Annotated in this window: 53 protein-coding genes and 1 tRNA gene (1 of these 54 running past the window's edge); 13 read left to right on the forward strand and 41 right to left on the reverse strand. The window is 36.4% G+C overall.

From position 1 onward, the window contains the following. The first annotated feature begins 94 nt into the window (after positions 1 to 94). Both MJG50_RS03280 and MJG50_RS03285 read left to right on the forward strand, forming a co-directional pair. Entirely contained in the window at positions 95 to 1,105 is a 1,011-nt protein-coding gene (locus tag MJG50_RS03280; protein WP_240252681.1) for a sugar kinase, read from the forward strand. A gap of 41 nt (positions 1,106 to 1,146) precedes the next feature. After that, positions 1,147 to 1,866: a GntR family transcriptional regulator gene (locus MJG50_RS03285; RefSeq protein WP_240252683.1), complete on the forward strand. Its 720-nt coding sequence runs from the start codon at positions 1,147 to 1,149 to the stop codon at positions 1,864 to 1,866. Between the two features lie 40 nt (positions 1,867 to 1,906). Here the strand turns inward: MJG50_RS03285 and MJG50_RS03290 are convergent, their stop codons facing one another. From MJG50_RS03290 to queG, 7 genes are all read right to left on the reverse strand, one after another. Then, positions 1,907 to 3,169, reverse strand: coding sequence for an MFS transporter (locus MJG50_RS03290; RefSeq protein ID WP_240252685.1), 1,263 nt, complete (start codon positions 3,167 to 3,169; stop codon positions 1,907 to 1,909). A 32-nt stretch (positions 3,170 to 3,201) separates the two neighbouring features. Further along, positions 3,202 to 4,011: an SDR family NAD(P)-dependent oxidoreductase gene (locus MJG50_RS03295; RefSeq protein WP_240252687.1), complete on the reverse strand. Its 810-nt coding sequence runs from the start codon at positions 4,009 to 4,011 to the stop codon at positions 3,202 to 3,204. 186 nt (positions 4,012 to 4,197) lie between these two features. Next, a complete protein-coding gene (yhbH, locus tag MJG50_RS03300) occupies positions 4,198 to 5,373 on the reverse strand; it encodes a sporulation protein YhbH (protein ID WP_240252689.1) in 1,176 nt (391 codons plus the stop codon). A gap of 326 nt (positions 5,374 to 5,699) precedes the next feature. Then, a complete protein-coding gene (locus tag MJG50_RS03305; protein WP_240252691.1) occupies positions 5,700 to 7,595 on the reverse strand; it encodes a PrkA family serine protein kinase in 1,896 nt (631 codons plus the stop codon). Between the two features lie 361 nt (positions 7,596 to 7,956). After that, complete coding sequence (gene trmL / locus MJG50_RS03310; protein WP_431307255.1) at positions 7,957 to 8,433, reverse strand: tRNA (uridine(34)/cytosine(34)/5-carboxymethylaminomethyluridine(34)-2'-O)-methyltransferase TrmL; 477 nt, start codon at positions 8,431 to 8,433, stop codon at positions 7,957 to 7,959. Between the two features lie 39 nt (positions 8,434 to 8,472). Next, positions 8,473 to 9,354, reverse strand: a complete 882-nt coding sequence (locus MJG50_RS03315; protein ID WP_240252695.1) for an amidase domain-containing protein — start codon at positions 9,352 to 9,354, stop codon at positions 8,473 to 8,475. Positions 9,355 to 9,525: 171 nt separating this feature from the next. Beyond that, entirely contained in the window at positions 9,526 to 10,659 is a 1,134-nt protein-coding gene (queG, locus tag MJG50_RS03320) for a tRNA epoxyqueuosine(34) reductase QueG (protein ID WP_240253022.1), read from the reverse strand. A 102-nt stretch (positions 10,660 to 10,761) separates the two neighbouring features. Between queG and MJG50_RS03325 the strand changes: the two genes are divergently transcribed. Beyond that, a complete protein-coding gene (locus MJG50_RS03325) occupies positions 10,762 to 11,427 on the forward strand; it encodes a B3/B4 domain-containing protein (protein ID WP_240252697.1) in 666 nt (221 codons plus the stop codon). Between the two features lie 60 nt (positions 11,428 to 11,487). Here MJG50_RS03325 and MJG50_RS03330 read toward each other — a convergent pair. Beyond that, positions 11,488 to 11,561 (reverse strand) — tRNA-Gly (locus MJG50_RS03330). Positions 11,562 to 12,010: 449 nt separating this feature from the next. Here MJG50_RS03330 and MJG50_RS03335 point away from each other — a divergent pair. Together MJG50_RS03335 and MJG50_RS03340 are read left to right on the forward strand one after the other, a co-directional pair. Beyond that, positions 12,011 to 13,768, forward strand: coding sequence for a SulP family inorganic anion transporter (locus MJG50_RS03335; RefSeq protein WP_240252699.1), 1,758 nt, complete (start codon positions 12,011 to 12,013; stop codon positions 13,766 to 13,768). Positions 13,769 to 13,793: 25 nt separating this feature from the next. Beyond that, positions 13,794 to 14,153 carry an ArsR/SmtB family transcription factor gene (locus MJG50_RS03340; RefSeq protein WP_240252704.1) on the forward strand — a complete coding sequence of 120 codons (360 nt, stop codon included), beginning with the start codon at positions 13,794 to 13,796 and terminating at the stop codon, positions 14,151 to 14,153. Between the two features lie 23 nt (positions 14,154 to 14,176). Here the strand turns inward: MJG50_RS03340 and MJG50_RS03345 are convergent, their stop codons facing one another. Together MJG50_RS03345 and MJG50_RS03350 are read right to left on the reverse strand one after the other, a co-directional pair. Beyond that, positions 14,177 to 15,088, reverse strand: a complete 912-nt coding sequence (locus tag MJG50_RS03345) for a lysylphosphatidylglycerol synthase domain-containing protein (protein ID WP_240253027.1) — start codon at positions 15,086 to 15,088, stop codon at positions 14,177 to 14,179. A 168-nt stretch (positions 15,089 to 15,256) separates the two neighbouring features. Continuing rightward, positions 15,257 to 15,742, reverse strand: coding sequence for a DinB family protein (locus MJG50_RS03350; RefSeq protein ID WP_240252705.1), 486 nt, complete (start codon positions 15,740 to 15,742; stop codon positions 15,257 to 15,259). A gap of 194 nt (positions 15,743 to 15,936) precedes the next feature. On the opposite strand from MJG50_RS03350, the gene MJG50_RS03355 reads away from it, so the two are divergent. Then, positions 15,937 to 16,251 (forward strand): magnetosome magnetite crystal formation protein family, encoded by a 315-nt coding sequence (locus tag MJG50_RS03355; RefSeq protein ID WP_240252706.1) that lies wholly within the window; start codon positions 15,937 to 15,939, stop codon positions 16,249 to 16,251. Positions 16,252 to 16,299: 48 nt separating this feature from the next. Here MJG50_RS03355 and MJG50_RS03360 read toward each other — a convergent pair whose 3' ends face one another. From MJG50_RS03360 to dnaN, 13 genes are all read right to left on the reverse strand, one after another. Continuing rightward, positions 16,300 to 18,216: a glycoside hydrolase family 20 zincin-like fold domain-containing protein gene (locus MJG50_RS03360; protein ID WP_240252708.1), complete on the reverse strand. Its 1,917-nt coding sequence runs from the start codon at positions 18,214 to 18,216 to the stop codon at positions 16,300 to 16,302. A gap of 39 nt (positions 18,217 to 18,255) precedes the next feature. Beyond that, positions 18,256 to 19,002, reverse strand: coding sequence for an alpha/beta hydrolase family protein (locus tag MJG50_RS03365; RefSeq protein WP_240252709.1), 747 nt, complete (start codon positions 19,000 to 19,002; stop codon positions 18,256 to 18,258). Positions 19,003 to 19,044: 42 nt separating this feature from the next. Further along, complete coding sequence (locus MJG50_RS03370; RefSeq protein ID WP_240252710.1) at positions 19,045 to 21,336, reverse strand: glycoside hydrolase family 3 C-terminal domain-containing protein; 2,292 nt, start codon at positions 21,334 to 21,336, stop codon at positions 19,045 to 19,047. A gap of 22 nt (positions 21,337 to 21,358) precedes the next feature. Next, positions 21,359 to 23,884 carry a glycoside hydrolase family 3 N-terminal domain-containing protein gene (locus MJG50_RS03375; protein ID WP_240252712.1) on the reverse strand — a complete coding sequence of 842 codons (2,526 nt, stop codon included), beginning with the start codon at positions 23,882 to 23,884 and terminating at the stop codon, positions 21,359 to 21,361. Beyond that, positions 23,835 to 24,887 carry an alpha/beta hydrolase gene (locus MJG50_RS03380; RefSeq protein ID WP_240252713.1) on the reverse strand — a complete coding sequence of 351 codons (1,053 nt, stop codon included), beginning with the start codon at positions 24,885 to 24,887 and terminating at the stop codon, positions 23,835 to 23,837. The genes MJG50_RS03375 and MJG50_RS03380 overlap by 50 nt, the downstream gene beginning before the upstream one ends. A gap of 12 nt (positions 24,888 to 24,899) precedes the next feature. After that, the gene (locus tag MJG50_RS03385; protein WP_240252714.1) at positions 24,900 to 25,526 is read right to left on the reverse strand and encodes a YesL family protein; all 627 of its coding nucleotides are present in this window, start codon (positions 25,524 to 25,526) and stop codon (positions 24,900 to 24,902) included. A gap of 35 nt (positions 25,527 to 25,561) precedes the next feature. Further along, positions 25,562 to 26,449 carry a carbohydrate ABC transporter permease gene (locus tag MJG50_RS03390; RefSeq protein WP_240252715.1) on the reverse strand — a complete coding sequence of 296 codons (888 nt, stop codon included), beginning with the start codon at positions 26,447 to 26,449 and terminating at the stop codon, positions 25,562 to 25,564. Positions 26,450 to 26,467: 18 nt separating this feature from the next. Further along, positions 26,468 to 27,373, reverse strand: coding sequence for an ABC transporter permease (locus MJG50_RS03395; protein WP_240253029.1), 906 nt, complete (start codon positions 27,371 to 27,373; stop codon positions 26,468 to 26,470). A 194-nt stretch (positions 27,374 to 27,567) separates the two neighbouring features. Beyond that, positions 27,568 to 29,040 (reverse strand): ABC transporter substrate-binding protein, encoded by a 1,473-nt coding sequence (locus tag MJG50_RS03400; RefSeq protein ID WP_240252716.1) that lies wholly within the window; start codon positions 29,038 to 29,040, stop codon positions 27,568 to 27,570. Positions 29,041 to 29,168: 128 nt separating this feature from the next. Next, positions 29,169 to 30,779, reverse strand: a complete 1,611-nt coding sequence (locus MJG50_RS03405; protein ID WP_240252717.1) for a response regulator transcription factor — start codon at positions 30,777 to 30,779, stop codon at positions 29,169 to 29,171. A 36-nt stretch (positions 30,780 to 30,815) separates the two neighbouring features. Beyond that, the gene (locus MJG50_RS03410) at positions 30,816 to 32,537 is read right to left on the reverse strand and encodes a sensor histidine kinase (protein WP_240252718.1); all 1,722 of its coding nucleotides are present in this window, start codon (positions 32,535 to 32,537) and stop codon (positions 30,816 to 30,818) included. A 16-nt stretch (positions 32,538 to 32,553) separates the two neighbouring features. Then, entirely contained in the window at positions 32,554 to 33,162 is a 609-nt protein-coding gene (locus MJG50_RS03415) for a hydrolase (protein WP_240252719.1), read from the reverse strand. A gap of 13 nt (positions 33,163 to 33,175) precedes the next feature. Then, on the reverse strand, positions 33,176 to 34,306 hold the full coding sequence (gene dnaN / locus MJG50_RS03420; protein ID WP_240252724.1) for a DNA polymerase III subunit beta: 1,131 nt from the start codon (positions 34,304 to 34,306) through the stop codon (positions 33,176 to 33,178). A gap of 152 nt (positions 34,307 to 34,458) precedes the next feature. Here dnaN and MJG50_RS03425 point away from each other — a divergent pair, with 152 nt between their 5' ends. Further along, positions 34,459 to 34,896, forward strand: coding sequence for an NUDIX hydrolase (locus MJG50_RS03425; protein WP_240252725.1), 438 nt, complete (start codon positions 34,459 to 34,461; stop codon positions 34,894 to 34,896). A 119-nt stretch (positions 34,897 to 35,015) separates the two neighbouring features. Here MJG50_RS03425 and MJG50_RS03430 read toward each other — a convergent pair whose 3' ends face one another. The 8 genes from MJG50_RS03430 to MJG50_RS03465 all read right to left on the reverse strand — a co-directional run bounded on the left by MJG50_RS03430 (position 35,016) and on the right by MJG50_RS03465 (position 42,604). Continuing rightward, complete coding sequence (locus tag MJG50_RS03430; RefSeq protein ID WP_240252727.1) at positions 35,016 to 36,029, reverse strand: DUF1835 domain-containing protein; 1,014 nt, start codon at positions 36,027 to 36,029, stop codon at positions 35,016 to 35,018. A 181-nt stretch (positions 36,030 to 36,210) separates the two neighbouring features. Next, positions 36,211 to 37,209, reverse strand: coding sequence for a biotin synthase BioB (gene bioB, locus MJG50_RS03435; protein ID WP_240252729.1), 999 nt, complete (start codon positions 37,207 to 37,209; stop codon positions 36,211 to 36,213). Next, positions 37,206 to 37,796 (reverse strand): biotin transporter BioY, encoded by a 591-nt coding sequence (locus tag MJG50_RS03440; protein WP_240252731.1) that lies wholly within the window; start codon positions 37,794 to 37,796, stop codon positions 37,206 to 37,208. The genes bioB and MJG50_RS03440 overlap by 4 nt, the downstream gene beginning before the upstream one ends. A 1-nt stretch (position 37,797) precedes the next feature. After that, entirely contained in the window at positions 37,798 to 39,105 is a 1,308-nt protein-coding gene (gene bioA / locus MJG50_RS03445; protein ID WP_240252732.1) for an adenosylmethionine--8-amino-7-oxononanoate transaminase, read from the reverse strand. 53 nt (positions 39,106 to 39,158) lie between these two features. Continuing rightward, entirely contained in the window at positions 39,159 to 39,845 is a 687-nt protein-coding gene (gene bioD, locus MJG50_RS03450; RefSeq protein WP_240252733.1) for a dethiobiotin synthase, read from the reverse strand. A gap of 177 nt (positions 39,846 to 40,022) precedes the next feature. After that, complete coding sequence (locus tag MJG50_RS03455; RefSeq protein WP_240252737.1) at positions 40,023 to 40,583, reverse strand: GNAT family N-acetyltransferase; 561 nt, start codon at positions 40,581 to 40,583, stop codon at positions 40,023 to 40,025. 515 nt (positions 40,584 to 41,098) lie between these two features. After that, positions 41,099 to 41,650 carry a GNAT family N-acetyltransferase gene (locus tag MJG50_RS03460; RefSeq protein WP_240252738.1) on the reverse strand — a complete coding sequence of 184 codons (552 nt, stop codon included), beginning with the start codon at positions 41,648 to 41,650 and terminating at the stop codon, positions 41,099 to 41,101. A 72-nt stretch (positions 41,651 to 41,722) separates the two neighbouring features. Further along, on the reverse strand, positions 41,723 to 42,604 hold the full coding sequence (locus MJG50_RS03465) for an aminoglycoside 6-adenylyltransferase (protein ID WP_240252739.1): 882 nt from the start codon (positions 42,602 to 42,604) through the stop codon (positions 41,723 to 41,725). Between the two features lie 174 nt (positions 42,605 to 42,778). Here MJG50_RS03465 and MJG50_RS03470 point away from each other — a divergent pair, with 174 nt between their 5' ends. After that, the gene (locus MJG50_RS03470; protein WP_240252740.1) at positions 42,779 to 43,429 is read left to right on the forward strand and encodes a hypothetical protein; all 651 of its coding nucleotides are present in this window, start codon (positions 42,779 to 42,781) and stop codon (positions 43,427 to 43,429) included. 73 nt (positions 43,430 to 43,502) lie between these two features. Here the strand turns inward: MJG50_RS03470 and MJG50_RS03475 are convergent, their stop codons facing one another. Then, entirely contained in the window at positions 43,503 to 44,111 is a 609-nt protein-coding gene (locus MJG50_RS03475) for a transglutaminase-like domain-containing protein (RefSeq protein ID WP_240252741.1), read from the reverse strand. Positions 44,112 to 44,316: 205 nt separating this feature from the next. Beyond that, positions 44,317 to 45,189, reverse strand: coding sequence for a DMT family transporter (locus MJG50_RS03480; protein WP_240252742.1), 873 nt, complete (start codon positions 45,187 to 45,189; stop codon positions 44,317 to 44,319). A gap of 216 nt (positions 45,190 to 45,405) precedes the next feature. Here MJG50_RS03480 and MJG50_RS03485 point away from each other — a divergent pair, with 216 nt between their 5' ends. Then, positions 45,406 to 46,401: a hypothetical protein gene (locus MJG50_RS03485; RefSeq protein WP_240252743.1), complete on the forward strand. Its 996-nt coding sequence runs from the start codon at positions 45,406 to 45,408 to the stop codon at positions 46,399 to 46,401. A gap of 51 nt (positions 46,402 to 46,452) precedes the next feature. On the opposite strand, the gene MJG50_RS03490 is transcribed toward MJG50_RS03485, so the two are convergent. The 7 genes from MJG50_RS03490 to MJG50_RS03520 all read right to left on the reverse strand — a co-directional run bounded on the left by MJG50_RS03490 (position 46,453) and on the right by MJG50_RS03520 (position 53,260). Beyond that, entirely contained in the window at positions 46,453 to 47,124 is a 672-nt protein-coding gene (locus MJG50_RS03490; RefSeq protein WP_240252745.1) for a hypothetical protein, read from the reverse strand. Positions 47,125 to 47,240: 116 nt separating this feature from the next. Then, on the reverse strand, positions 47,241 to 48,473 hold the full coding sequence (locus MJG50_RS03495; protein WP_240252747.1) for an RtcB family protein: 1,233 nt from the start codon (positions 48,471 to 48,473) through the stop codon (positions 47,241 to 47,243). Positions 48,474 to 48,552: 79 nt separating this feature from the next. Further along, on the reverse strand, positions 48,553 to 49,236 hold the full coding sequence (locus MJG50_RS03500; protein WP_240252748.1) for a hypothetical protein: 684 nt from the start codon (positions 49,234 to 49,236) through the stop codon (positions 48,553 to 48,555). Then, the gene (locus MJG50_RS03505) at positions 49,233 to 50,129 is read right to left on the reverse strand and encodes an ABC transporter ATP-binding protein (RefSeq protein WP_240252749.1); all 897 of its coding nucleotides are present in this window, start codon (positions 50,127 to 50,129) and stop codon (positions 49,233 to 49,235) included. The genes MJG50_RS03500 and MJG50_RS03505 overlap by 4 nt, the downstream gene beginning before the upstream one ends. Beyond that, positions 50,126 to 50,497 (reverse strand): GntR family transcriptional regulator, encoded by a 372-nt coding sequence (locus tag MJG50_RS03510; protein WP_240252754.1) that lies wholly within the window; start codon positions 50,495 to 50,497, stop codon positions 50,126 to 50,128. Before MJG50_RS03510 ends, MJG50_RS03505 begins: the two co-directional genes overlap by 4 nt. 111 nt (positions 50,498 to 50,608) lie before the next feature. Continuing rightward, positions 50,609 to 52,258, reverse strand: a complete 1,650-nt coding sequence (locus MJG50_RS03515; protein ID WP_240252755.1) for a methyl-accepting chemotaxis protein — start codon at positions 52,256 to 52,258, stop codon at positions 50,609 to 50,611. Between the two features lie 21 nt (positions 52,259 to 52,279). Next, positions 52,280 to 53,260 carry a BMP family lipoprotein gene (locus MJG50_RS03520; RefSeq protein WP_240252757.1) on the reverse strand — a complete coding sequence of 327 codons (981 nt, stop codon included), beginning with the start codon at positions 53,258 to 53,260 and terminating at the stop codon, positions 52,280 to 52,282. A 300-nt stretch (positions 53,261 to 53,560) separates the two neighbouring features. On the opposite strand from MJG50_RS03520, the gene MJG50_RS03525 reads away from it, so the two are divergent. Then, on the forward strand, positions 53,561 to 54,823 hold the full coding sequence (locus tag MJG50_RS03525; RefSeq protein WP_240252759.1) for an ammonium transporter: 1,263 nt from the start codon (positions 53,561 to 53,563) through the stop codon (positions 54,821 to 54,823). 53 nt (positions 54,824 to 54,876) lie between these two features. On the opposite strand, the gene MJG50_RS03530 is transcribed toward MJG50_RS03525, so the two are convergent. Continuing rightward, complete coding sequence (locus tag MJG50_RS03530; RefSeq protein WP_240252761.1) at positions 54,877 to 55,584, reverse strand: DNA alkylation repair protein; 708 nt, start codon at positions 55,582 to 55,584, stop codon at positions 54,877 to 54,879. Between the two features lie 176 nt (positions 55,585 to 55,760). On the opposite strand from MJG50_RS03530, the gene MJG50_RS03535 reads away from it, so the two are divergent. The 3 genes in view from MJG50_RS03535 to MJG50_RS03545 are tightly spaced (at most 14 nt apart) and all read left to right on the forward strand, a layout consistent with a single transcriptional unit that may run on beyond the window. Then, positions 55,761 to 56,678 (forward strand): ABC transporter ATP-binding protein, encoded by a 918-nt coding sequence (locus MJG50_RS03535; protein ID WP_240252764.1) that lies wholly within the window; start codon positions 55,761 to 55,763, stop codon positions 56,676 to 56,678. Next, complete coding sequence (locus MJG50_RS03540; RefSeq protein ID WP_240252768.1) at positions 56,671 to 57,450, forward strand: DUF2705 family protein; 780 nt, start codon at positions 56,671 to 56,673, stop codon at positions 57,448 to 57,450. Before MJG50_RS03535 ends, MJG50_RS03540 begins: the two co-directional genes overlap by 8 nt. 14 nt (positions 57,451 to 57,464) lie before the next feature. Beyond that, positions 57,465 to 57,671, forward strand: the beginning of a protein-coding gene (locus MJG50_RS03545; protein WP_240252769.1) for a response regulator transcription factor. 465 nt of this gene lie beyond the right edge of the window; the window shows 207 of its 672 coding nt (coding positions 1-207); its start codon is at positions 57,465 to 57,467; its stop codon lies beyond the right edge, outside the window.

Raw genomic sequence — 57,671 nt, forward strand, 5'->3', positions numbered from 1 at the left:
TCAAAGCTACGCCGCCTCGAACTTCTCGGTCCTTTTTATCCTCCTTTTTGAACACGCACTTTTAGATTATTTGATCAGCCCAAAATGATAGAATATGAGAAAAAAAGTTTATGCGTTCGGAGAAGTTATGATGCGTCTTGAGGCTCCTAATTTCAAAAAATTGGAGCAAACACATACACTTGATTTCTCCTTTTCAGGCACTGGGGTAAATGTATTAAGTGCATTAAGCCACTATGGACATCATACGTCGCTTATAACGAAACTTCCAGCGAATCGTATCGGTAATGCTGCGGCAGCATTTATACGATCACTTGGTATCGGAATACCTTCTGTCGTCTACGGGGGAAATTATATTGGAATGTATATTCTTGAGCGTGGATTTGGTCCTAGGCCCTCTAAGGTCACTTATACAAATAGAGTTGAAAGCTCTTTCTGTCAATCTTCTCTCAAAGACTATCAATTAGAATCAATATTTGAAGATGCTTCTTTGGTTCATTTTTGTGGAATCAGCTTGGCCGTTTCGAAGAGGACAAGAGACTTAACCCTTGAAATTGCTCGAAAAGCAAAGGAACGGGGAATCAAGATTTCATTTGATTGTAATTATCGCCCCTCTCTTTGGGAGGGATATGAAGAGGCTCGTCCGGTGTATAAGAAAATGCTTGAGCTATGTGATATCTGTTTTATGAATGAAAAGGATGCACTCCACTTATTGGAAATACCAACAACCGAAACAGAGTTAGAACGACAAATTGAATCTCTTCTCCCAATTGTTTCAAAGTTATATAAAATTCCTACTATAGCTGGAACCATTCGAACGATTATTTCAACAGATAAGCAATTATTAAAAGGATTTCTCGTTAAAAATAATGAGGTTATTTTTTCTGTTTCACAACCACTTCAGATTTTAGATCGTATCGGTGGTGGCGATGGTTTTGCAAGTGGTATCTTGCACGGAGAGCTTAATGGACTATCAGCGCAGGATACCATTAACTTTGCTGTAGCTTCAGGAATCCTTGCTCATTCAACATACGGGGACTCCCCTATTTCCTCTCTACAAGATGTGTTATCATTTTTAAATCAGCAAAATCAAGATGTAGAGAGATAGATACCCGATATTATTTTTCTTGAGAAGAAAGGGAGAATCGCATGAATCAATTTCAATTGTCGAAGAAAAAAGGCTCGATTTATTTACAAATTAACGAAATTTTAAAAGACCGAATTATTGATGGCACCTACCCATTAGAATCCTATATACCTACTGAAATTCAATTAGAGGAAGAATTTAACGTAAGTAAGATTACCATTCGAAATGCTGTTAGACAACTTGCTGAGGATGGATATGTTGAAAAAAAAAGTGGCAAAGGTACGAAAGTAATCAATAATAACCCTATATCAAAATTATCGAAAGGACAAAATTTTACTGAAATTTTGATCAAAGAGGGTTCTCGAATTCATAAGGAGTTTATCTCGGTTGAAGAATGTGTATTGTCGAAGGATTCTTTCCTTTTTAATCATTATGGAGAACGTTGTTATAAAATCTCACGAATCTACTATTTAGATGGAGAACCATATATTCATTATACACACTATCTTTCTGCTATCCTTCCGATTCAATCAACAGCCGACTTTTATAGTGGTTCACTTTATCAATTATTATCCCGAAATGGTATTGAATTTGCTCATTTTCAGGATGACTTTTCAGTTCAACAACCATCATTCGAAATATGTCAACAGTTAGAAATAGAACCTACTTTCTTATTGAAACGCATGCGCTATTCATATGACATCGATGGAAACCTAGTTGAATATTCCGAAGGATTTTACAACACACAACTACGAGAATACACTGTAAGATTTGATGTTTAAAAAAAGCCAGCCATTAGGCTGACTTTTTTTGACGTTTATTTTATTGCCATAAACCTTTTTTAACCATCTTCTCCTTATCACGGAAAGATACTACCACACAGATGATATTAATAATTAACATAACAATAATTGCATATAAACCAGCTGTATATGATCCTGTAAAGTCAAAGATATACCCATATGCTGGAAGGGCAAAAATGGCAGCAACTGCTAAACCTAGTGATACAGTTGAATAGATTTGACTATAATCCTTATTTCCAAATAAAGCTGATGTAAGCGCAGGTGCCAATGTTCCGATTGAAGAAGTTACAAACCCGAACAATGCTACACCTATCGTAATTAAAATCGTACTACTTGCGAAAAATAATAATAAAATCATTGAAACGATACCAAAACTCATAGCTAAAATGGTTGTATTTTTTGCACCAATCTTATCAGTTAAATATCCGAATGCTAATGAACCAACTAATACACCAAGCATAAGTGCAGCCATAATATTTCCTGCAAATCCTACACTATAGCCTTTACTAGTTATATAAGTTGGTATATGGACAGAAAAACTCGCCGCAGATGTAATAATAAAGAAGAAAACAGTTAACAAAATAAATGCGATTGACTTTCTCGCATTAGCGAATGCAATCCCTGCATTTTCAGAGTTTCCACCGTCTTTATTACCATTCGCATTGGTTTCTTCCATTCCATAAGGTAATAGCCCTTTATCCTGTGGAGATTTTCTCAATAAGAAAATAATAGTTGGAACAATAATGATAATAACAGCAACACCGACGATAATATAGGATTGTCTCCAGCCTAGATTTGTAATAAGTTTACCAATTGCTGGTTGTGTAACTGCTCCTATTAATCCACCCGCTGCGGTCATAATACCTAGTGCAAGTCCACTCTTTTTCTTAAACCATGTATTCACTAAAACAGGTCCAGCTAATACAGTTATGAATACTCCTCCAACTGCTAATGGAATGGAGAAAATATACCAGCCCCATACAGAATTCATTAACCCAAATACCGCAAACGACCCAGCTTGCAAAATGATTGCAATCGATAAAAGATACCTTGTATCATACTTGGCCATCAGCTTTCCACCAATTGGTAAAAATATCATTGTAACTACCGCAGAAATACTTAAATACAATGTTAGATTCCCCATACCAATTCCTAAATCTTCTGATACCGATGGCAAGAATAACCCAGCTCCGTTATTAATACCAGATTTGCCAAGCCCAACCGTTATACATAATCCTAATAATATCCACCATGCAAAATGAATTTTTCTCTTACTTCCCATTTTTTAAATTCCCCTTATGATTTACTTTAATTCTAGTTGTTTTTTACACTTTCCATGTATGCATTAAAATCCGCAATACTTGGATTACTTAAATAATGTCCACCTTCAACTTGGATTGTTTGACCTGTGATGTATTTAGACTCATCAGATGCTAGGAATAATACTGTATATCCGATATCTTCTGGTTCTCCGTTATAAGGAAGTGCATTGAACTTTTTGAAAATATCTAATACCGCTGGCGGCATATTTCTTTCTGCAGCAGGAGTTAAAATTAATCCTGGCGCAACTCCATTACAGCGGATATGATCCTTTCCATACTGAGCAGCAATGTACCTTGTCAAATTAACAACAGCTGCCTTAGAAGCACCATATGCAGAACGAATCGCATCTCCAGCAAACGCTGCCATTGAAGCTGTATTGATAATTGATCCACCACCGGCTTTGATCATATGAGGGATTGCATATCTGCTACCTATCAATACACTTTTCGTATTCACATTCATAAGCCTGTCCCATTCATCAAGATCAATATTGACAACATCTAAATCTTTTTGTAAATTAGTCAAACCAACATTGTTGTAAAGAACATTGATTGTGCCATACGTATTAACCGTATAATCAATCGCATCTTTAATTGATTGCTCTTGACCAGCATCAAGGAAAATTCCTGAAGCAGTTCCACCCTCTGCATTAATTTTTTCTGCTGCTTCCTTTGCTCCTTCTACATTGAAATCAGCAATAACTACTTTTGCCCCTTCTTTAGCAAGTATGATAGCTGATGATAAGCCAATACCAGAAGCACCACCTGTCACCAAAGCAACCTTATCTTGAACTCTTCCCATCGTAATCCCTCCAAAGTACTATATTAATAATGCAAATAATATTTTAACATTAAACTGTTTAGTTTTAAACTACTTTAATTAAAAATGTTTAATACTAAACTATATGGAAAAATGAACCAACTTAAATGAACTACAATATCAAAGTGAAAATTCAATTTAAAAAGCCAACCGAATAGGCTGGCATAATCAAGCATATATCTTATCTTCTTGTTCTTTCCTGAAAAAGCTCTTCATCGCATGGAATACATCAACCTTTTGTTTCAAAATAAAGTACCTGAATTTCTCATCGTTAATATTTTTGTAGGCTGACATAAGTGTAGAATGCCTATTATACTGATTCACTTCTCCATAACAGAACATATTCGAAACCTTCATAATTTCTGTCACTAGCTTTACACATCTTGCATTATCCGATGTTAAATTGTCACCATCTGAGAAATGAAAAGGATAAATATTAAACCTAGTTGTTGGATATTTATCATCAATGATTTCTAATGCTTTCCGATATACGGATGAACAGATCGTCCCGCCACTCTCACCTTTTGAGAAAAAGTCTTCTTCAGTGACTACTTTTGCCTCCGTATGATGGGCAATAAATTCAATTTCAACTGTTTCATATTTTGTTCGAAGGAATCGAGTCATCCAAAAGAAGAAGCTCCGAGCCATGTACTTTTCCCAGATTCCCATCGAACCACTCGTATCCATCATCGCTAATACGACCGCTTTTGAGTCTGGTTTGACAACCTCATTCCACGTTTTAAATTTCAAATCCTCTTTATAAATCGGATGAAAGCTTGGTTTTCCGGTCATCGCATTTCGCTTATAAGCTGATAGCATTGTTCGTTTTTTATCAATATTCCCCATCAATCCCGTTCGACGAATATCATTAAACTCAATATTTTCAACGATGATTTGTTCTTGTTCTTTCCGCTGCAAATTCGGTAGTTCAAGTTCTTTAAATAATGCATCCTCAAGCTCCATCAACGATACTTCTGCTTCATAGTAATCTTCACCAGCTTGGTCTCCTGCACCTTGGCCTTTCCCTTGACCTTTTTGGGGTGTACCAGAGCCATCTCGTGCAACAACATCTCCAATTTGGCTTTCTCCATCACCTTGGCCAACATGTTTGTTTTTATCATAATTATAACGGATTTTGTACTCATCTAATGAACGAATTGGGATTTTTACAACATCCTTCCCGTTTGACATGATGATACTTTCTTCCGTTATTAAGTCGGGTAAATTGTTTTTAATCGCATCCTGTACTTTTTCTTGATGCCTTGTTTGGTCATCGTGGCCTTTTCGATGGAGGGACCAATCTTCTTGTGAAATGACAAAGTTTTTCGCGTCGTTTTTAGACACGTCTTCCCCCTCCTTTCATTTTTTGAAAAAAGTACAACCCATTTAAGCACGTTTCCCTGACAACATTCATACAATATCTCGACTGAAAAATATTATGAATAATGTTTGTAAAAAATTCTCTACATTTTATACAAAATCATTTTAATGTAGATTACTCTATACTATGCAAGAATATCGTATTATTGACAAAAAATTTTGATTGTTAGGCTTGTAATCTTTATTTTTAGACAAGTTCGATTTTCATAGTACACAGAAAAATTTATATTAAAATAAAGATGCAGATAGAAAAAAGGAGTTGGCAAACTAGCCAGCTCCTCTATTAATGATTATCGATTTAACAAGCTTCCTACATAGCGCAACAATTCATTTGCAGAGGTTGAATTGTATCCATGTTCATCAATTAATCTTGCAACTACTTCATTTACCTTTTTCAACTGCTGTTCATCAGGTGTTTTGGTGGATGTGGTAATTTTCACAACATCCTTCAAATCAGCGAATAGCTTCTTCTGTATCGCCTCACGTAATCGATCATGTGATTTATAATCAAATCGCTTACCTTTTCGTGCATAGGCAGAAATTCTGATTAATATTTCTTCTCGGAATGCTTTTTTAGCATTTTCAGATATTCCAATTTGTTCTTCGATTGAACGCATTAGCTTTTCATCTGGATTCATTTCTTCTCTTGTTAAAGGGTCACGTAGTTTATTTTTATTACAATACGCTTCAACATTATCAAGGTAATTGTCCATCAATGTTTTTGCGGATTCCTCATAGGAATAGACGAACGCTTTTTGCACTTCTTTTTTCGCGATTTCATCATATTCTTTACGGGCAATTGAAATAAAGTTCAAGTAGCGCTCCCTGTCTTCATTTGAAATAGAAGAATGATGATCCAAGCCATCCTTCAATGAACGCAATACATCTAACGCATTAATTGAAGGGTTCTCTTTTCGAATGATTGTTGAAGAGATTCGGTTAATCACATAACGTGGATCAATCCCACTCATTCCTTCATCCTGATACTCCCTTTTTAACTCCTCAACGTCTACTGTGTTAAAGCCTTCCACACTTTCTCCATCATATAATCTCATTTTCTTAACGAGATCAATATCACCCTTCTTCGGTGCTTTCAGACGTGTAAGAATGGTAAACATCGCTGCTACTTTGAAAGTATGGGGGGCAATGTGGACATCTTTTACATCACTTTCGTTTATCATTTTTTCATAGATTCGCTCTTCTTCTGATGCCCGCAAATTATATGGCATCGGCATTACAATAATACGTGAATGAAGAGCTTCATTTTTTTTATTAGAAATAAATGAACGATATTCTGTTTCGTTTGTATGCGCTACAATAAGCTCATCAGCTGAAATTAGCGCAAATCGACCTGCTTTGAAGTTCCCTTCTTGCGTTAAGGAGAGTAAATGCCAAAGGAATTTTTCATCACATTTTAGCATTTCCTGAAATTCCATCATTCCTCGATTTGCTTTGTTCAGCTCCCCATCAAATCGATATGCACGTGGATCTGATTCTGATCCAAACTCAGCTATGGTTGAAAAATCGATGCTTCCAGTTAAATCAGCAATATCCTGCGACTTCGGGTCAGATGGACTGAATGTACCAATCCCAACACGCTTATCCTCTGATAAGAAAATCCTTTCAACCATGACATCCTCAATGCGGTCCCCATAGTCCTTCTCAAGACGCATCATGTTTAAAGGGGATAGATTCCCTTCAATTCTAATGCCATATTCATGATAGAAATCCTCGCGCAAGTGATGTGGAATTAAGTGAAGCGGATCTTCATGCATAGGGCAGCCTTTAATAGCATAAACTGCGCCGCGATCTGAATGGCTATATGTTTCTAGACCTCTTTTTAACAATGATACAAGGGTAGATTTTCCACCACTTACTGGCCCCATTAATAATAATATTCTCTTTCTCACATCAAGTCTTTTAGCGGCGGGATGAAAGTATTCTTCAACAAGTCGTTCTAGTGGCTCTTCAAGTCCAAATAATTGGTGGTCAAAAAATTTATACTTTCGTTTCCCATTCACTTCTTCAATGCCAGCATCTTTAATCATATTATAAACTCTTGAATGAGCTGACTGAGCAACCCATGGTTGTTCTTTCAATATCTCCAAATACTCAGCGAAGGTTCCTTCCCACTTCAAACGCTGCTCTTCTTCACGATACTTACCAATTTTTTTTAAGATATCCATAGGGCCCTCCTAAACGTGATGATGATAACCATGTTATTTAAATGTATGCGAGGTAGTCCTTTAACATGCCTTGTTCTTACAAAATTCAACATGTCCACTAATTTAATGATGTGTTCAAAAAAGTAAAAAATTGTCCACAGTTTTCATTCACAGTGAAGGGAAGATGGGTTATACTATTGATATATAGTGTATATTTTGGGGATATTAATTTTATTGGTTATACATAAGGAGGAACAGTATATGAAATTCATTCTTATCCTAGGTGTTATTCTTGCATTTATGTCAGCTATTTTAACTTCTGGCTACGAAGACAAACCAGGCGTAAAGAAATAATAAAATGACCTCTACCTAATGGTGGAGGTCATTTTATTAGCTGACGAAAGTTTTGTTGACGCAATGCTTCATAAATTAAAATGGCAGCTGTATTGGATAAATTTAAGGAGCGGACATTTTCCGTCATTGGAATTCTCAAGCAGCGTTCCATATTTTCTGCGATAAATTCCTTTGGAAGTCCTGTTGTTTCCTTTCCAAAAATGAAGAAAACATCTTTATCTTGGTCACTATAGTCGAATGATGAATAGGTCTTCTGACCAAACTTCGTAATCAGGTAAAACTCTCCATCCTTGTATTTTTCAAATAGTTCATCAAGTGAATCATAATAATGAATATTTACATATTCCCAATAATCTAAGCCCGCTCGCTTTAACATTTTATCATCAGTTGAAAAGCCTAAAGGTCTAATCAAATGTAGTGTTGTATCTGTCGCAGCACAAGTACGTGCAATATTACCTGTATTTGCAGGTATCTCTGGTTGGTATAGTACTACATGAATTCCCACTTTCTTCACCTCAATGAGTATTATATCAAAAAATTCGATTCAATTATTAATGATATGAAAAAACTTATACTTGATGTTCGGTGTGTAGGCAGTGGAATCCTCATAGGACCAGTATCTCATCCGGCTATTTTGTGACTGAGCATTTACTAGTGGATAGCCCTGAAAATCTTTAGCTACAACAATCGTATTATGGTTATAACGCCCATCCCCTTCAAAATCATAGCAAATGATATCCCCAAGTAAAAGCTCCTGTGGTGTTGAGACCTCCTTCGCTCGCAATCCAATTTGTGAGCCACTTAAATACCAGCGTAGTGCATTTGCGACTGTCCAGCTATAGCTCCAATTATTATTCATCATCCACCAACCCTTGCTACGATTAGGATAACCGTGCATCGGTGCATCACCTGCATGCAAACATTGAGAAATATAATTCGTGCAATTATCATTAAACTTTTTATATTTTGGATTATAACTATTCCACCAGGTTTCTGCATAACGTACCGCTTCCAAACGATTGTATGTAAAGCTTCTAGGAGATTCTTCGAAAAACCCGCGTTCCATCGCTTCATGGTTAGATTCAGAAATCGGTTCACTAGCATCATCAGCTTGTAGTTTATTCAATGAAAAGATTGCTCTTCTCACTTCGCACTGTTCTTCCATGTAGAGGTTCTTATTTTGACGGATTAAAAATTGATAATGAACTTTATAATCAATACGAGTCTTGTCGTCTTTTTCTACCTTATTGATAATTTGCCCTTTTGCATGGCACTTTACAATTTCAGCGGAGCGCTTTTGAAATAACTCTTTCTTTCGTTGAATTAATTGTTGATCATTATCTTTTAAGCTTTCTATATTGTTCCTCTTATTTCCAACAAATAATTGAGTTCTCGCTTCGATTAATTGTTCAATCATTTCCCTCATTAAGTAAGATCACCACTTTCATAGGTGTGTTACTACAGGATATGTGTTATTGAATTTTTTAATTACTTATAATCATTGTGATGAAAGTGCTGGAATCACTATCAAAAAAGGGAATAGTTGGTAAAATCACTGACGGAAAAGAGGTGCAGGTAATCTGCACCTCTTTTCACATTAGGGCTGTAACATCGTGAGTCCTTTAACGATTTCTTCTAGAACCTCTTCATCTTTTTCTCGTTCAACTGCTTCTTCTAGAATTGAAATTGCTTGTTGATCGCCAATTCTTCCAAGTGCCCAAGCTGCAGTCCCACGAAGGACTGGCCTTGGGTCTTCTTTTAACACCATCGTTAATTCAGGTATAGCAGTTTTGTCTTTAAAATGACCTAATGCAATGATAGCATTTCGCTGTATCGGCTTCTTGCCTCGCCAAGAACCAGCTAATGGTCCAAAGGTTTCTTTAAATTCGCGATTACTAATGGATAAGATCGGTTTGAGCAACGGTTTGACAACCTCTGGATCAGGTTCCATTTCTTCATGAAAGTGAAAATCAATTCTTTTATTTTTCGGGCATGCTGTTTGGCATGAGTCACAACCGTAGATTCGATTCCCTATTTTCGTACGGTATTCCTCTGGCAAAAACCCCTTCGTTTGGGTAAGGAAACCTACACATTTTTGTGCATCAATTTGTCCACCTTGCACTAACGCTCCTGTAGGACAAGCATCTAGACAAGCGGTACAGGAACCGCATTGATCTTCAATTGGTGTGTCAGGCTCAAACGGAATATTTGTAATCATTTCACCTAAATACACATAAGACCCGAACTCTGGTGTAATGATTGCACAGTTTTTTCCACTCCAGCCGATACCTGCTCTTTCAGCAACCGCGCGATCAGAGAGCTCTCCTGTATCAACCATTGATTTCATTTTTGCTTCAGGAACTTTTTCGGCGATAAATGCTTCTAGTTTTTGGAGTCGGTCTCGTAAAATATGATGATAATCCTCTCCCCATGACGCACGACAAAAGATACCACGCCGCTCTTCTTTCGAGCTCCTTGGCGCATCTTTTAATTTTGAAGGATAGGCTAAGGCAATCGCGATGATTGATTTTGCTTGCGGTAAAAGTAATTCAGGATTTGTTCGCTTTTCGATGACAGGCTCTTCAAAGCCAGATTGATACCCAAGCTCTTGCTGTCTGATCAATCGAGATTTTAATTCATCAAAAACTGAAGCACTTGCAAATCCAATTTTATCAATCCCTATCGTTTTACTGTATTCAATTATTTCTTGTTTGAGTTGTAAAAAATCCAAGTGGTAAAACCTCTCTTCTATTTCCCTTACAAAGTCTATCATTATTCAATCTCCAACATAATATGGTACACTAATCTTACTATATTTTGGAGGGGTAAAATGATGGAAATTACACTTTCACCATTGTTAAAAGAAAAAATTCCAAATCTAAAAATAGGAATTCTTCATTATCATAACATTGAAGTTGGTGAGTCTCCACAAATGCTACGTGGAAGGCTGCAAACATTTCAAGAATCTTTATTTTTTGACTTAGAAGAAAAGTTAGTAACAGATGTTAAAGGAATTGCCGAGTGGAGATCCATATTCAAACAGGTTGGTACCGATCCTAACCGTTATCGACCATCTAATGAGGCACTATATCGTCGAATTAAAAAGCAAAATTATATGAATACGATTCATTCTGCTGCTGATCTAAATAATTTCTTTTCCATGCAATATGAAGTTCCGATTGGAATTTATGACGTTGATGCAACAAGAGGAAACGTTGAGATTCGGGTAGGACAAGCTGAAGATGAGTATGTTGGCATTAATGGACGAGTAATTTCAATGAAAGATAAAATCTTATCAAGTGATGAAAAAGGGGCATTTGGTAGTCCTTACGTAGATTCAGAACGAACCGCGGTAACAACGGACACAAAGAATGCACTGCAAATTGTATATCTTAAGCCATCTTTAGATCTTGAGGAATGCTCAAAACTTGTTCAATCACTTGGGAATATGTTTATCCAAATTCATGGAGGTACGTTTGATTACGATATTTTAAATTAATAAAAAACGCAATACCCCGTTTTACTAAGAAACGAAACACTGCGTTGTAAACAATATGTATGGAGCGGGTGATGAGAATCGAACTCACGACATCAGCTTGGAAGGCTGAGGTTTTACCATTAAACTACACCCGCATTTTTTATTCCTTATGTTATTAAGCTTTGTTCACCCAACCTGGGCCTTTTCATGTCCCTTCCTCTTCTAGCTTATTCTTGGAAGTGATTGCGTCGGGACAACTCGCAGTTGTTTCATGGAAGTAACGCTCGTGGCTGAGGTTTTACCATTAAACTACACCCGCATTTTTATTTGTTATATTATTAGCTTTGTTCACCATTGTTGAACTTTGTCGAAATCATTTTCAACTGATTACTTAAAATAGTATACACAGTTTTTTTATATATTGCAATAGTTTTTGATCACTTTTTTTATTTTTTCTAAACTTACAATTGACCTTTCAATCAGAGTCTTATTTTTTCTTATTCTACAAAATTTCTTTGACAATTTTGTAAATCAAGAGTAGATTCATATATATGTATATTCAAATAATCAGATATACTAATATAAAATAAGGGAAGGTTGAAAAATGCATCATAAGCTGTTTTTTACAGGCAGATACAAGGGTTATAATCTTCAAGCTTTTCAAAAAGATCTTATATCTGGTGTTGTAGTCGGAGTAATTGCTATTCCACTTGGAATGGCATTTGCAATTGCATCAGGAGTCAAACCTGAATATGGAATCTACACAACAATAATTGCGGGGATTTTAATCTCATTATTTGGTGGATCTAAATTTCAAATTGGTGGACCAACAGGAGCATTTATTCCAATATTATTCGGGGTAGTAATGACCTATGGATTTGAAAATCTATTAATCGCCGGATTTATGGCAGGTGTGATTCTCTTTTTTATGGGAGTCTTCAAACTGGGGTCTCTAATAAAATTTATTCCACGCCCTGTTACGATTGGCTTTACCACTGGAATAGCTGTAATTATCTTCGTCGGGCAAATCCCAAATTTCCTAGGGCTTTCAAATGTAAAAAAACATGAATTATTCTATTTTAACGTGAAAGAAATCATCGTAAACATAGGAAGCATTAGTATTTTTAGTATCATAACCGCTACTATTTGTTTATTGACTGTTATCTATACACCGAAGATTTTTCCAAAAGTGCCCGGTCCCCTTATTGCACTTGTATTATCAACCTTAATCGCAACGTATCTTTATCCGAATCAAGTAGCAACTATCGGCTCAATGTTTGGGGAAATTCCTAGTAAACTACCAAACTTTCAAATTCCTAGTATCACCTATGATCGAGTGATCGAATTGCTTCAACCCGCCTTTGTAATTGCCGTTCTAGGCGCAATTGAATCATTATTATCAGCTGTTGTAGCAGATGGAATGACAAATAGTAAACACAATAGTAATCGAGAATTAATTGGTCAGGGTGTGGCCAATATGGTGACGCCATTATTTGGTGGGATACCAGCTACAGGTGCGATCGCAAGAACTGCAACAAATATTAAAAATGGCGCTACCTCCCCTCTATCAGGTGTAATTCATGGGATTGTTGTTTTATTGGTTCTTGTCCTATTTGCACCATTTGCTTCAAAAATTCCATTAGCGAGCATGGCGCCTATCCTGATGGTGGTTGCTTGGAACATGAGTGAGCAAAGAGTCTTTTATCATGTCTTACAAACAAAAACCGCAGATTCACTTGTTTTAATTGCAACCTTCTTGTTAACAGTTTTTGTAAATCTTACTGTTGCTGTTGAAGTTGGACTTGTTTTATCAGTTATATTCTTCATTAAAAATATGAGTGATATAATGGTAACAGAAAAAGCTTTACCGAATCCAAAAAATAAACACGAAAAAGTTGAAAGTATTATTGTGACAGATACCCATGATTGTCCACAAATTAGTATTTATAATATCGAAGGTCCACTATTCTTCGGAGCAGCTCAAACATTTGAACAAACAATAATGAGTACGATTAACTATAAGCCAAGGGTCTTACTTTTACGACTAGGTGGAGTCCCATTTATGGATATAACTGGTGAATCCCATTTTTCAAGCATCATTAAGGACTTTTCGAAGCATGGAGTTGTTTTAATATCGGGAATAAAATCGCAGCCTAAAAGGGTCTTACAAAAAACGGGTTTATATGATGTAATTGGAGAGGAACACTTTTTCAATCATACTGGTGATGCGATCAATTATGCATTCACACATATAAATAAAAATAAATGTATCGGATGCAGACACCTTGCATTTAGAGAATGTTCTTACTTCTCAGAGGTTCATGATAAAATCACAGAAAAGAAGGTTGTTCAGACGACATAATAGCTACAGAGGGTGAGGAGTCCAAATGAACTTAGACATGCAGCAATTTAAAGCTGACTTTTTTAAAGCTCTAGCACATCCATTAAGAATTAGAATTCTGGAATTATTATCAGAAGGGGATAAAAATGTAAATGAGCTTCAAAGCCTAATTGGTAGTGAAGGATCTTCCGTTTCACAACAACTTACTATTTTACGAAATAAAAATATTGTTTCTGGAACGAAGGATGGGAACCGCGTCATTTATACACTTCGTGACCCAATGATAGTAGAACTCCTTTCAGTTGCAAAGACCATTTTTAATAATCATTTAGTAGACACAATTTCAATGCTCGATAAGTTCGCAGAAAATGAAAATATTGAAGTTGATACGATAAAAAACGACTAGAACAGTGTTCAAGTCGTTTTTCATTACCCGATTTTAGAAGGAACCTTCCTTCGCCAGCCACTTACCCATAATTCTCTTAAAAACAATACAGCACCAATTAACCATGGAAATACATAATAGCTAAATCGATATAATGCAAGAACTAATACTAGCTGCTCAGTTGGAATATGTGATGAAGAAAATCCCATTAGAAAGATTAAATCGAATGATCCTAGGCCTCCTGGTATCATACTTAAATTCCCTGCACATGCTGCGATAATAAAAACAGGGGCTAATTCTAGCAAACCGATCGGCACATCGATTATATGTGCAATTCCCCATATTGTTACTATTAAAAAACACCATTCGATAATGGATACAAGGAGCAGCTCTCCTTGTACCTTTAATGTCATGTAAGTTTTTCCTGTTCGATTTCTGAAATAGATAAACAAGGCAATTGCTGGTAAGTATAAGCCAAAACCAATATTAATATATATAATCCATGGATAGGTCTTTAATAATGAGGTTTCGAAAGCACCAAAAACTACGAACCAAGATAGAATGGATAAACCACTTAAATTATATAATGTGAGCTTCGCGATTGACTTAACTAACCCACCCATATCTGTTACGTACTTTTTATAATAAAAGGTTCGTAATGCCGCTCCTGCAATTCCTCCTAAACCAATAAAATTGGTAAATACATTAGAAGACCAAGCAAATATGATAAGCCTTTTTAATGGAACTTTTATTTTTAACATTTGTACAAATGAAATATCATAAAAGCACATTGGAAGAACACATACAATTCCAATTAACAAAACAACTAAAAATTTTGTAAAACCAATTGTTTGAATATATCCTTTCAATTCCTGAATATTTATATCTTTTATTAATGTCTTCCCTTCAAAAATAATGATAAAAAGGATGACGAGTGGAATGATTATTTTTAGCATGAATAACAACTTTGATTTATCAAATGACTTCAAAACCTTGAACAGCTCCCAAATATTCTTAATACTTTCTCCAACCCTTTTAGCATATTCCAATTCTAATAACTTTACTAGTCAATAAAAGGAAAAACGTCTCCTCCATAATGTAGGAAACGTTTTTAACATTTATTCCTATGATAATTTTCCCTTTATTTCCTCAATTTGTTCAATATGACGCTTTTCGTGCAAGCCTACAAAGGGGATCCATTGTTTTAAGCTAAGAGAACCAAATACTGGATGGGGATAAGACTTTTGTGATAATAAGACTTCGTCTGCAATGTCAACAACTTGTTGCATTAATTTTCTAGATTCCGCAAGTTTTGTTTTCATTTCCTCTAGTGCTGTATATTCTCCAGATGGTGTAACAAATGATGGGGCAGTTACTTTTGTGGAACGATAGACTGTTAAATGAATGGGCTTTTCGCTTGTTGGTTTACACTCATTATTTTTGAGTTGTTCTGAGATTGTATATGCCACAGTGCGCTCCATTAAGAATAAATGCTCTAACACTTGCATAATCGTCCAACTACCGTCTTCTACCTTCTTATTTAATTGTTCATCTGATAATTCCTTTACTGAATCAAGAAGTTCTTCTCGAATTTTATTATTTTTGTCCATTAATAGCCACCTCTATCATTTTACTTTTTGCTTCCATATATAAGTATTCATATACGTAACATTACATTCAAACTCGTATCTGTCAATATTTCACCTGTGGGGAAAAGTTTATTCACAAATAAATGTGTCTAAACAGTATTTCGTATCATATCAATAGTATAGGACTCATATTTTTACTTAGGTGGTGAATCTTTATGGATAACAATTTGAAGGATATTGAAGATAATAAAGCAATGGGTATCATAGCGTATTTACTGTTTTTCATTCCCCTTTTAGCTGCCAGAGAATCAAAATTTGCGATGTATCATGCCAACCAAGGTTTGACTTTGTTTCTTCTAGCATTAGGTGTTAATATCGTTGGTAATATTATACCATTAATCGGTTGGTTCATAATCTTGCCAATTGGAAATCTTTTAGTATTAGTATTAATCATCTTGGGAATTGTGAATGCGGCAAGTGGCAAGTCAGCACCACTGCCTCTGATTGGAAAGTACACATTAATTAAATAATAGGATGGAAAACAGGAGATGCTTTCGTCATCTCCTGTTCTACGTCTTCTACACGGCTTTTAAGTAAGTGAACAGCTGCTCTTGTAATTTTTGTAATGGTGCAACACTCTTTTCCAATCCACCTTGTTTATTTCGCAGTATCCATAATCGTTGATGTTCATCGATTATGATAGAAAGGTCCTCTGTCATTTTTGTAGCCAATTCCTGTTTTTCTAATGGATTCATTTCTTCTTCCAAATAAATTAATTGTGTCAGGTTTGCCCCTACCTCAACCAATCGAATCGCATTCTCAAATTCCTCTTTCACAAGCTTAGCATCCAGCCTCTTCATGCCGTTAGTTTCAAGTCTACTCTTTAGTTCATTTACATAGCTTATGATTTTATCATATTGATAATCGTTGCGATTTGAGATCCGTTGTTGAAGAAGTTTTTTCGCATCAAGATCCATAAATGGTGCTAAATATTCAGCTAAATTATTTAAGATCATTGTATATCTTTCTTTTGGCATAGGGCCTAGAATAAGGGTTAAATTCGTTAATGTCATATTCATTAGCTTAAAGCCCTCTAGTAAATAATAGTTTCCGAGTTTTAAGCTGAAATCCCCCATTACTTGATGCTCATCCTCGTAGATGAATAGATTTAAATATGCTTCAAGATCAATGTTTTCTTTGCTATCAGCATTCCAAGTTAATGCAGCACCATAGCTGAATCCAGCGTGGCTAATTGACGAACATTGCCAGTGGCCACCGTCACCCCAATCGGTTACTAGTATGCCCTTAGCACCGTACTTTTTTCCGCTCTGAACTGCATTTGTGATATTGTTTATCATATTTTCAGTTCGGCCTGTAATGCTTCCCCAGCTACTTGTGCCAGGACAGAAATAGAAATCAAGTCCTGATTGCTTTAATCGTTCACCACGTTCTGAATATGGATGTGACTCCTCATACCCCCACTCTAACAATGTAATATCGTTAGGGATTTGATCAATAATTTCCGGATGCTTTGAAACAACATCTGCCCACATTAGCATTTTCTTGTCATTTTCCGTAACTAGTTTATGAATTTCTTTTACATAATTCACGTAAACTTGCCCAACACCAATCTCATCAGCAATATGCTTGCTTTTCCCAGTTCCTAATTCAAATGGTTCATCAAGGTTTACATTATAATTGCTTGACGTAAAATTCGGTAATAAATCTTGTGTCATTTGACTTACTAGTTCGATACTTCTATCATCTAATGGGTTTAAGGTAGTTGCCGCTACTGGCCGTCCCATAAATTGTAGACCATTTTCTACCTCTCTTAAATGAGCAAATTGTTTTGTTTCTAGCCACGGTGCCATATGTCCTAAACAGTTTTGATTTGGAACAAAATCGATAAATCGCTCCTGACAATATGCATCTAACAATCTTAGTTCTTCTCCTGTTATTGGAGTTTCATCCTTCCATAATTCTTCAAAGGATGGATAAGCAAAAGAAAATCCTTCGATATATAATTGGAAATGATTGATTTTCAAATCTGATAGCATATCAATCAATTGATATAAGCTGTCAAGTGTCGGCACTTTATTTCGACTAATATCTAGCATAACCCCTCGAACTTCAATTTCAGGGAAATCATTGATTCTCATACATGGAATTTTTTCTTTGTATTGTTTTATCATTTGTTTGAGAGTAACGAAAGCATAGAAGAGACCGTGAAGCTCTGTGTAATATACAGTAATAGTGTGCGTGCTAATTTCAAGCCCATACGCCTCTTTTGGCAAATCCGCTTTTTTCATAAATACAATATCAGCTTTCTCATCTGTTGCAACTGCTTCACTTTCTAATAATTGCCTTGCATACTGAACAATTTGACCACTGATATCATCCTCCGCTTGAAAAGAGAACTGTTTATTCATTGAAAAATATCCATCCTCGTAACTCACACTCTGCGGAAGTGGCAACATCTTTAACAAATGCCTCATCGGTCATTTCCCTCCTTACTTTTGGCTAGTGACCATGGATCAAACAAATTTTATGATTGATTCAATTACATCTTTTTTATGTTGATGAGAATTAAATGTGTGGTCACTTCCTTCAATTGGATGAAGTGTTGCGTTTTCTCCATAGCAGTGTTCAATGTACAGATTTGATACTGTAAAAGGAACTGCTTGGTCTTTCGTTCCGTGAATTAGAAGTACTTTCCCATCATATTTGGCTGCTTGCTCCCACACTTCAATGGCTTTTACATCCTCATAGAATTTTGCACCAATCAGATTTCCACCGATGTCAAATGCATTTTCTTCAGCTACAAATGGTATCATGCCTTTGATTGTTTCTGACATTTTACCCATTGTTCCAGCCGGAGCTAATAGAATCAATTTTGCAATTTGACTATTTATCTTTCCAGCTAAAAGACTTGCAACCAGTCCTCCCATACTGAAGCCTAAAACTAAGATCTGATCCGCATCGATTAACGGATGTGATTTCACATAATTAAATATCGTTTCCGCCTCCGCTAGTTGGCTAGTAACCGTCGTATTTTTGAAATCACCATCACTCTCCCCGCTACCAAGAAAGTCAAAACGAAAACTAGCAATGCCCTTATCTTCTAGTGCACGTGAAATATTTAGAAAGAGACGATGGGATTCAAGCTTTGTCCCTGTAAATCCATGGTAAAGAATAACCGCTGGCAGCTTTTCACCATCAGGAAAATGTTCCATACCACGAAGCTCCACTCCATTATGTGTAAGAGAAATTGCCTTTTGCATGTCAAAACACCCCATTTTTTACATTTGATTCGTGTATATCGGTTATTTAGCTTCAGGAATTGTACTGTTTAACATTTTTATAAGCGTATCTAAAGTCTCTTCAGTAAACTTTTCTGGGAAGAAATTGCTTATCCCACGTAATGGCATAAATTTCACCATCGCTTTAAACATTTCTGAGTTACCCATGCTTTCTGACATATTTCCAAGTGGACTACCCTCTTTTGCCTTTGCTAGTGCCTGTGCAACAATCGGTTGAAATAGAGGATCAGACATGAGCTCACCTATTGTTGTGTTTCGATGGACTGGTCTTCTAATTGCGACAGTTGAATACACCTGTAATTGCCCACTTAGTTCAATTTCTGCTGAAGATTTCCCTACCATAATCTCAAACAAACCACTCTCAACATGCCAATCCTTCAAGTCGACATTGTAGTAAGCAAATGCCCTTTTATCTAATGTAAAGGTAATTTCCTTTTCCTCACCTGGCTGCAGATCAACCTTTTCAAAGCTTTTTAATTCCTTTTCAGGTCGAATGACTGAACTCTCAACATCGCTTACATAGAGTTGGATAATTTCTTTGCCAGCTACATCCCCTGTATTTTTAACAGTTACTGAGACATTAACTGTTTCATTATCGTTCATTTCTTCTTTACCAATCACAAGATTCAAATATTCAAAGTTTGTATAACTTAAGCCAAAGCCAAATGGGAATAGCGGTTCAATCCCCTTCATATCATAGTAACGGTATCCAACAAATAGACCTTCCTTGTATTCTACTTTGTCACCTTCACCAGGAAAGTTAAGATAAGAAGGATTGTGACGCAACTGCTTCGGAAATGTTTCAGCAATTTTTCCGCTTGGACTTTCAGTTCCAAATAATAAATCGGCAATTGCTCCTCCTTGGGCTTGACCTCCCAGGTATGCTTCAAGTATTCCTTTCACCTTATCTACCCACGGCATTTCAATTGGAGAACCATTACTTAATACAACAACGATCCGCGGTTGAACCTCTGCAATTGCTTCAATCAAAATCCGTTGATTTTCAGGAATTCGTAAGTGCACCCTGTCATACCCCTCTGATTCATATCGTTCAGGTAAGCCGATAAAAAGAATCGCTACATCTGATTCCATCGCTATCTTTTTCGCTTCCTCTACTAAATTGACATCAACTGAATCATTTTCAAGAACATAGCCTTGCGCATATTGTACGCTAGCGTTAGAAGCTGTTTTTACAATTTCATCATAAATATTATCGAGCTTGGATGGATTAATATGTGAGCTTCCCCCACCTTGGAATCTAGATTCTTTCGCAAATTCACCGATTACTCCGATTGAACCTTTCTTTTTCAATGGAAGAATACGCTCTTCATTCTTTAACAAAACCATGCTTTCTCGAGCAACCTCACGTGCTAATTGATGATGGTCATCTTGATCATAACTAGCATTCACTTTTTTATTATCAACTGCTTTGAAGATGATATTTAATATTCTCTCAACTGCAAGATCTAGAGTCTCCAATTGTAAATCTCCATTACGGACCGCAGCTACAATTTTCTGGTCACCGCTTCCGTTACTTGAAGGCATTTCCAAGTCTAATCCTGCTTCTAACCCTGCTTCTCGTTCATTAACCGCTCCCCAATCAGACACAACAAAGCCTTCAAATCCCCATTCATCTCTTAAAATATCCGTTAATAAGGCTTTATTCTCTGAAGCAAATTCACCATTAACCTTGTTATACGAACACATCACGGTCCATGGCTGAGATTCCTTCACCGCCTGTTCGAAGCTAGCTAGGTAGATTTCCCGTAATGTTCGTTCATCAACGATTGCATCTACAGTCATACGTCGATGTTCCTGGTTATTTACGGCAAAATGTTTAAGTGAGGTACCCACCCCCTGGCTTTGTACCCCTTTTATATGACTTGCTGCCATTTCAGATGAAAGATATGGATCCTCTGAAAAATATTCAAAGTTTCTTCCACAGAGTGGTGAACGTTTTATATTTGCACCAGGGCCAAGCAAGATGGCGATATCCTCTGCTTGGCATTCCTCTCCTAATGCCATTCCTACTTTTTCAATAAGAGAGCGATTCCATGTACTAGCTAACCCAACTGCAGAAGGGAAACAAGTTGCTGGAACACTGTTATACAATCCTAGGTGATCTGCAGCATCAAGCTTTTGTTTCCGTAGTCCATGTGGACCGTCAGCTACCATTATCGATGGGATACCTAGCCTTTCTATCCCTTTAAGCTGCCATACATTTAAACCAGAACAAAGGCTTGCTTTCTCTTCAAGAGTCATTTGACCAATTAATTCCTTCACATTTCTAGTCATAAAAAATCCCTCCTAAAAGATTTTAGTCTATTAATTCAAATCCTACTTCCTTCACGTCTCTTGAATTTGTACCGATATATAGCTTAAATTCCCCAGTCTCAGCCTTGTAGCTATTGTCAGCAGCAAAGTACTTCAAGTCATTTTCTGTTATTGTAAAAGTCACTTCCATGCTTTCCCCAGATTGTAAGTAAATCTTCTTAAATCCTTTTAACTCTTTAACTGGTCGAACAACACTTCCGTATAGGTCTTGTATATAAAGCTGAACTACTTCTTCACCAGCAAAATTACCAGTATTTATAATAGTTACACTTGCCGAAATAGATTCATTTCGGGACATTACCTTTTTAGTTAGTTCAATTTCAGAATACGAAAAAGTTGTATAGTTTAATCCATATCCGAATGGGTATAATGGTTCATTCGGCCCATCTAAATATTTCGAGATAAACTTTTCCTGTTGATTCATCGTTGTTAGTGGTCTACCAGTAGTATAGTGGTTATAATAGACTGGCACCTGACCAGTTGTATAAGGGAAACTCATCGTCAGCTTGCCAGCTGGATTGTAATCCCCGTATAAAACATCAGCAATCGCATGGCCCGCTTGTGATCCAAGAAACCATGTTTCAACAATGGCATTCATATTTTTATCAAACCAATCAAGCACAAGTGGGCGACCATTTGTTAACACTAGAATTGTAGGCTTGCCCAACTTCACGATTTCTTCCGCTAATTGTTTTTGAATGGAAGGTAGCTCCAAACTCATTCTTGATGCAGCCTCTCCTGACATTCCACTGCTTTCTCCTAATGCAAGAATGATCACTTCCGCTTGCTGAGCTAATCGAACTGCTTCCTCAAATCCACCTACAATTTCATTATCAACCTTACAACCCTCCGCATGAAGCAGTTTACTGCGATGATGTACCTTCCCAATGATTCCATCCAACAACGTGATAGTCTCATTTCCGTATTTTGAGAATTGCCATGGTCCCAATAAGTCTTTGCTATTCGCAAAAGGACCAATGATAGCCACCTTCCCATGATCCTTTTGAAAAGGAAGTACACCATCATTTTTTAAAAGAACGATTGATTTCTTAGCAAGTTCTCTACTTTCTTCTAGGTGTTCATTGCAATAATGGTATTTTTCTTCAAAATCTGGTCTTATATAGCGGAAAGGATCATCCATAATTCCAATTTTGTACTTATAATAAAGGATCCTTCGAACAGCTTCATCAAGTTGCTCCTCGTTCACACGGCCTTCCCCAATCAATGACGGCAAATGCTTCGAATACGAAGTTGTCACCATTTCGATATCTAATGCCGCATCCACCGCCAGCTTTGCTGCCTCTTTGTTGTCTTTTGCTATACCATGAATAACAAGCTCATCAATCGAACCATAGTCAGTAATGACCATTCCATCGAAGCCAAGCTCATCCCTCAGTAGATCTTGCATAAGTGATTTATTCCCAGCTACTGGAATACCTTGAAAAATATTAAAGGCGTTCATAACAGATGCTGCATTCGCCTTTAATCCTGCAATAAAAGGAGGAAGATATACATTTCTCATTGTTCCCTCTGAGATGTCTACGGTGTTATAATCTCGGCCACCTTCTGCTGCACCATAGGCAACAAAGTGTTTCAAGCATGCGATTAATGTTTCTTCATTTGCTAAACTTTCTCCTTGGAATCCTTCAACCATTGCACTAGCCATTAACGAACCTAAATATGGATCCTCTCCTGCTCCTTCGACAACCCTCCCCCATCTTGGATCCCTAGTCACATCGACCATTGGCCCATGATTATACGTAATTCCCGATGCTGCTGCCTCCTTAGCAGAAATTGCACAAGCTCTTTTAACCGCTTCCATATCCCAGCTCGATGACCATGCCAATGGCACAGGGAAAATAGTCTGATAACCGTGAATCACATCTGCATTGAAGAAGAGTGGAATTCCTAATCGTGACTTTTCAACCGCTATTTTTTGCAATTCAAATACTTTATGAATATCAAAAGCTCCTAGAACAGAACCAGCTTTCCCTTCAGCAATTAATTGTTCAGGAGGATCAGAATCCACTTCTCCCCCAAATGAAAACTGAGATGCCTGGCATTGGCTCATCTGGCCAATTTTTTCTGTAAGTGTCATTTTATTTAGCAGCTTATCTATCTCTTCATGAATCTCAGCTTCTGTTCTTTCCTGTATTTGTCTAGACTGTCTATATGTTTGTACCTCTTTTAATAGTTTTTCAGATAATGAATTGTCTTCACCCTTCACACCTTCAAAATGAAGTTTGCCAAGCGTACCTAAATTCATATTTCCTGAAAAGGTATCTTCTGAAAATAGTAGTTCCATCTCCAACTCTTTTTCCTCAAATACCATAAAAATACCCGTTGCAAGAAGCTTATTTCCTTCCACTTTGACATCCTGAATCACGATGTTCAGTGGAAGTGGTTCCGTCTTCACCGTTACATGATATGATTCATTTTTTTCTATTAGAAAAGTAAGATTAATTTTGGCTACCGAGGTTTGTAATGGGGCACTCCATGTCCCTATCATTCGATTCACTCCTCTTTGATAAAAATAATAGTGTGTCTTCAAAAGCTAAAAGCCCTTCAGGTCGCAATAGGTCAACCTGATATTCATGGTTAACAATCCCATCATCTAGCAAAAAGAAGCGGTCAACCACAGGTACTCCGTTCTCACGTAACACCTTCACTAACGCTCTACCATGCCCTTCAAACGATCCAGTATTGCCATCCGTTATATAGCAGGGCGGGTAATGAGGCGTTACATAAGTAGTCACTTTTAATGTTTTTGCCAGCGGGCTTTTCTGCCAATTCCTTTTTCCAAGATAGCTCCATCCGATTCGGCCTAAAAAAAGTCGCATTAATCGGCTCTTCGGCTTTGTCATAAGCTCAATATCATACGGACCACAGAAGAGCAACACACCTTTTATCCCTCCTTTGGGGATGGAGGAAGTAATCTGCAGTTCATTTGAGAGCGATTCGTTTGTCTGTAAGGCAGCAAATTGTGCAACCATATGTGCACCTGCCGAGTCACCTGCTAGAAACAGTTGGTCCATGTCAAATGATCTTGATTTCGCCAGCTGCTGTATGTATTGCAAACATTCGTTAATCTGAATTAATTGAGCTGGGTACCGCGCCTCTGGTGCCCATTCATAGTTCATTGAAACGACAGCATACCCTCGCGCAGCCAGCATCGCACCCCAATTTTCCACACCGCTCTTATCACCTGCTACAAACGCACCGCCATGCACCCAAAGAATGACGGGTACAGGTTGCTTGGCTCTTGCAGGCATATACAAATCGAACATGGCATTTCGATAATGTGAAGGATAGGCAAGATCCTTTTCAATCTGCACATCGACATTATCCCGATCGAATTCTGGCGGATAGGTAAGCTTAGCATCCATGCCCTTTCTCAGCATCCGTACAACAGGCATTGGAGAAAGATTAAAATACAATATATACAACAATACTGCACCTAATAAGGTAAGTCCCACCACTAAAAAAGTCATCCCCAGTGGATGCAAAATCAATTCTCTCCCTTCTTATTTAGCAACATTATTTGTAGTACTCTCTATTTTCAAAAAGACATACTTGCTAAACCACATAAGTAAATACGCAAGTAAACTACCGCTGAAAAATGGGAGTAAGCCAGGGAATTTAACTAAGATAAAACAAAGAGTCCCTGACAGCGTTACCATGCAAAAAGTTGCTTTCGGATTAAGAATCATTAGGAAGAAAGCATCCTTAATCACTTTTACAAGCGGTACTTCAAAATGAACAAATACAGGAATGACATACAAAAATGTTAGTACAAAGAGTAAAATAATCACTAGGTTTGGGATATACAGTAATTTAAATAAAGGTACCGTCGTTGCGTGAATGATATTCATATTAAAATACAAAATCAGGGAAATCATGAAAAATACTAGACCTAATGCATTACTTTTCATAAATTCTGACTTATACGTTGTCCAGAAGGTTTTAAATACTGGGATTTCTGTCTCCTTATAGACCCATTTCCGAACAACCGCGAACATGGCAATCGTTGCAGGAAAAAGTCCGAATATGAATAACCCTACCATTGAAAAGAAAATCCATAATAAATTGACATATACAAGTCTCAATACCCACTCTGAAATTGAATAAATACCGCGCACTAAGCCTTCCATTACCATAATCCCCCTTGATACTAGCCAATGATTTCTTACCCTTTAACAGACCCTAACGCAATTCCCTTAACCAAGTATTTTTGGAAAAACGGATACGCAACAATAATTGGCAATATCCCGATTACTGCAATTGCCATTCTAACTCCTGTGCTTGGAATTGTAGCAATCGCACCACTTGAATTACCGCCAAAATCATTACTAGCAAGAAACTGAATGTCGGCAATCATTCGGTTTAATAGATTTTGAATACTAAAAAGTGATGAATCTGTTACATAGATGAGTCCATTAAACCAGTCGTTCCAATAAATAATTGTCTGAAGCAAACCGATTGTTGCTAAAATTGGTAATGATAGTGGCAATACAATCGAGAAAAATGTTCTAAATTCCCCTGCTCCATCTATTCTTGCCGATTCGATAACTGGTTCTGGAATCGACGTCATAAAAAATACCCTCATCAGCAATACATTAAAGCCATTCATGAGCAAGCCTGGAACAATTAATGCCCAAATTGTATTTTTCACGTCAATAAACTGTGTATACACAAGATACGTTGGAACAAGTCCACCATTAAATAGAAGCGTAAAGAAAACCGCAAACGTAATCCCCTTCATAAAAGGAAGATCCTTGCGTGAAATGGCGTAAGCAAGTAGGGAAGTCATTGCTAAACTAACAGTCGTCCCAAAGACTGTGACAAATATTGTAATCCCATATGCTCGTACAAGTGTTGAAGCATTATTCCAAATATATTCATAAGCTGCTATGCTAAATTCCTTCGGTAAGAAGGAATAACCATCCCGTAAAATAACATCTTCAGCTGTAAAAGAAGAAGATATAAGGATAATAAACGGCATAATACAGCCTATCGATAAAACGATTAAGCATATATGTGAGATCAAATGTGTAATGCGGTCTGATTTATACATCCTGATAACTCTCCTTTCTTAAAATAAAGCATTTTCCTTACTCTTCCGGCGCACTAAGTAATTCGATAATAGAACTAGGATGAAGCCGACTACTGATTGATAGAGACCAGCTGCTGCCGACATTCCGATATCCCCTAGCTGCATTAGTCCACGGTAGACGTACGTATCAATTACGTTTGTTGTATCATAGATGGCACCTGAATTCATTGGCACTTGATAGAATAATCCAAAATCAGAGTAGAATATTTTCCCAATCGATAATAAAGTCATCATCACAATCACTGGCATGATCGTAGGAATCGTAATATACCAGATTTGTTGAAGCTTCGAGGCACCATCTAGAGTCGCAGCTTCATAGAATGCTTTGTCAATTCCGATAATGGCCGCCAAATAAATGACACATAGAAAACCGATACCCTTCCACAAATTAATGAAGGTTAAAATATATGGCCAATATTTTGCTTCTAAATACCATGAGATTTCAGGTAATCCAAGCATCGGCAAAATAGTCTTATTTAAATAACCGACATCGACACTTAAAAAGGCATAACCTAAATAACTAACAATGACCATTGAGATTAAAAATGGTAATAGAATGACACTTTGATAAAAGCTCTTCATCAGCTTATTTTTTATTTCATTAAGCATGATTGCTACACCGAGTGCAACTACTGTGTTCAAGATTATGAATACACCATTATATAGAATCGTATTTCTTGTGATCACTATTGCATCCCTTGTACTAAATAAATATTCAAAGTTTTTAAAGCCAATCCAATCACTTGCAAAGATTCCTTTTGCATAGTTAATATCTTTAAAAGCGATGATGAGACCAAACATCGGTAAATAATTGTTAATTAGCAAATAAATTAACCCTGGCGCCATCATGATAAAAAGAGGAAGATACCGTTTGAATTTGATCATCCTGGTGCTTACCGTTTTTTTAGGAACCAGCTGGACGTCCGTTCTTAATGGCTTGGTAGTTACGTCCGACATCCTTATTCCCCCTCATTACGATTTTTTTTGCTATATCTATTTTGAACCTGTAGAATTATCTATTTTTGATGGAAAAAGGAGAACTAGAACACCTTCTAGCCCTCCTTTTTGATTACTCACTATTATTTCTTCCACGCATCGAATTGCTTTTGTTTTTCAGCGATAATCTTGTCAATGCCGGCTTCTTTCAACTTTTTATTAAATTCAGGAAGACTCTTATCAGGATCTAACGTACCAGTTGCAAGTCCAGCCTTGTATTGGTTTAAGACGTTTGTACATGCAGCAATCTCGGTTTTAACTGGATCAGGATTGAATGTGAACCCTAGTGCAGGAGAAACGATTGCTGATTCGTTAAATTCCTTCATTTCATCCCAAAGTTGTGGAGAGTTTCCTTCCCAAGGGTATGTTAGGAAATTGTTTCCGATTAACCATTGATTAAATACATAGTTTGACTCGGTCACACCATCCGGTAATTTAATCGTTCCATCATCCTTAACCTGATAATGTTTGCCCTCAATTCCGTTTGCAATCAAATTCATAATATCTTTATCTGTGTAGAGTAAGTTCATCATTTCCATCGCTTTTTCAGGATTTTCACTATTACGTGCAATCGCCATATTTACTCCAGCAGCAGCCGTCGTAAGCAGGTAATTATCGGTTAACGTAACCTCAACCATTTCAAAGCCTGTAATATTTTGCTCTTGTTTAGCAAAGCCTGGTTTCATATTGGCAAAATAGCCGAATGCCTTACCTGCTTTCACAATATTAGCTTGCGCCTCTTGAGAGGTTGCAGCATCTTTCATAATATAGCCGGACTCGTACCATTTACGTGCTAATTTAATTGCAGCCTCGTAATTTGAGTCCTCATACATATTAATAATCTTATCGTCATTTATTGCGATAACACCAAGGGTATCGCCAAGAGTATCATATAATCCGCCTAATGCAATAGTTGTGCCCATTTCCGCAGCAACTGGTACTATGTTTGGTTCATTTTGTTTTACGGTTTCAAAAACAGGTCCTAAATCTTCCCATGTTTTTACTTGAGAAAGATCAATATTGTATTTATCCACAATATCCTTTCTCATCAAAAATCCGAAGTTAACCGCGATATCTCGCATGCTCGGAATACCATAAATTTCTCCGCCTACTTTAACACCTTCTAAAAGATTACTTGGGACAGCTTCTGTAATTCCTTTGCCATGGGTTTTAAGTAGCCCATCTAAAGGAATCAGTTGCCCTTTTGCTGCTTGCAGTTGATACAGAGGTGCTGTAGCAACAATGAGGTCAAGCTTTTCATTACCAGTCAACATTAGGTTTGATTGTTGTGCCCAAGCTGCAGCACCAATCGGCATAAGCTTGACTGTCGCATTAATTTTTTCTTTCGTAATTTTATTTATTTCATCTTGAACGAGTGGCAAATCATCAATCTTAGTAAATGCAGGAAATGCCATTGTTAATTCATATGTTTCTTCTTTCGACTTATCATTTTTGTCACCATCATTACTACTTTCCTTTGATTTACAACCCGCCAACACTAACATAATTGACATCACGATCATCAGGAACATTGAAAATGATTTAAATCTCTTCATCCATTTTTCCCCCTTTTTCCTCTTTCAAGTAAGCGTTGTCATTCACCCAATGGGCTTTTTTATTTCTAATTTTAGTATAGTTGAATGAAAAAGAAGGAACTTACTAAAAAAACGACCTCTCACTTTCACTATTCCGACTTTTGTGAAGACCTTCGATATTCCATCGGATTTTGGTGAGTCATTTTCTTGAATATCGTAGAAAAATAGGAAAAATTAGAATAACCAACAGATAAGGCAATATCGCTCACTGATAGATTCGTTTCCCGCAATAACTTTTTAGCATATTCCATTCGTTCCTGCATTAAGTAGTCAGAAAGGGATAATCCTGTTTCTTTTTTAAAAAGTCTTGTTAAATAGTCAGGATTTAAATAAACAACCTTCGCAATATTGTCACGGGATAGACGATGCTCTCCAATGTTATCCGAGATATATTGTCTTATCCGATCAACCAATGAACCTTTTTCATTCGGAGAATGTAGCTGGTCCATTGCGATATCCGTAATATAAACAACCCATTCATGTAATGAATATAATGAGGTTAACACCTTATTTGGCTTTTCTGTAAGCAAATTTTGCGCAAAAACCTGGTTCGCTTGAATTCCCTTCGCTTTTAGTACGTAGAAAATTAACTGCAAAAAGTCCTGATAAAAATAATGAAGGGAGTGAGCAGTAATATTCTCATCATCCTTCTTCCAATTAGTAAAATACTCATTAATCTTATTAAGTAGTAGGTCTTTTTCTCCAATCCTAACTAAGTTTGCCCACTCTTCAGTTGGTAGAATGGGAATCATAGAGGTTTTATTACTTGCATTCTTATACTCAATTACCTTATTAGTGATTGTGACATTATTGTTTTTGAGATTTTGGATCATGTGAACCATTGCTACTAATTCTTGAATTTGTACTTGATTCCCAATATAACAGCAAAGTTCACATAAAAAGTATGTTGAAAAATCATCAATAAATTGATTGCACATATTTACTAGGTCTGTTTCATTCATTGCACCAGTAGTAGGGATAATTACTAAAATCGCACCTGGTTCCACTGAAAGTAAATGTGCATCTTGAAATTTACTGGCAATTTCTTCATCAACTGCTTTTTGAAAACCATATTCCATTATCTTTTCTTCTCTATGGTTTAGATCCTCTTTCCAATTCTGAACATGGATAATGACTGGCATGAACATCGTACATTCACTAAACGAAATCCGATAGTTTTTTAAATACTTTTCGATTCTTTCAATTGACGAAGGTATTGATTCGTTAATTAGTTCTGTCCAAAAACGATCCACCATCACTGAATGCTGGGAATTTTTTAATTGAAGATAGGATCGCTCTACCTCTTTTATCTCAAGCTTCTTTTTGATTTTATTCAATGCACCATCAATAACCTCTTCAAGTTCCTGATAATCAACGGGCTTTAACAAATAATTAAAGCTTTGTAATTGCAAAGCCTGTTTTGCATATGAAAAGTCTGAATGACATGTTAGGAAAACCGTTTCAGTATGTGTGTAATTCTCCTTTACCCACTTTAGCAAATCTAGTCCAGATCCTTTCGGCATTTCAATATCACATAATAATAGATCGACCTTGTTATTTAAAAATACCTCTTGAGCGCTAGATAAGCTATGAGCCGTATATACTGAAGAAATCTGATGCTTCTCCCAATCGACACCCGCTTGAACTCCCCTGATAGAATGAATTTCATCATCTACAATTAGTACATTAAATTGACTCACTGTAACCTCCCCCTTCACTGATGAGAACAAATAATTTTAGATTGACTCAATTGGAATTTGGATGATAACTGTTGCTCCTTTTCCCTCTTCATTTGTAAAATGTATTTTCGTATTGTCCTCATATAACAATGCTAATCTTCTTTTTACATTCCATATACCAATTCGTTCTCCATCTACACTTGATAATGATTCATCAATTGCGAGCTTTTCTAGGACTTCCTCTGGAAAACCTTCGCCTGTATCTTGAATTTTAATCGTGATATAGTTAGTACTTTCCTGTTTCACTGCGATTGAAATATCTATTTTTTTGTCGAAATTAAATGCATGCTTAATTGAATTCTCTACCATTGTTTGGATGACGAGAGGCGGTATTTTGCAATCTCCTAATTCCTTTGGTAAATCGATATCATATCCAAATGTATCTGGAAACCGAAGCTGCTGAATGCGCAAATAATTCCTCGTATGCTCAAGCTCATCGTGTAAGCTGACAAAATAAGAATTGCTTCGGAACATATATCGGAAGTAATTGGCAAGGCATTTTGACATTTCCTGAATGATTTCATATTCCTTAACCGTTGCCAGATTATAAATGATATTTAATGAGTTTAGGAAAAAATGCGGATTAATTTGCAGCTGCAAATGCTTTAACTCCGCCCGTTGAAGATTTAATTTTTCTTCATATACATTAATTTTCAATCCTCTAATTTCCGAAATCATATGATTAAAATTATCATTCATGACCTCGAATTCAGTAGAATTTGGTTGGACAGGAAGTCGTACCTCCAGGTCCCCTTTGCGTAATTTCTTCATTGCAGTAACGATGCGATTTATTGGTTGAAGAAATACCTTTCTCATGATAAAAATGAAAAATAACAGAAATATAATTGCTACTGCATAGACAAGTGAAGAAATTCTTTGTAAAAACGGAAGCTTTTCTAATATTTCACTTTCTGGGATTAGTGCAAATAAATAAAAGTCCCCCATTTTGGATTTCTCCTTCATCGCAACAAAACGATCATTTTTTCCAGTAATCGCATACTTATTACCTGTAAATGTGAGATTAATATTTTCTTCTTGAATAAAATTTCTGCTTGTAATCGGCTGAAATTCAGAATTAGTAAGAAATGCCCTTCCATTCTCCCCAAAATCAATATACTTAAATGGTTGGATTAGCTTGTCCATATTAACCCAAGCACCAACCTTCACACGATCTGTTGTCAAATAGTACAATAAATAATAATTATTTTCTCCTTTTACAATACTCCATTTCCCTTCAGATACTTGGTCGGGCTTATCCCGAAGTACTTGAATAATCTCCGTTTTTTCTTCGAGACGATGAGTGTAAGAGTCAGCATAATTTTGGGTATTCATGAAATCATCATAAGTCGATGAATAAATAAAAATAGAATCGATCGTTGGGTAAAACTCTGACTGACTGCCAATTGCATAAAATAATCGCAGCTTTGCTTCCTCGTATTCATTCAAATCAAAGGACTCATTTTCTTGTAAATAATATAAATCTGTATTATTCGCATTCAATTGAAATATGTAATTTCCTACACCCTCCAAGCTATTATCTATTTGGTCAATATAGAGATTCAACATATTATTATTAGATTGTGCAACCTGACTGCGAATAACTTGAACTGCATAATAATTATTGACGATATGAATGATGATTAATGGACCAATTATTAAAACCACGGATAGAAAGAGCTTAAACAATAATGAGTTGAATATTGGTTTTAGTTGCTTCATTGGTTTGCCACCTAACTTATTTAATCAGAGCGTTTAAATGAAAAATCGCTTTTTCAACTGAGGTTTCGATATAGCCTATTATTTGTTCGATGGTGAAGACATTTAGTTTTTCATCAAGTTCTTTTTTATCGTACTGACAATCCTCTATTAAATATGGCAAAAACGCTTTCACTTCTTTCACCTTTACTTCATCAAGGTCAATGATGGAGCTGTTAATGACAAGCTCATTTAGGACATTTGCTGTCAAATCGTAATGCGCTAGCAATTTACCATTTAATAATCGAAAGTCATTGTGGTAGAGCTGGTGAATATCTTGATTTGCTTCCATTCTATTTTTTAGCCAGGGCAAATAAAAACCTGAAAGCCAGAGTTCATCGGCAATAAGATGAGAATAATAACCTAGAATATAGGCAGAATTTTGGTTTGATTGATATTTTTGAAGAAAGCCCTCATAATCGATTGTTCTTGTGTAATCCGCATGATTACCAGAGTAAAAATGTGATAAGTCTTTTGGTGAAACTGCATCAGGGGCTACTCCATCTATTAAAAAGGATTGCTTGTCTGGAATTGGTATTTTATTAGCAATTTGATTAGAGATGATAAGATGCATAATTCTTGAACCCATTCTCGTCACTCCTTTAGTATGTTCTTACTGGAGAAATAAGCTGAAGCTGTGATGAATTGTTTACTGGTTCAATTAATACAGGACGCATTGACCCTCCGAAGCTTATTTTCACCTCTTCTTCCTTGATAACCTTTAAAGCATCCATTAAAAAATTTCCGTCAAGTGAAATGCTTAACTCATTACAACCAACTGACGATAGAATCGGTTGGTATTCTTCAATTCTACCAATTTCAGTTGAATTCGAAGATATTTTTAATTTAGATGCATCCTTCATTTCTAACATAACATTATTGTTTTTCCAATCACTAGCGAATAAACAAGCTCTGTCAATTCCTTTTAATAATTGCTTTGTATTCATCGTTATAGCCGTTTCAGATTCATGAGGAATTAAACCTACTACATTTGGGTAATTCCCCTCAATCAATCTTGAAAAAAGAGTCATTGAGCTTGATTTGAACACAATGTAGCTTGTACTTATGTATATTTCGATTTCACCTTGATTAGGATTCATTAGTTTGAGAAGTTCATGTAATGCTGAGCTTGGTATGATTACAGAGCCATTTACATTTGATTCGATTGTTATTTCACTTAACGCCAACCGATGTGAGTTTGTTGCAGCACATGTAAGCTTATTTTCTTGAAAAGACATATGAACGCCTGTTAATACAGGTCTTGTTTCATTTTTTGATGTGGCAAATACAGTTTGTTTAATCAATTCAATTAAATCATGAATAGCCATTCTAGTAGAGGGTGTTTCAACCATTTTAGGAAGCATCGGATACTCCTCGGAATTAAAGCCATGTAAGGTTGTTACAATGTCATCTGATTGAATTGTAATAATCTGTTTTTCATTTCCTTTAATATGTATATCATTAGGGAGTTTTTTAGCGATTTCACTTAAATACTTTGCTGAGATGACGACACTACCCCGGTTCAAAACCTCCAACACCTTAACTCCATCATATTCAAGAGGGATAATCTTTTCGATTATGATGTCAGAATTACTTCCAATTACCGTTAATTGATTCGTATCTGCAATGATCTTAATACCTGTTAGAATTGGAAACGGTGTCTTTGAAGATACTGCCTTACTAACTTCGGAAATAGCTTGATTAAAAGTTTCGTGATTTATAATAAATTCCATAGAAAATGACCTTCCTTTTACGAATTTGTGTTCTATTTACACATTTCGACACGATTTCTGAAAATCCCTGTATTTTTTTTATTGTTGCAGGAATCTAGGTTAGAATAAATAAGTAGAAAATGATGTGAAATTTTAAAGGGAGAGGGAGCACAATGCAAGGATATAACGTGATTATGATATACAATAAGAAGTTGGACCAATTATTGATGTGCAAGCGTTTAAAAGATCCTTATAAAGGATTAAGCAATCTAGTTGGCGGAAAAATTGAAGAAGGAGAACCCAGTATTGAAGGGGCATACAGAGAGCTTTATGAAGAGACTAGCATTACAAAAGAGGATGTTACGCTCCATCACGTAATGGACTTTACATATTATCTTCAGGAATGCTATGTCGAAGTGTTTGCTGGGAGATTAAAGCGAGATGTAACTGTCTCAGGAGATGAAAATATTTTATACTGGTCTGATTTGGATCATAACTTTTTTGACATGACCCTTTATGCTGGTGAAGGAAATATTGGGCATATGATTGAACAGGTGAATATGTATAAGGAGATTATACTCGGGGAAAATTCAACTGGTGAAATTGAATAGTGGAGATTAGGAAAGCAAATGGAAAGTGGTCTGTCACACTAGATTCAGGATAAAGACAGACCTTTATTGCCATTCGGCTCGAACTTGGTAAGAGTTTTGGTTCCCTATCTTTTAACAAATCACCGTATTTTCACACTATAATGTCTTATTGATTTTGGGATTCCTTTTAGCTCCAGCACCCCGCTGTATATTAAATGTCTTATCCTATATTCTAAATAGAAATAGTCATCAATTTTATCCATCATTTCTCCAATTACTGTTGCAGTCTTAATAAAGTCCTTCTTTATTTGTTGATTGTGCAGCTTCTCAAGTGTATTGATAATAACTGGATCATAGTGATAATCTGGGACAGCTTTCATTTTATTATCTGACCATATTCGTAAAACCTCTTTGGTTTGGGATAATGTTTCCCATTCCCTTTGGAATTGAATTCGTTCATCTTGAGTTAATGGCTGTTTTTCGTTATTTTTTTCAAAAAGTTTTCTTATATTTTCTGGTGAAATCTGCCCTGTATGTATAGCATTCTGATCTTCAAGTTCTGTTGAGTTTATTAGATTAATCTTATTTGATTTGTTCCGCATTAAATAAAGAAAAAAACGAAGTCCTGTTTGTTCAGCTGCATTATTCCCATACCAAATATAGATTGGTACATGATTTGGGATATCCTCTATTTCACGCAAAGTATTCTCAAATTTATTTCGATATTCGTAGTCATCGTATTCAAAATTGATATTGTCATTTAACCATTCTTCGCGGTATGTTTGACCTATTTTTTCTTCTAGCTTCCATAATGGACCAATCGAAAGGAAGTCAGGGAATCCGATTACAGTTCTAGGCCGTTCAAGTCCAACCTTTAACGTACCTGCTGCAGATTCCGTTGATACAATATTAACGCTCCATGCTTCTTCTACTTGTTCAGAATGAATATGCTGACGATACTTCTGAATATGTTTGTTAATTTCTTCAACCATGATGTTCACATCATCTTGTTCAATAAAGTATCCTCTGCCTTCAAGTGGTTTTCCTTCCTCATGATTAAAGGAAGCAAACTCTTCACTATGATTTAATTCAAAGGTTTCCCACAAACCATTTTCCCTTACATTTGAAACTGTCACATAGTCAGCTGTATTCATTTTATAAACAAAGACGATATTGGGCTCCATAAAAAAATAGATAAATGGATGTCTACTTTTAGTCTTGATGTCGATCAACCCCCTTATAACTAAATATTACCATATACATACTGTTCTACATAAAAAAATGAGATTGCAGTAATCTCATTTTTTTCATAATTGATATTGTAGTTTCTTAGCTTTATTTTAAGAAGACCTCTTCTTGTTTTCCTACTAATTCGATTTCGAAGCCTAATTCTTCAATCATCTTATGGTCTTGGTTGCCTTCTTGCCCAACGGTTGTTAAATAGTTTCCTAGGAATATACTATTTGCCGCATATAACCCAAGTGGCTGTAAGCTTCCTAAATTCACCTCACGCCCACCAGAAATTCTGATTTCCTTTGTCGGGTTGATATAGCGGAAAAGCGCTAGAACCTTGAGACAATAACGAGGATTCAATTCATGAACACCCTCTAATTTTGTTCCTTTGATTGCGTGTAAAAAATTTACCGGAATTGAATCTGCATCTAATTCATATAGGGCACGGGCAATATCTATGACATCTTGTGTTGTTTCTTTCATCCCAATAATTGCTCCAGAACAAGGTGAAAGCCCATGTTTTTTCACGGTTTCAATAGTATGTACTCGGTCCTCATACGTATGTGAAGTTGTAATAAATGAATGATGGCTTTCCGATGTATTCAAATTATGATTATAGCGGTCCACTCCTGCTTCTTTTAATTCCGCAGCTTGCTCATCCTTAAGTATTCCTAAGCAAGCACACACTTTCATTCCATATTTCTCTTTTATTTCTTCAACTGCTTCACTTACAACATTTACATCCTTCCTCGTTGGCCCTCTCCCACTAGCTACAATACAATAGGTCCCTACCTTATTTTCAAAGGCTCGCTTCGCACCCTCTAAAATCTCTTCCTTTGAAATAAATGGATATTTTTCAATTTCAGCCGTTGAAATAGAAGATTGGGAACAATACCCACAATCTTCTGGACAATAGCCACTTTTCGCATTAATAATCATATTCAATTTTACCTTTTTCCCAAAATAATGTTTTCGAATGTGAAACGCACCATGTAATAAAGGCAGTAATTCATCATCATCACAAGTTAAAATGCCAATTGCTTCATGATCACTGATTATTTTCCCTTCAACCACTTCTTGAGCTAATTGTAACCAATTCATGCAATATTCCCCTTTTCCATAATGAACTTTTTCTTTGTTCGAGTTGCTGCAAAAACCCGATATAATTTAGTTGCGAAAACACCTGCAATGACTGAAATAAGAATATCCCCTGCAATACTATGTACAAAGCCAATCATCCATACGTAAGACCAGGTGCTTTGAACCCCCATCCATGTATTTAAGGCAAGATATATGTAAGGAACACCTAGTAAATAGACGAAAGCTAGCCCTGTAAAATTGGCAAGGATGAAATGAATCGTCCTTGGATTTGGAATTCTTTCAATTACCCAACCTACCACGAATGCAGCAATGATAAAACCAAGTAAATAACCAAATGTAGGCTGTAAAAAGTAACCTAGCCCTCCCCCTTGTGTAAAAACAGGGAAGCCAGCTAATCCAATTCCTACATAAACGAGTTGACTCTGTAATCCCCTTTTACTTCCTAGTAAGCTACCAGCTAAAAAAACGAATAATACTTGTAACGTAAATGGTACGTATGGTAACGGGATTTTAATAAAAGCACCGACCGCCGTCAACGAAGCAAATAAAGAGATGGCCACCAATGAAATTGTTGAGTCCTTCTTCATTCTATTTCACCACCTTCGTGCACTGAAAATATTCATTGATTGCTTCATTTGTAGTCATAATCATCTTTTCAATTTCCGCTTCAGTTATGACATATGGAGGCATAAAATAAAGCACATTTCCTAGCGGTCTTATCAATAATCCCTTATCCAATGCAATTTGGAAGATTTTATACCCCACCCGATCTTCACTCGGAAAGGATTCCCTAGTTTCATTGTCTAGAACTAGTTCTAATGCGCCTACCATACCGATTTGCCTGTATTCGCCTATATGTGGATGGCCGCGGAACACGTTAGTGGCAATCCTTTTCATAGATTCACTTTTTCGTTCAATCTTCTTTATGTAATTCTCCTCTTCAAATATCCGAAGTACTTCTAGCGCAGCCCGACAAGCAATCGGATTACCCGTATAACTATGTGAATGAAGGAATGCCTTCATACTCTTGTAATCATCATAAAACGCATCATAAATCTCCTCTGTCGTGACAACTGCTGATAAAGGGAGATAACCTCCTGTTAATCCTTTTGATAAACACATAAAATCTGGTGTAATCTCAGCCTGTTCACATGCAAACATCGTTCCCGTACGTCCAAAACCAACCGCTATTTCATCCGCAATAAGATGAACATCATATGATATACAAAGCTCTTTTACCTTTTTTAAATATAAAGGGGGATACATTTTCATCCCAGCAGCTGCTTGAATTAAAGGCTCGATAATAATAGCAGTTATTTCCTCATGGTGTTTCTTCAACGCTTCTTCAATAAATGATATACAAGGCGTCTCACAGCTATTAGGACTTTGGTTGAATGGGCATCGATAGCAATCCGGGCCATGTGCTCTTACTGTATCAAGTAATAAAGGTTGAAAGATTTCGTTATATAGTCCAACCCCACCAACCGAAAGTGCCCCTAGTGTTTCACCATGATACGCATCTGTCAGAGCTAGGAACCGCTTTTTCTTAGGTTTATTTTTTTGTTGATGGTATTGAAAGCTCATTTTTAAAGCGACTTCGACTGCGGCAGAGCCATTATCTGCAAAAAAGACTTTTGATAATCCAGCCGGAGTGATTTCGACAAGTTTTTCTGCAAGCAAAATAGCCGGTTCATGGGTAAAATTTGCAAAGATGACATGCTCCATTTGAAAGGCTTGCTCCGCAATAGCGGTGCTAATTCGTTCATTAGAGTGACCGAATAGATTAACCCACCAAGAGGAGACCGCATCTACATACTGTTTCCCATTTTCATCATACAGGTAGATTCCTTTTGCACTTTTAATGACAATTGGGGGGAGATCCTCATAATCCTTCATTTGAGAACAAGGATGCCAAACATGTTTTATATCCCTTTCTTGTAGATTTGAAATCATCGATTTGTTAACCTTTCTAAGAGTTTAGTAATGTCTAACGTGAACTGTGTTATTTCCGATAAATCCTTAAACTGCGGGATGACAACCGAAGGTAAGCTAGTCATTTGCTCGATCGTACGGATGTTGTCAGTCTCAAGCTCCGTTCCTCCAAAAGAATTAAATACAATTCCAACAATGGGAATGCCACGCTTTTTTAAAGCCTCTACTGATAATAAAGTGTGATTGATTGTTCCGAGCCTTGTACTAGCTACTAACAATACAGGCAGCTGAGATTGCTTGATAAGATGGACGAAGTGATAGTTGCATTGATCATCAATCGGTACAAATAATCCACCAGCCCCTTCACAAATTACAACATCATACTTTGCCAATAAATCCTTAATATGTTGTAAAATAACACCTTCATCAATTAATACCTTTTCAAGCCGAGCTGCATAATGTGGTGAAGCTGGTTCGTTAAATGAATAGCTATTGAGATCTTCCTCAACTAAATCAACTTCACTAAAAGACTTATAGAATTCTGTGTCACTTAATGAAATTCCATCCACTCCAACACCTGTTTGAATCGGTTTATACGGTGCAACCTTTGCTCCCTTTGCCTGAAAATAACGCATGAAGATTGTCGTAACAAGTGTTTTACCGATATCCGTATCTGTACCGGCTATCCAAAATTGTTGTGTCATATGCTCTCCTTTTATATGTTAACTTACTTTTAAAATAAGTTAACATATAATAAAAATCTTGTAAATTACTTTTTCAAAAATTTGGTTTCATGAAAAGAGCTTTATAATAAAATTGCACGCAAAAAAAGCTCAGAGTAGCTCTGGGCTTATCTTTTAAAAGCGTGAAATTTTTACCTTTTAAAAAGTTTTCGCATAAATACAAGTATCTCTTAATTTGTTCGAATCAACTGCAACATCTTCATTTTTCAAAATACCTTCTAATGTGAAACCTAGTCTTTCTGGAATAGCCCGGCTCTTTACATTTAGTGCATCACATCGAATTTCCAGTCTCCGAGCCTTTAACTCAGTTGTTGCGAAATCAATAATCCCTTGAACGGCTTCTGTCATATAGCCCTTTCCACTAAAGTTGGTATGAATCCAGTAACCTATCTCAAATTTCGGTACTGACCAATCAATTCGATGCAATCCAGATGAAGCAATATGTTCACCGGTCTCTTTTAAAAAGACGAGTAGACGCAAATCTTCTCTTTTTAAAAAGTTAATATGAGCTTCTCGAATATTGATTTCCACATCTTCTTCCGATTGCTCATGTTGTGCAAAGGGAAGCCATGGTTTAAGTTCATTAATTGAAGCATTAATCGAATTGTAGACGGCCCTTCCATCACCTGGCCTTGGTGATCGAATGATAAGTCGTTCTGTTTCAAATTGATCTGGAAAGTCGATTAGTATTGGATTCATAGTTTGGTCTCCTTTAATAGATTAATAGTGTTTATGAGTGCTTTGTACGTTTCCTTGTGAGGTATCTGGTAATTGCGTACCCATATTTCTTTTTTTTACATTTATAGTGGTGATTCGCGGCTTTGCACATCCGCTTTTTCCTTATTTACCCTTTTCTAGTGATGATTCGAAGCTTTGCACATCTATTTTTTCCTTTTATTACCATTTCTAGTGGTGTTTAGAGGCTTTGCACATTCACTTTTTCCTTTTTCACCCTTTTTTAGTGGTGATTCGAAGCTTTGCACATCCACTTTTTCCTCTTTTACCCATTTTCAGTGGTGATTCGAAGCTTTGTACATATACTTTCCCCTTTTTTACCCATTTCTAGTGGTGATTAGTGGCTTTGTACATCCACTTTTACCTATTTCTCCCTTTTATGACCTTGTATCAGGACATTGCATAGCCACTATTTACTCATTTTCCTTTCCAAACAAAGTATCATGTACTTCCTAATTACACATCACTATTTATGCCTTTCAATCAAGGATTTTCCCCACTACATTTGATTTTAAGATCGAGTACACATTCGTATCATTAGCTACACCATTCTGATACATATACTCCCTAAGCACCCCTTCCTTCTGAAAGCCTAGACCTACCAGCAGTTGATTCGATGCCTCATTTTCCAAGAAAACAACAGCCCCAATCCGATTTAACTCAAGCTCACCAAACCCATAGGAAAGAACCTTAGAAATAGCCTCCTTCGCATATCCTTTCCGCCAATGATCTGGATGAATCTCATATCCGATCTCTGCACGTTTATGCTTTGGCAGCCATAAATTAAACCCTATCGTACCAATCAATCCGTCATGTCCTTTTCGCTCAATTCCCCATCTTATCCCGCGTTTCTCTTTGAAATTTTTCGAAAAAAAGTCTACAAATCCTTTTGCCTGTTCTATACTTGTTAACGTCTCTTGTCCATAAAATTGTGTAACTTCATCCTTAGAAAAACAAGCAAAAATGGCTTCCGAATCTTCTACAGTTATTTCTCTTAACACAAGTCTTTCAGTTCCAAGTACTGGAAACATGCTGCCGATCACCTCTTATTAATTTGCACATATAAGTCAGTTTACTTTTTCCATGATGTGAAATAGCTCCGTTTAAAATATTTCCTTAGCATCTAATGGTAAATTCCTTACTCGCTTTAGATAGTTTGTCATATTCGTATCGTATTCCACTGGGTATGTATATGAAAAATAATCCGCTACCTCCTTTGCCACAACACGAAACAATTCACAGCTAGAAAAAACAGCGTTCCAAACATTTTCATCATTAGCATCAGAATAAGTTTCCTGATACATGTTCCAATACGCATTAGGGAGATTTCTTTTGAAATATTTTCCCATTTTCCCTGTTGAAATCTCAAAATCATGCTCTTTTCCAATCCACCACGAAACCATCTCATCAAGCGCATTTCTAACCGGAAGTTCTAACATTTGCTTTGCATATGGCAATTCGTCTCTCCATAATCCTTTTGCAACATTTTGAAGACACCACCAAAATTCATTACAACAACTCACATATCTTAATTCCGTAGGCCTTTTTACATGGTAGTCAATATCTGTAGGTGGAGGAATGACTGGTAAAAGATTGTCCTTATCAAGTAATGGAACAGTAAGCTTGTCCACACCGTATCCATCACGCATTGCTTCTTTTGTCTCAATATGAAGATCAATTCGATTTCCATCGGAAAAAAGCATTAAATAACCATAGGATCTGGTAAAATCTATTTCCTCATTACAGCCTAGATCATTTTTATCAGGTTCCTGAAGCATTAATAAGTCTCCGAATAAAGAAATCCAATTCTCATCTTCTATAAAAGATGAAGTTTCCGTAACCACATAGACAATATCATAGTCTTGAAATATATCCTTCGGAGCATTGGTATTCGTTCTTGAACCATTCATATAGACGGCCCGGATTCGCTCATCATTATCAGCTATCCCCACTATCATTTCTAACATTTCTTTTTCGCTTCTCACTTCCATTCACCTCTACAATCCATTTGTAAAGTAATTCGCTGAAACCAACACAATCTCCTTCTCCTTCTTGCATCCGACTAAATAACCATTTTTTATAACAACTGGAAATATTAGTAGTAAAAAATAATGTGTTTATATATAATTATCTCCGAATGACACCTAGGAGGTTAGAAAATGAATAAAAAGATTACTAGTTTATTGTTCACCCTTATTTTAGCTATCGTATTTGTAGCAGGATGTTCCTCAGATGAGGCTAGTTCAAAAAAAGACAAAGAACCAAAACAAGAAACAAAAACGGATGAAAAAGCTGAAAAAGATGCCAAAGAAAAAGAGGAACCTAAAGACGAGCCTAATAAAGAAGAAGAAGATAAGGAAGAAACCAAGGGTGAAGACGTTGAGTTTTTAGCTGATTATTTTGAAGGAATTACGTATGACGTACCGATTTATGCAGAAGAAAGTGATCCAGGTGAACAAAGTCTACCAATTAAATTATATATGCTTGATAGTGCCATTGGAACGAACTTCAATGTTATATTAGAAACATTACCACAGCCAATGAAAATAAAAGAGTACATTGATATAGCAACAGCAAGTACTGGTTTTGAGTATTTAAGTAATGAATACTATACTGCAAATGGTATCGAATGGAACGAAAGTATTAGTTTAAATCATTCAGATGAAGGTACAGTTAAATTAAATCAAAGGTCCTTTATTATTGATAATAAAACGTATATTTTTACGTATGCTGCCTTACCTGAACACTACGACAGTAATATTCAGGATTTTATAAAGATTACTGATTCTGTACTTGAACATAAACAATAATATAAAAAAACTATCTATGTATTTTTGATACGTAGATAGTTTTTTATTATTGACTTCGATTCAAGAGCTAAATCTACAAGCCATCTGGTAATCGGTTTTTATACATTTCCAATACATTTGTATTTTCTTCTAGTACACGTATCGTTTTATGATTTGGATTAGCGTAAATAATTGGATAATCCTTTTCATCAAATTCCTCTTGAATAGGAAAAGCTAATTTTTCTTCATCAATGGAGAATTGAGCATCTACCCCTGTTTTATTTCCACGTGAGTCGAGTCTTACCCATTTATTAATCGAATTAAGATAGACAGCATTCAACGCATGAATGCAATAACCTTTCTCCGGGGTATCAAATAACATCAATCGTTGATAGCAAAATCCTGTTGGAATGCCTTGTGAGCGTAGTAAAGCTGCCAATAAATTCGATTTTGCATAGCATATACCTTCCTTGAATGTTAATACATCTGATGCCTTACAGGTGACCCGCTCCCCTTGAATATCCCAAGAGTGTGATACGTCATCACGTACAAATTCGTAAGCAATTTTTGCTTTCTCAATTTCGGTTTGAGTAGGTCTAAAAAGCTCATCTGCTTTTTCCTGAATAAGCGAATGAGAAAAATCGACAACGTTCAATTCCAGCAAGTAATCTTCCATTTTGGTAGATTCACAAATTAGTTGCAATCATTTCCCCCCCTATCGTTTTCATCATTGTAACAACTCCTACTTTGATACCGTTCGGTTTCTGATCAAAATCCTCATCAGCACAGTTGATTTCCAAACAGATTCCTCACCACTCTATATTTATTCATATTATTGTATATTTAAACAAATCTTTTTTATTCGTGCAACTTTTTTAAAGGTATAATGCCAAATTCATTCATTTCGCTTATTCCCTTTTCTTCCAATTCAACTCACTTAACAACGTAGACCCCAATATTAAAATACCGCCAATGATTTGAATAAAGCTCATACTTTCATTCAGGATTATCGCAGCCATTAAAACAGCAGAAATAGGATCGATGTAGCTTAACACCGCGATCGTTTGTCCCTTTAACTTCTTCATGACTGAAAAATATAATAAATAGGCCAAGCCTGTATGGATGATGCCCACGATTAAAAGTAGACTTATTGTTTGAAACTCCATATCGGAATAATGCGGTTCTGCCGTAATCAAGACATATGGCAATAATACAATGGTAGCAACCAATAGTTGCATGATTGTTGTTTCCAAATCAGATAGTTTCTTTATAAATTTATTGATGAGGATTACGCTTGCATATAGGCTTGCTGCCGCTAAGCCATACGATATTCCAACAGGGTGGTTAAATGAGCCACTCAAAGTCTCAGCACTAGGATTAACAACTAAAGATAAACCAATAAATGCTAATAAAATACTCAAACCTTTTTTTCTTGTCCACTTTTCCTTCAGTAGAAGAGGAGCCAAGATCATAACAAATACCGGAGCAAAATAGTAGCTTAAGGTCGCGTTAGAGATCGTTGTATACCGATAGGATTCAAATAAAAAAATCCAGTTAAATCCTAGCAATACCCCTGATAATAGTAGCAAAACAATATTCCGTTTAGATGTTTTAAAAGTGATTTTTTGTTTTAAGAAAAAACTGGCACCAATTAAAAATAGACTGCCAATTCCTCCCCTGAACAAAGCAATTTCACTGGAGGAAAGATTAATATTTTTTACAAACAAACCAATGCTTCCAAAAATGAGCATCACTACGATAAAAATAGATTTTGTCTTCATATTCGTTCTCCCGTGTTGTATTTTGAAACTTTTAGTTATTATCTCATTTTTAGTAGCAAAGCGATAATAGATATAATTAGGTATTTTTCTCTATCATTCTACAATTATCATCATAAACTGATAAAAGATGACGAAATAACTAGGTTTTCTTACTCATTAAGAAATAATTGTAATATGGTAAAGTAATTATAAATCTACTATTTATTGGGAGGATTTATGAAAACGACAAAAAAACTTTTAACATCCTTTACATTGATTGTGCTGATACTTGCAGGATGCTCTGATTCGGGCAAGGATAAGCCAGCATCTACGGTAAAAGATGTTCCAGCTTCAGCAAATGATGATAAAAAGGCAGAAGTATCAAATGTTGTCCTCGAAAATTGGGAGGACCATGGTGAAGATGAAGTTATACAAGATATGTTAGACTATCTTAAAAAGGTGAAATTTCCAGAAATTAAAACCATTCAAAATCATTCTTCACTAAATATCTCTGGAACTGCAAGCGGAGACTATAATGCTTCTACTACAATTGCGTATACCTATGAGAATGGTGACGATATACACCTTTCCATTACAGCATTTAACACAGATAGGATTCATGCTGTTGGAAAAAAAGAGGGCGAAGAAGTTGGGCAGCTAAAAGATGGAGCACCTGTCTATTACAAGAAAAGTGATTACGGGGATCACGAATTTTATTTTGAAAATGACGGATTATTTTATAAATATTTCTATAATGTAAGTGTCGAAAATATCACATTTGAGGATATTTTACCAATTATTGAAAGTCAATCGAACACATCCACTTTGGCATTAGATTATCAAAAAGAAGTTCCAGCCTTTGTCAATCAATATCTTGTATATCCAACTAAGTTCCAATCAGCAATTCCTTTAGGATTTGTAATGTTTACGACAAACTCGATTACTTTTGGGTATACTAGGTCAGAGGAATTAAAGATGACAGACCTTACGTATACGATTTCAAATAACATCACTGAGGAATACTTTGTCAAATACACAGCAGATCTTGAGGAATTAACACTTGATAATGGGAAAAAAGCATTTATTCAGAACACAGATGAACAGGTTATTCAATTATTTGTAGAGGACAATGACCGGTCATATCAACTTAATATAAATACAAATGAAGACCTAAGTAAGTTCACTTCAAAGGAATTAATCGAGATTTTGAATTCGATAAAAATGAAGAAATAACATTTGTTTAAGGGAAACCAGGTTCAATGGTTTCCCTTTTTGTTTTATTACTTATTTATAAGGTTGGAATTCAATCGATTTTGCTTGATACATTTTGTCACGATAGTCATATGTAATCACGATTTCGCCAATAAAACCTGCCTGGGAGACTTGCCCTATCACCTTAGCAATAAGTTGATCGTCCCTTACTTCATAATCAATAATACTGCCAAAACCTATATCCTCAAATAAATTTGATGGATTAATTTCCAAAGATGCGATATCAACAAATGTCGTTTTACCACTAATTGTGAGTACCGCTTTTTCGTTTGAGATTTTTGTTTTTACATTCTTATTAATAATGGCAATCGGATTATCCACAAGCACCTCATTTACAGCCTGATTCTTTGTATCAAAAACATGAACTTCTTCCCACAACAGACCGGTTCCATAGCCCTTAGTTAAGATAATGATTAGCTCATTCTTTTCATCTTTATTAATGTCCTTATAAATAATTTCAGGAGCGTAAGTTGGATTCGTCACGTTCACCCAAAATGGCCTTGAGTAGATGCTGCCTTTGAAATCAATCTTGAAGTCATGGTAAAAACCATTCTCGTTCTTAGCAAACAAGGTTATATTATCTTCCTTTGACTTTGAAGCAATTTCATACCCTTCAATGGATGCACCAGCTTTGTTAGAGATCATAAATAGGATAACTAAAATTAGACTCATATACCTTTTCATGGAAAACACCTCATTTTTAAGTGTTACCAATATGATCTTTTTTACTACTTGTTTTTTACAATCAAAAAAAGTAACTGTCCATCCTCCCAAAGGTTATGGTTCAGTTACTTCCTGATTCATCTTGATTTTTTATATCTTGTTGGGTCGTATTTTTCACTAGCTTTAAAGTTATAGACTGGTTTAATGAAGGTTGCTATTTCAACAGATTCTTCAACCTTTTCGAGAATTTCATCCATCGACTTATAAGCCATTGGCGCTTCATCGAGCGTTTCCTTAGAGACAGATGTAGTCCAGATGCCCTTCATCGTATCTTGGAAATCGACCATGCTAAGAGTTTTCATTGCTTTTGTACGACTAAGGATGCGACCAGCCCCATGTGGAGCAGAGCAATTCCAGTCTTTATTACCTTTTCCTACTGCTAGAATGGAACCATCCCTCATATTGATTGGAATGATTAGTCGTTCTCCTTTTTGAGCAGAAACAGCGCCTTTTCGTAATATCAGATTTTCAGTATCTATATAATTATGGACGGTATCAAAACGATCTATTTCCTCAAACCCCATATTATCGGTAATTGCTCTTGCAATCTCCTCACGATTTGCCTTTGCAAATGCTTGAGCTAATTTCATGTCATGAATATAATTTTGAAAGTCCTCACCTTCCAAATAAGCTAAGTCATTTGGAATGAATGGATACTTCTCCTTGTAGCTTAAGATTGCATCCTGAATTTCTTTGTCGCGTCCCTCAGCCTTTAATTTTTCAATAATCTCAGTTACATCATTGTTACGCAGTTTGGCGATTGCTACCTTTTGATAATAGTTGGCTATTCTTGCTCCAACATAGCGACTACCGGTATGAATCGTTACATAATGATGTCCATCAGAATCTACAGAAGCTTCGATAAAATGATTGCCTCCACCAAGTGTACCCAGACTATGAAGACTCCGATTCTCACTTAGGATGTGGTTAGCTTTAAAATCTTTTACATTAGGAAAACCCGTGTTAATAAACTCTACCGTTTCATCTGTATGAAGATCCATTCCACTTGGTACATAGGTTCGAATCACCTGGTCCAGCTTATTAAAATCAATCTTTTTATCTTGAAGCTTAACTGTTAGGACGCCACAACCAACGTCTACTCCTACTAAATTCGGAACAACTTTATCCTTCAACTGAATGGTCGTTCCAATTACACAACCTTTACCCGCATGGTAATCTGGCATAATACGAATCTTCGTATCCTTAAGAAAATCTTGATTACATAGCTCCTTAATCTGCTCAAGAGCTTCTTCTTGAGGATAATTCGAAAACACACTTGCTTCTGTTTGTGACCCGGTTACTTTTATCACGAGTTCTCCCTCCTTTAAAACAGATTAGTAATAGGCTATCATGGGAGAATTATTTTAGCAACGGAGAATAGTCCCCAATTTATACTGTTGCTCTTCTTAACAGCAAGTAGGAGAGCCCGATATACACAAGAGTTGGGAGGATGAGCCAGTAGGCAATTTCAACGGCTGTATGGCGAGCGAACCATTGAAAAATATCTATCCAAACCTCGTAATACATCAGTAACAATGCAATCACGCTTGATATTAATATTGAAGTGATCGCTACAATAATTAATCCTTTAGCCCCGAAGCGTCGAGCAATACTTGATATAAGGAACCCTAGAAAAAATAAACTATTTAACAAAATCATATAGGTCATCAGCTGTTCTAAAATTGTGCCGTCGTTCAAATAAGGAAAGTGAAAGAAATGGATATGGCCACCCCAACCATTTGTTTCATTTTCAATGATTGATAAGACGATTAACAGGATAGAGAAAAATACATTTATCACTACTCCCATAACAACTGTTCCCAGAAAGTAATCCGTTCTCCTAACCGACATGCCGATTGCATAAGGAAAGCTTTGAGTTACGACAATAATCCCCATGACGAGCATGTAGAAAAAGATGTAAGAGACTCCTCCGGTATACATTTTTTCTTCGTTTGGGATTAACAGACTAATAAGAAAATTAATAAGAAACACTGAAAAGAGAATAAGATTTGGTATTAAAAACCAGGCCCATTTATCTCTAGAATACATTTTTAACATCGGTTGAATATTCACTGGGCAACAGCTCCTTCCAGAGATGATTTATCTTTTGTTACATGAACTACTAGTTGCTGTAAGGATACTGGCGAAATTTCAAGGCCATTGGCTGCAGCCAAATTTCGATCCAAACTATTCTTACCATGAATGACTGTGGCAGAGAGCAATCCACCAAATGGCTCCCGATGTATGACTTCTTTATCACTTATAAATGCTTCTACCTTGGCCACTTGACCTGTTACCGTATAAGCGGTGCCTCGTAAATTTTCCGCTTCTTCATTTATAATTAATCGACCTTTATCAATGACCAAAATATGCTCAAGTAAGTTACTTACTTCATCAATTAAATGGGTGGACAAGATAACAGTACGCGGATGTTCGGAGTAATCCTCCATCAGCCTGTCATAAAATAACCCTCTCGATACCGCATCCAGTCCTAAGTACGGCTCATCAAAAATCGTTAATGGTGCCCGACTCGCTAATCCGACGACAATTCCAACTGCAGAGTGCATCCCTCTAGACAATTTCTTTGGTTTTCTTTTTAAAGGGAGGTTAAAATCTTTGATTAAGGAATAGGCATACTCCTCATCCCAATTCGGAAAGAGTGATTTTGACACTTTTAAGATATCATTCACAGTGAAACTATCTGGGTATTTTTGACTTTCCTTTATAAAGCAAATTTGACTTAATACCCTCGCGTTTTCTTCAGGATTCTCGCCAAAAACCTTTAAATCACCACTAGTAGGAAACAGTTGAGCTGTTAACATTTTCATTAATGTTGTTTTGCCAGCCCCATTTCTACCTAGTAAACCGTAGATTTTATTTTCTTCCATTGTAAAAGTGACATTTTCGATTGCTTTAAATTCCCCGTATGTCTTATCTAGCTGTGTTATCTCAACTACCTTTTTCATTCCTTCTCATCCCCTCTCCGAACCATATCAGTCAACTGTTCAGTTGTAATTCCTAATTTCTTTGCCTCATGGATCATTGTAATCACATACTGTTCAAAAAACTGTTCCTTCCGTTTGTTAATGACCTTAACACGTGCTCCTTCTGCAACAAACATCCCAATCCCCCGCTTCTTATATAAAATACCTTCATCCACCAATAAATTGACACCTTTTGCAGCGGTAGCAGGATTAATTTTGTAAAAGGCTGCGAATTGATTTGTTGATGGAACTTGTGATTCCTCGGACAGTCCGCCTTCAATAATGTCATCTTCAATTCTTTCTGATATTTGTAAAAAAATAGGCCGACCATCATCAATTAACTGTTTCATAGCTTCACCACCATATTGGTTAGTTACTTATGTAATTAACCATACAACATAACTTTTTATAAGTCAATAGGCAAACTAAGGGGACGGTTTCATAAGAACCGTCCCCCTAGTTTAAGAAGTTTTGAATTTTCGTATTTGCTCATGTAATTCTTCAGCAATATTCGTTAAGGAATGGGCTGAAGCATTTATTTCTTCCATTGAAGCTAACTGCTCTTCAGAAGCAGAGGCTACTTCGCCCGCACTATTACTCGTCTGCGATGCAACATTTGCCATCTCATTAACTGATGCTGCAACTTGTTGTGAACCTGCACTTATTTGCTGTGATGTAGCACTAATTTCCGTGACTTCATTTACCACTTCCATCATCCCACTTACAATTTGTTCAAATTTCCGGGCGGTTTCATTCGTAATATTGATACCCTCTACAACCTTGTTTTTCACTTTATCCATAGATTGGACAGATATAATTGTTTCATCTTGCACTTCTTTGATGATGATATTAATTTGGCTTGCAGATTTAGAAGTTTGTTCTGCTAATTTCCGAACTTCATCTGCAACAACTGCAAAGCCTTTTCCACTTTCACCAGCACGAGCAGCTTCAATCGCTGCATTTAGTGCAAGTAGATTTGTCTGATCCGCAATCTCAGTAATCATTTTCACAATGTCCGTTATTTGCTTCGATTTCAGATTAAGCTCTGTTATTGATTTATCAGTTGAGTCAACGGATACTCGTATCGAATCCATTTGTTCAACCGTTTCAGCAACATATCTTTGACCTTCTAATGCATGGGTTTGAGTATTTTGCGTGATTTCAGTGACATGTCCAGCTGCTTCTGCAATTCGAGAAATACCAATTGTTGTTTCTTCGATAGCTCTTGCACTTTCCTGTACCATTTTACTTTGATGATCAGCTCCACTGGACACTTGTTGTATTGAGCTTGCGATAACTTCTGTTCCTTTACTTGCTTCATCTGCACTGGCACTTAGTTCTTCTGCCGAAGCAGCAACTTGCTCAGAATTTTTCCCGACGGTTTGTAATAACTCCTTTAAATTGCCAACCATCTGAGAAAAAGCAGTACTTAACATATGTATTTCATCCTTTGATTTTACATCGACCGTTTTAATCGTTAAGTCGCCATTTGCTACTGTTTGAGCATCCTTTGCAATTCTTCTTACCGCATTTGCAATTGCACTTGTTTGGAGATATACGAGTATTCCTGCAATGATTAACAAAATGCTAACAGCTATAAGTGCAAACCATTTAGTAAAAGTAATCTTGTCTTTAAGTTCGACTTCACTCTGTGCATATTGCTCATTCGCTTGCTTATTCAATAAATAAATATCATTTGTGATGCCTCTTGATCTGATTGATTCCCTTTTCGCTTCAGCCTGATCTTTACTTGTGACAGCTTTTTCAGCCTTAGCTTTTAAAGCTTGAAATTTCAACTTAATTTTGGTTACTTGATTCTTCTGATTTTTATTATTAACTTTCTCTAATGAGTGAAGAACTTCTTCTGCTTGTTTTATATTGGCTGAAACGACCTCTGCATTAGAGTCAGATGTACTAAACGAAAAATTAGCCAATGAAGATTCTATTGATAGCATTGAACCATTTAATTTCTCTACATTAGTCAATACTTTTACGATTGAAGAACTATTCGATTGAATCTGGTTCATTTGAACAATGATTGATACGATAATCCCACCAGCAACTACTAGAGGTGCTAAAGCAACAAGTAATAATTTTTGTTTTATTTTCATGTTGTATTTCCTTCCCCGCTGTTATTGTTCTTTTATAGACTTAATCCCCTGTGAAACATTTTGTTTAAGATCATTAAATTGATCAAGCTCTGTTTGATTAAGTTCTAACACTCTGATTGGTGCAACATCTACTCCGCTCTCAGCGATCCCTAATAACAGATTTTTTTCAGTGATTTCCCCTGTTTCGACAAGTTGCTCAGCAACCTCAAACATCGCTACATCAATTTTCTTCAGCATTGAAGATACAATTGTATCTTCTGCTAAGAAGTATTGGTCACTATCAACACCAAACGCATATACACCTTTTGCTTGTGCTGCTTGTATCGCACCAACACCAGCAAATCCTGCTGCTGGATATACAAAATCAGCACCTTTGTCAATCATACCAGCTGCTAGTGCATAACCCTTGTTGTCATCATCAAAATTTCCTACAAATTCAACTAACACCTGTGCATCAGGGTTAACCTCTTTTACCCCTTGCTCAAACCCCGCACGGAATTTATTAATTAATGGTACATCCACACCACCAATAAACCCAACAACATTTGACTTGGTTTTTAATCCAGCAATTACTCCTAATAAAAAAGAACCTTCATGTTCCTTAAAAGTTACATTATAGACATTGGGTAATTCCGATATATCATCAATTAATAGAAACTTTTGATCTGAATATTTAGCAGCAACATTCTCTACTGCTTCCTTCATTATAAATCCTAAACCTATTACTAAGTCATTTCCGTCCTCAACCAATTCAGTTAACCCGTCTTCATAGTTTTTCGTATCTGATATTTCCCGATAATCAAAAATAATCCCTAGCTCATCTCTTGCTTTCTCTAATCCAGCAAATGCTGAATCAGAAAAGGATTGATCCCCTAATCCTACATCAGATAACATGATTCCAATTTTCACATTCTGTTTGTTCTGTTCAGAATTATTAGTTGATTGGGAACAACCAGCTAATAATAAAATCGAAGATATTAATATAACAATCAATCTTTTCATGAAGCATTTCCTCCTAGTGTGAACCCCTTATGTTTTTATGCCTTTTCTATTATCGGACAATCACCTTCATGTATCAACTAAAAAAAGGAATATTAACAAATAAAACAATCCCTTCCTGAGCACAGTTCATAAATAATTCATATCAAAATTAGATTGATTTCATAAAATATTGATATTGTTCAGATTATTCACAATGACATACAATAATTTCTAAGATGAAAAAGTTAAAAAATACCTTTTCATTTAAAAATGTGAATGGGATCTGAGAAATCTCAAAAATAGAAAAGGAGGAATTATTTTATGAACGATTTATATTTGTTGAACAGTGTTTGGATCGTGTTAGGTGCTATACTGGTGATTTTTATGCAAGGCGGTTTTATTTTACTCGAAGCTGGTTCAACACGGATGAAAAATGCGGGACATATTGCTGGAAAAGTAATTTTCACTTTCAGTATGGCATCCATTGTATTTTGGGCGGTTGGGTATGGTTTTATTTTTGGAGAACAAGCAAACCTTTTCGTTGGATTATCCGATTTCTTTTATTCCGGTTATGAAATCGAAGGTTCTAATTATGCTACGACAGCCTTCTTTCTTTTCCAACTTGCATTTGCAGGTATTTCCTTAACGATTGCTTTTGGAGGATTCGCCGAACGAGCTAAGCTTTCCGTATATATCATTTTTTCGATTCTGTTCTCAGTTGCAATTTATCCTGTCATCGCACACTGGATTTGGGGAGGTGGCTGGTTGGCGGAACACGGGAAACAAGACTTCGCTGGTTCAACCGTCGTTCATCTTACCGGTGCGATGGCCGCATTGGCTGCCACGCTATTATTAAAACCACGAATTGGAAAATATAATCGAGATGGCTCATCCAATAATTTAGCAGGCCATAATCAAGTATATACTGCCTTAGGTGTTTTAATTTTATGGATTGGTTGGTTCGGTTTTAACGCTGGGAGTACTCTCGGTGTTGATGATGGTTTCTTTGGATATGTAGCTTTAAATACGAATTTAGCAGCTGCAGCAGGTGCTATCAGTGCTTTATTTATTTCATGGATTGTTCTCGGAAAAGCAGATGTTCCAACAATGTTAAATGGTGCTCTCGCAGGACTCGTTGCAATTACAGCTTCCTGTGCCTTTGTCGAAACATGGGCGTCTGTTGTTATTGGTTTGATCGCTGGAATCCTTGTGTTCTACAGTGTAAGATTCTTTGATCGTTTAAAAATCGATGATCCCATTTATGCTCTGTCCGTTCATGGAGCTGCAGGGATATGGGGGACGTTATCAACAGGATTTTTTGCTACCCCAGAATTAGCCACCGTAGGGCAAGCAGGCATATTTTATGGCGGAGGCTTTACACAGCTTGGCGTGCAAGCACTAGGAATTATTACATCTGGCTTGTATGCATTCGCAGTAGTCTTTGTATTATTACTTGTGATGAAATTCGCGATGGGTGGGTTACGCGTAACGGAAGATGAAGAAATAGCCGGTTTAGATATTAGTGAACATGGCAGCTACGGTTATCCGGAAGTATTTGTATCGAAGGATTCAGAAACAGCGTAATTTTTCAAAAGTCCAGGACTACCAAATGGTTATCCTGGATTCGTTTTTCTACACTAACACCTTACATATTTACGTTTGAAACCAAGCTTTCCTCGATCGACTTCCTTTTGAATATTTTCGGAAGCATGAAGAATGCTGCTCTTTTTCCCCTCCCGCTTCATTTCGATCGGTCCTACAGAATTAGCAGTTTCAACTGCCTTCTCATGAAGTGGTACATACGAAATCGCAACTGTGTACATAAAGTTATTCATAGCAGATTTAGTCCGTTCAGGGGAATCCTGAATCGTCTCATTTACTTGTACGAGCATATTTGCAAGCTTATCAGGGTTAAACTCTGTGTCTTTTCGATTTCCTAAAAGCCAACAGTAACAGCTCCAGCCTGCTGACATTCTGAGCTCGTCCCCACTTGCAATCCATTTATCGGCAACAGCATGAGCTATGTCGGTTTCTGCTAATGTAACTGCAACGACATAATCTGATAGCATATAAAAATACGCCCCATCAATCCAACGTTCAAAATCTTCCTCAGTCATCGCCTTCGGATCCGCAATGACACCAGCAAAATACATCGCATCGTAGTTTCCAGTAGCATACAGTTGTTCTGCCAATGGCTGATTTTTCTTGATTATTTTTGACATCGGCTTCATAGCTCCTGTAGCCACTCCAAAAAGCGGTTCATGTGCACCATTGTTGATGTACATCTTTTTCATTCGTTCCTTCCCGAGCGCTTCCAACTCCTGCATAACCATTTCGAATTCCATACTTTAATCCCCCAACTTTTAAGTCTTCTTGTGGAATTATTATATAATATCCTCTTATATAAACAAACTAATAGGGGTTGTTATTAATTCTTTATACTTTCTTTATACTTTTCTAGTTAATTTATTTATAACTGCCGCTTATTCTATGATTATCAACATTGAAAGGATGACGATTCATGACGGAAACGATTCTTAAGGCAACGAATGTTTCAAAAATATATGGTAAACACAAAGCTCTCGATAAAGTAACAATCGAAATTAAACGTGGTATGATTTACGGTTTAATTGGTGAGAATGGCGCAGGGAAATCGACATTCATGCGCACCATTATGGGGTTAATCACTATCGATGAAGGAACCATTGAACTGTTTGGAGAAACTGGTACGAAGGGATTGCAGCATGCTAGAAGAATGATGGGACAATCCATTGAAACACCCGCACTTTATCCTGATTTAACGGCACGAGAAAATCTGAAAGTACAAGCGGCCAACGGGGGTGTGAGCGAACGGGAAATTGATGATTTACTTCGTCTAATGAACATTGAGAATACAGGTAAGAAGAAAGCCAAAAACTTTTCTTTAGGAATGCGACAACGTTTAGCAATTGCCTCAACACTTATTACAAACCCTGAATTTTTAATCCTAGATGAGCCCACAAATGGTCTTGATCCATCAGGTATTGTTGAAATGCGTGAAATCATTAATCGTTTGGTTACTGAGCGGGGTATCACTGTCTTACTTTCAAGTCACTTACTTGATGAGCTTTCTCAGATTGCAACACATTATGGTATTTTGCATGATGGAAAACTCATCAGCGAGCTCTCAAAGGAGGAGTTGGCTCGTGAAACTCGCAGGTACATTGAATTAGAAACAAGTGAAGTTCAAAAAGCAGTCGTTGTGCTAGATGACTTAGGGATATCGGATTATGAAGTGATCAATGGAACTGAGATTAATATCTTTGAACACCTGGATGACGCTGCCACAATCAACCGTTCGTTAGTCTTAGCTAATGTGAATGTTTCTCGTATTGGTACAACTAGACAGAAACTCGAGGATTATTTTTTACAATTAACAGGGGGAAGAACTCATGCTTAATCTCTTAACTGCTGAAAGAATCAAATTATTTCGAAGCAAAAAACTATGGATTGTCTTAAGTCTTTTAATCTTGCTTCCGATCTATCAAGCCCTGAATAGTAAAATGAGCGTGCATTATGGAAACGAACTTGTCCAAGCAATTGATACAGTCATTAATGGAGCAACAGGTATTCTTATGATGGAAAAAAACGGATTAACCATTTTACTCATCATAAGTGCTTTTATCAGCTTTCTTATCGGTGAAGAATTTCAAAATGGAACAATTCGAAATGCATTGTCACTTGGTCGTAGCCGTACCCATTATTATCTATCAAAATTTGTGGTTGCCGCACTGCTTACCTTATTTGGGGTAATCATAATGACTGTGCTTGGAATGTTAAGCTTTTCAATCGTGTTTGGTTATGGTGAAGTTGCTGAAATTAACAATTATTTTAGCTATGCACTAAAATCCTTCGGCACCCTTTATTTATTAATTTTGGCAAACGTCTCAATCTATGTGATGGTTAGCTTTCTGACAAAAAGGAGCAGCGTCTCACTTATTTGGAGTTTTATTTATACAATTGGGACTGGTTTTGTTCCTGGAATTTTCCAACAAACTGAACATTTTAAGCAGGTCACATACTGGTTTACGGAATCCTTCATGTTCTATTCAGATTTTGCAAATCCAACAGATATCGCAAAGTATCCTGAGATGATCTTGGTAAGTCTTATCACAATTGTGTTATCATCAACGATAGGAATCCTTCTATTTAAACGAACTGATATCAAATAAGTAGGTCGATAAAGATGGCAACCATATTGATCATTGAAGACGATATTGCAATTCATTCATTAATCAAAGAAGCATTAAATTTACATGGTTATAGCACACAAAGTGCATATTCGGGTACTGAAGGAAAATTGTTGTTCGAATATGGCCATGTCGATTTAGTTCTTCTAGATTTAATGCTTCCCGGGATGAATGGGGAAGAATTTCTCCAAGACATTCGGCAT

This window comes from Fredinandcohnia quinoae, assembly GCF_022427965.1.
GTDB classification, from domain to species: domain Bacteria; phylum Bacillota; class Bacilli; order Bacillales; family Bacillaceae_L; genus Ferdinandcohnia; species Ferdinandcohnia quinoae.

Bases quoted from the DNA above. Each gene is read 5' to 3' on its own strand.
- MJG50_RS03400 (WP_240252716.1), bottom strand. From the start codon at position 29,040: ATGAAGAGATTTAAATCATTTTCAATGTTCCTGATGATCGTGATGTCA.
- MJG50_RS03425 (WP_240252725.1), top strand. From the start codon at position 34,459: ATGCAAGGATATAACGTGATTATGATATACAATAAGAAGTTGGACCAA.
- MJG50_RS03510 (WP_240252754.1), bottom strand. From the start codon at position 50,497: ATGAAACAGTTAATTGATGATGGTCGGCCTATTTTTTTACAAATATCA.
- MJG50_RS03540 (WP_240252768.1), top strand. From the start codon at position 56,671: ATGCTTAATCTCTTAACTGCTGAAAGAATCAAATTATTTCGAAGCAAA.
- MJG50_RS03460 (WP_240252738.1), bottom strand. From the start codon at position 41,650: ATGTTTCCAGTACTTGGAACTGAAAGACTTGTGTTAAGAGAAATAACT.
- MJG50_RS03375 (WP_240252712.1), bottom strand. From the start codon at position 23,884: ATGATAGGGACATGGAGTGCCCCATTACAAACCTCGGTAGCCAAAATT.
- MJG50_RS03515 (WP_240252755.1), bottom strand. From the start codon at position 52,258: ATGAAAATAAAACAAAAATTATTACTTGTTGCTTTAGCACCTCTAGTA.
- MJG50_RS03345 (WP_240253027.1), bottom strand. From the start codon at position 15,088: ATGCTAAAAATAATCATTCCACTCGTCATCCTTTTTATCATTATTTTT.
- MJG50_RS03490 (WP_240252745.1), bottom strand. From the start codon at position 47,124: ATGAAAAGGTATATGAGTCTAATTTTAGTTATCCTATTTATGATCTCT.
- MJG50_RS03455 (WP_240252737.1), bottom strand. From the start codon at position 40,583: ATGAATCCAATACTAATCGACTTTCCAGATCAATTTGAAACAGAACGA.
- MJG50_RS03480 (WP_240252742.1), bottom strand. From the start codon at position 45,189: ATGAAGACAAAATCTATTTTTATCGTAGTGATGCTCATTTTTGGAAGC.
- dnaN (WP_240252724.1), bottom strand. From the start codon at position 34,306: ATGGAATTTATTATAAATCACGAAACTTTTAATCAAGCTATTTCCGAA.
- MJG50_RS03340 (WP_240252704.1), top strand. From the start codon at position 13,794: ATGAACTTAGACATGCAGCAATTTAAAGCTGACTTTTTTAAAGCTCTA.
- MJG50_RS03280 (WP_240252681.1), top strand. From the start codon at position 95: ATGAGAAAAAAAGTTTATGCGTTCGGAGAAGTTATGATGCGTCTTGAG.
- MJG50_RS03290 (WP_240252685.1), bottom strand. From the start codon at position 3,169: ATGGGAAGTAAGAGAAAAATTCATTTTGCATGGTGGATATTATTAGGA.
- MJG50_RS03530 (WP_240252761.1), bottom strand. From the start codon at position 55,584: ATGGAATTCGAAATGGTTATGCAGGAGTTGGAAGCGCTCGGGAAGGAA.
- MJG50_RS03535 (WP_240252764.1), top strand. From the start codon at position 55,761: ATGACGGAAACGATTCTTAAGGCAACGAATGTTTCAAAAATATATGGT.
- MJG50_RS03385 (WP_240252714.1), bottom strand. From the start codon at position 25,526: ATGGAAGGCTTAGTGCGCGGTATTTATTCAATTTCAGAGTGGGTATTG.
- MJG50_RS03470 (WP_240252740.1), top strand. From the start codon at position 42,779: ATGAATAAAAAGATTACTAGTTTATTGTTCACCCTTATTTTAGCTATC.
- bioA (WP_240252732.1), bottom strand. From the start codon at position 39,105: ATGAAGGATTATGAGGATCTCCCCCCAATTGTCATTAAAAGTGCAAAA.
- MJG50_RS03370 (WP_240252710.1), bottom strand. From the start codon at position 21,336: ATGACTAGAAATGTGAAGGAATTAATTGGTCAAATGACTCTTGAAGAG.
- MJG50_RS03335 (WP_240252699.1), top strand. From the start codon at position 12,011: ATGCATCATAAGCTGTTTTTTACAGGCAGATACAAGGGTTATAATCTT.
- MJG50_RS03430 (WP_240252727.1), bottom strand. From the start codon at position 36,029: ATGAATACAGCTGACTATGTGACAGTTTCAAATGTAAGGGAAAATGGT.
- MJG50_RS03315 (WP_240252695.1), bottom strand. From the start codon at position 9,354: ATGAGGGAAATGATTGAACAATTAATCGAAGCGAGAACTCAATTATTT.
- MJG50_RS03350 (WP_240252705.1), bottom strand. From the start codon at position 15,742: ATGGACAAAAATAATAAAATTCGAGAAGAACTTCTTGATTCAGTAAAG.
- MJG50_RS03285 (WP_240252683.1), top strand. From the start codon at position 1,147: ATGAATCAATTTCAATTGTCGAAGAAAAAAGGCTCGATTTATTTACAA.
- MJG50_RS03395 (WP_240253029.1), bottom strand. From the start codon at position 27,373: ATGATCAAATTCAAACGGTATCTTCCTCTTTTTATCATGATGGCGCCA.
- MJG50_RS03525 (WP_240252759.1), top strand. From the start codon at position 53,561: ATGAACGATTTATATTTGTTGAACAGTGTTTGGATCGTGTTAGGTGCT.
- MJG50_RS03485 (WP_240252743.1), top strand. From the start codon at position 45,406: ATGAAAACGACAAAAAAACTTTTAACATCCTTTACATTGATTGTGCTG.
- MJG50_RS03365 (WP_240252709.1), bottom strand. From the start codon at position 19,002: ATGCAAAAGGCAATTTCTCTTACACATAATGGAGTGGAGCTTCGTGGT.
- MJG50_RS03360 (WP_240252708.1), bottom strand. From the start codon at position 18,216: ATGAGGCATTTGTTAAAGATGTTGCCACTTCCGCAGAGTGTGAGTTAC.
- MJG50_RS03505 (WP_240252749.1), bottom strand. From the start codon at position 50,129: ATGAAAAAGGTAGTTGAGATAACACAGCTAGATAAGACATACGGGGAA.
- MJG50_RS03440 (WP_240252731.1), bottom strand. From the start codon at position 37,796: ATGAAGAAGGACTCAACAATTTCATTGGTGGCCATCTCTTTATTTGCT.
- MJG50_RS03390 (WP_240252715.1), bottom strand. From the start codon at position 26,449: ATGTATAAATCAGACCGCATTACACATTTGATCTCACATATATGCTTA.
- MJG50_RS03325 (WP_240252697.1), top strand. From the start codon at position 10,762: ATGGAAATTACACTTTCACCATTGTTAAAAGAAAAAATTCCAAATCTA.
- bioD (WP_240252733.1), bottom strand. From the start codon at position 39,845: ATGACACAACAATTTTGGATAGCCGGTACAGATACGGATATCGGTAAA.
- bioB (WP_240252729.1), bottom strand. From the start codon at position 37,209: ATGAATTGGTTACAATTAGCTCAAGAAGTGGTTGAAGGGAAAATAATC.
- MJG50_RS03295 (WP_240252687.1), bottom strand. From the start codon at position 4,011: ATGGGAAGAGTTCAAGATAAGGTTGCTTTGGTGACAGGTGGTGCTTCT.
- MJG50_RS03410 (WP_240252718.1), bottom strand. From the start codon at position 32,537: ATGAAGCAACTAAAACCAATATTCAACTCATTATTGTTTAAGCTCTTT.
- MJG50_RS03355 (WP_240252706.1), top strand. From the start codon at position 15,937: ATGGATAACAATTTGAAGGATATTGAAGATAATAAAGCAATGGGTATC.
- MJG50_RS03305 (WP_240252691.1), bottom strand. From the start codon at position 7,595: ATGGATATCTTAAAAAAAATTGGTAAGTATCGTGAAGAAGAGCAGCGT.
- MJG50_RS03415 (WP_240252719.1), bottom strand. From the start codon at position 33,162: ATGGGTTCAAGAATTATGCATCTTATCATCTCTAATCAAATTGCTAAT.
- MJG50_RS03520 (WP_240252757.1), bottom strand. From the start codon at position 53,260: ATGAAAAGATTGATTGTTATATTAATATCTTCGATTTTATTATTAGCT.